The organism is Delftia sp. 11MD, assembly GCF_050907895.1.
In the GTDB taxonomy this organism is placed as follows: domain Bacteria; phylum Pseudomonadota; class Gammaproteobacteria; order Burkholderiales; family Burkholderiaceae_C; genus Comamonas; species Comamonas tsuruhatensis.
This window is the reverse complement of the sequence record NZ_CP194333.1, coordinates 1,383,152-1,439,371: the sequence shown is the minus strand read 5'-3', so window position 1 is coordinate 1,439,371 and position 56,220 is coordinate 1,383,152. Positions and strand designations below refer to the sequence as shown.

The following is a 56,220-nucleotide window of genomic DNA, read 5'->3' as shown; positions in this document are numbered from 1 at the left end:
GGATTCCATAGAGAAACGACTCCGCGAGGGCTCAGGAATTCTCGAGGACGATGCCCTCGATCAGGTTGGCCACGTCCTCGCAGCGGTCGGTCACCGTCTCCAGCAGCTCGTAGATGGCCTTGAGCTTGATGACTTCGCGCACATCGGGCTCTTCGCGGAACAGCTTGCTCATGGCCGAGCGCATCACGCGGTCGGCGTCCGATTCGAGGCGGTCGATTTCCTCGCAGGTCTTCATCGCCGCGTCCACCACCGAGGGATCGGAGATGCGCGACAGCAGCTTGACCGCATCGCGCAGCCGCTCGCAGCAGCGCACGCACAGGTCCGTCAGGCGCGTGATCTCTTCCGTCATGTGGCGCACGTCGTACAGCGCCATGGTCTCGGCCGAGTCCTGGATCAGGTCGGCCACGTCGTCCATGGTGTTGATCAGCGAGTGGATGTGCTCGCGGTCCAGCGGCGTGATGAAGGTCTTGTGCAGCGCCTTGGTGACGTCGTGCGTCACGCGGTCTGCGGCACGCTCGGCGTTGTTCACGTCCTCGTTGTACTTCTCGCGAAGATGAGGATCGTTGTAGTTGGCGACAAGCTGCGAGAAGGCATGCGCGGCTTCGACGATGCGATCGGCATGCTGGTTGAACATCTCGAAAAAATTGCCTTCGCGCGGCAATAACTTGCCAAAAAGCATGAATGCTCCTTACCGGGAAACAGGGGGAACCAGGCGACTCACTGCGTCACATTGCGGATGCTTGGCATGGCTTCCCGGCTTGAACGGGGCGAAGTGTACTCTTGAGTCCCAGGCGCGTTTTTGCGCGCCGGCGCGCCGCCCTGTCAGCCGCTGCGAAAAATAAAGTACACCGCGCCCACCATGCACAGCCCGGCCCAGAGGAAGTCCCATTTGAGCGGCTGGTTCAGGTAAAGCACGGCAAAGGGCGCGAACACCGCCAGCGTGATCACCTCCTGGATGATCTTGAGCTGCGCCACGCTGAACTGCGTGTGGCCTATGCGGTTGGCGGGCACCTGCAGCAGGTACTCGAACAGCGCGATGCCCCAGCTGACAAGGGCTGCCACGTACCAGGGCGACGAGGCGTGGTTCTTCAGGTGGCCATACCAGGCGAAGGTCATGAAGACATTGCTCATGGCCAGCAGGACCACGGTCTGCAGCCCGATGGGGATGTGTTGGAGCCAGTTCATGTGATGTGCAGCCCGACGCGGGGAAACCCAAATTATCGCGTCCGGCACTGGGCAGGGCGGATTTTCGATTTCTTTCCAAAAATTGCCTTTTTGCGCGAATTTCCTCGAATAACCCATTCCATCGCACAAATACGCAAAGTCTCGCATCGATCGACGCTTGATGAATCTTCATCAAATCGTCATATTTTTGCCATATCCCGTCAGTGGCACGGGGCATTCCATCCATCCCCGCGCTCACGGCAGCCGTGGCGCTCACTCGCCCAGATAGGCAGCCCGCACGCGCGGGTCGCTGAGCAGGGTCTGGCCGGGCCCCGTCATGGTGATCAGGCCGGACTCCATCACATAGCCGCGATCGGCCAGCGCCAGCGCACGGCTGGCATTTTGCTCGACCAGCACAAGGGTCACGCCCAGGCCGTGCACGTCGCTCACCACCTCGAAGATCTTGTCCACCATGATGGGCGACAGGCCCATGGAGGGCTCGTCCAGCAGCAGCACCTTGGGCTGGCTCATCAGCGCGCGCGCCATGGCCAGCATCTGCTGCTCGCCACCCGACATGGTGCCGGCCAGCTGGTCGCGGCGCTCCTTCAGCCGCGGGAAGATGCCGAACATGCGCTCGATGTCGGCGGCAATGCCGGCCTTGTCGTTGCGCGTGTAGGCGCCCATGAGCAGGTTCTCGGTGATGGTCATGCGCGCAAACACGCCGCGCCCTTCGGGCACCATGACCAGGCCCTGGGCCACCAGATCCCAGGCGCCCACGCCCCGGATGCTGCGGCCCAGGTAGTGCACATCGCCGTCCGCCATCTGCAGGCTGCGCGTGACGGCCTTCATGGTGGTGGTCTTGCCGGCACCGTTGGAGCCGATCAGCGAGACCAGCTCGCCCTGGCGCACCTCGAAGTCCACGCCCTTGACGGCCTGAATGCCGCCATAGGCCACCTTCAGGCCCTCGACCTTCAGCAGCACCGGAGGGGACGCGCCCTTGTCTTGCTCTTGCTCGCCCATGGTTCAGTGTCCTCCCGTGCCCAGATAGGCTTCGATCACCTTGTCGTTCTTCTGCACCTCGGCCGGCGTGCCTTCGGCAATGGGCTTGCCATAGTCGAGCACGGTGACGCGGTCGCACAGGCCCATGACCAGCTTCACGTCGTGCTCGATCAGCAAGATGGTGCGCTGGTCGCGGCGGATGCGGTCGATCAGCTCGCGCAGCTGCACTTTCTCGGTGGCATTCATGCCGGCGGCAGGCTCGTCCAGCGCGATCAGCTGCGGGTCGGTGGCCAGCGCCCGCGCGATTTCCAGGCGCCGCTGGTCGCCGTAGCTCAGCGTGCGGGCCTTGAAGTCCGCGTACTTGGAGATGCCCACGTAGTCCAGCAATTCACGGGCGCGCGCGCGGATGGCGGCCTCCTCGGCCTTGAAGCCGCGCGTGCGCAGCACCGCGCCGATCAGGCCCGAGTGCGTGCGCACATGGCGCCCGACCATCACGTTCTCCAGCGCCGTCATCTCGGCAAACAGCCGGATGTTCTGGAAGGTGCGCGCAATGCCGGCCTTGGCCACCTTGTGCACTGCCGTGGGCTCGTAGGCCTTGCCGGCCAGCTCGAAACTGCCGCTGTCGGGCGTGTACAGGCCCGTGATCACGTTGAAGAAGGTGGTCTTGCCCGCGCCATTGGGTCCGATCAGTCCGTAGACCTGGCCCCGGCCAATGGTCATGCCCACATCGGACAGCGCCTGCAGCCCGCCGAAGCGTTTGGAAATGCCCGAAACCCTGAGCACCGGAGCGCTGGAGCTGTTGTCTGCCGTATTCGCCATCTGCGGTTTCTCCATGCTCAGGACTGGTGCGGCAGGTTCTTGCCATGCTCGGGCGACGGCCACAGGCCGCGCGGACGCATCAGCATGATGACGATCATGGCCAGCGCGATCAGCAGCTGGCGCAGGATGGAGGCATCGAGCCGCCCATCGGTCATCTGCTGCAGGGGACCGGCCACATAGCGCAGCACCTCGGGCAACGCCGACAGCAGCACCGCACCCAGGATCACGCCGGGCAGATGGCCCAGGCCGCCGAGCACCACCATGGCCACGATCATGATGGACTCCATGAGGCTGAACGACTCGGGCGAGACGAAGCCCTGGAAGGCCGCGAACATGGCGCCCGAGACACCGCCAAAAGAGGCGCCCATGCCGAAAGCCAGCAGCTTCATGTTGCGCGTGTTGATGCCCATGGCCTTGGCGGCGATCTCATCCTCGCGGATGGCCATCCAGGCGCGGCCTATGCGCGAGTCCTGCAGGCGCCAGCAGATCACGATGCTGACCAGCACCAGGAAGAGGAACAGGTAGTAGTACAGCGTGACCGAGCTGATGTCGTAGCCGAAGATCTCCTGGCGCTTGGCCAGGTCCAGTCCCAGGATCTTGACCGAGTCGATCTGGCCTATGCCTTTGGGGCCATTGGTGATGTTGACCGGCTGGTCCAGGTTGTTCATGAAGATGCGGATGATCTCGCCGAAGCCCAGCGTGACGATGGCCAGGTAGTCCCCGCGCAGCTTGAGCACCGGAATGCCCAGCAAAATCCCCGTGATGGCCGCCAGCAGCGCCGCCAGCGGTATCACCAGCCAGATGGAGGCATGCAGCCCGTCCGGGAACATGGCGGCAAAGCCCTCGAAGGTCTCCGCCAGATGCGGCGAGGCCATCAGCGCGAACATGTAGGCGCCCACGGCGTAGAACGCCACATAGCCCAGGTCCAGCAGGCCCGCGTAGCCCACCACCACATTCAGGCCCAATGCCAGCAGCACATAGAGCAGCGCCAGGTCGGCGATGCGCACCCAGGCATTGCCGAAATACTGCAGCACCAGCGGCAGCACCAGCAGCGCCAGGCCACCCAGGATCCATTGCACGGTCTTCTTGCTGTTCATGCGTCTCTCCTCAGGCGCGGTCGGCCACACGCTCACCCAGCAGGCCCGAGGGGCGCAGCGTCAGGATGATGATGAGCACGATGAAGGCGAAGATGTCGGTGTAGTGGCTGCCCAGCACGCCGCCCGTGAGATCACCGATGTAGCCCGAGCCAATAGACTCGATCAGCCCCAGCAGCATGGCGCCGACCACGGCGCCTGCCAGGTTGCCGATGCCGCCGAACACGGCCGCCGTGAAGGCCTTGAGCCCCGGCAGAAAGCCCATGGTGTGGTGGGCCGTGCCGTAGTTGGAGGCGTACATGATGCCCGCGATGGCCGCCAGCACGGCGCCGATGATGAAGGTGGCAGAGATCACCATGTCAGGCTTGACGCCCATCAAGGCCGCCACGCGCGGATTCTCGGCCGTGGCCCGCATGGCGCGCCCGAGCTTGGTGTAGTTGACCAGGTAGGTCAGCGCAGCCAGCGCAATCGCCGTGACCACCAGCACCAGGATCTGGGTGGGCGTGATCACCGCCGTGCCGATCTCGAAGGGCGTGCTCGGCAGCAGCGTGGGATAGGCCTTGTAGTTGGGCTTCCAGATGATCATGGCCAGCGTCTGCAGCAGCAGCGAGACGCCGATGGCCGTGATCAGGGGCGCCAGGCGCGGGCTGCTGCGCAGGCGCCGGTAGGCCACTTTCTCGATCACGAAATTCAGTGCGGCGGCCACCACGCAGGCGATCACCGTCGCCAGCAGCAGGATCAGCCAGCCCGGTGCGCCCGGCATGGCCTCCTGCATCAGGCCTATGCAGCTCCAGCTGGTCAGCGCCCCGACCATGAGCACCTCGCCATGGGCGAAGTTGATGAGCTGGATGATGCCGTACACCATGGTGTAGCCCAGGGCGATCAGGGCATACATGCTGCCCAGGACCAATCCGTTGATGACCTGCTGAAGCAGTATGTCCATATGCGCTCTCCCCTTTTGCTCAGGATGGAGACATTCAGCGTGCCTCGCATCCAAACGAACGGAGCCAGCAATGCCATGGTGGTGGAAGCTCTCCTGCCGCATCCCGGCTTGTGATCAGGAAGCCGCAGGGGATGGGCGATTCTAGGCACCCCCCGGTGGCCTGCAACGCCTTGTTGCAGCGGGGTTTCCCGAGGCTTTACAAGCCACGCGCTCTTATGTAGCACTGCAGCAATTTGCCGCAGCCAGCATGAACTCCTACCATCAACGGCAGTGCCGCCGGCAAGCGGTGGCCACGGAGAACCCCGATGAAATACCACGGCAGCTGCCACTGCGGCGGCATCGCTTTCGATGTGGAAGGCGAACTCACCCAGGTCATGGCCTGCAACTGCTCCATCTGCGCGCGCAAGGGCGCCCTCATGTGGTTCGTGCCTCGCGAACAGCTGCAGCTGAGCACGCCCGAGGAGCAGATGCGCTCCTACACCTTCCACCGGCATCTGATCCAGCACCGCTTCTGCCCGACCTGCGGCATCCACCCTTTCGGCGAAGCCACCGATCCCAAGGGCCGGCACATGGCGGCCGTCAACGTGCGCTGCCTGGAAGGCGTGGATGCCGAAGCCTTGCGCATCACGCGCTACGACGGACGGTCGGCCTGAGGCTGGCTTCAGGCCCGCAGCGCTTCTTCCTCCACATCGCGCAGGCGGTCCTTGCCGAAATAGATCTCGTCGCCAACAAAAAAGGTGGGCGATCCGAAAGCGCCACGGTGGAAGGCCTGCTCGGTATTTGCCAGCAGCCGGGCCTTGACTTCTGGCGTCTGGCTTGCGGCGATCAGGGCTGGGGCGTCCAGACCCGCCCCAGACAGCTCGGTGCCGATCACCTGGGCATCGTCCATCTTGCAGCCCTTCTCCCACATGCTGGAGAACACCGCATCGACATAGCGCTCGAAGCAGCCCATGTCCTGGGCGGCCACGGCCCCACGCATGATCTGCAGGGTGTTCACGGGAAAGTGAGGATTCATCCGGAAACGCGTGAGGCTGTGCCTGTGCACGAAGCGCTGCAGCTCCAGCGCCTCATAGGCGCGCTTGTTGGGAATGTCGGCATTGGCCTCGGCCGGGGAGCGGTTGTTGGCCAGCTTGAACAGGCCTCCCAGCAGGACAGGCACATATTCGAAGCGGATGCCGCTGCGCGCCTCGATCCGGGGAATGACCTGGTGGCAGAGATAGGCGTTGGGGCTGCCGAAGTCGAAGAGAAATTGCACCTTGGTGTTCATGGCGTGGCCTGCGGGAGTGGGAGGAAGTGACGATGCGATAAGGCAAGGCGGCTCACCACGGCTCCATCCAGGGACGGATCTCGGTCTCGTGCGTCCAGGCGTCGCGCGGCTGCTGGTGCAGTTGCCAGTAGAGGTCGGCAATGTGCTCGGGATTGAGGATGCCGCCCTGCTCCTTGAGGGCATAGCGCTCGGGGAAATTGCTGCGGATGAATTCGGTGTCTATGGCGCCGTCGATCACGGGATGGGCCACATGGATGCCCTTGGGCCAGAGTTCGCGCGCCATGCTCTGCGCCAGGGCGCGCAGGCCGTGCTTGGCACCGGCAAACGCGGCAAAGCCCTCGCGCCCGCGCAAGCTGGCCGTGGCGCCCGTGAAGATGATGGTGCCCCGGCCGCGCGGCAGCATCACCCTGGCCGCCTCCCGCCCCATCAGAAAGCCGGCGAAGCAGGCCATCTCCCAGACCTTGAAGTAGACGCGCGCCGTGGTTTCGGTGATGCCGAAGCGCACATTGGCGCCGATGTTGAAGACGGCGACCTCGATGGGTGCGATCTCGGCCTCGATCTTCTGCACCAGGGCCACCATTTCCTCTTCCTTGCGCGCGTCGCTGCCAAAGCCATGGGCTTCACCCCCTGCGGCGCGGATCTGCTCGACCAGCGGCTGGAGTTTGTCGGCATCGCGGCGGGTGACGCAGGCGATATAGCCTTCGCGCGCAAAGCGCCGGGCAATCGCCCCGCCCGTGGCGTCACCGGCACCGATGACGAGGATGGCTTTCTTGTCGGTCATGGAATCTCCGTGGATGAAGAAGTAAGTTCATTTTTTGAACTTTATGCACGGTAGGTTTAAAATCTGAACCCGTCAAGCGGGGAACTGCCCAATGAAATGGAACGAACTGGAAGAGGAGCGCTGCTCCATCGCACGCACGGTCTCGGTCATCGGTGACCGCTGGACGCTGCTGGTGCTGCGCGACTGCTTTCTGGGAGTGCGCCGCTTCGATGAATTCCTGGGGCGCCTGGGCATTTCACGCCCCATGCTGTCGGACAGGCTGGCCAGGCTGGTCGAGGCCGGCGTGCTCAAGAAGGTGGCCTACCAGGAGGCGCCGGTGCGGCACGAGTACCGCCTCACGTCCAAGGGACTGGACCTGCATCCCGTGGTCATGGCCATCGTGCACTGGGGCGATGTGCACATGTCCGGCGAGGAAGGCCGGCCCCTGCTGCACCGGCATTCGGTGTGCGGCCACACGTTCGATCCCCTGATCGTCTGCTCGCACTGCCACGCTCCCTTGCACGCGCGGGATGTGACGGTGGAGCCCGGCCCGGGCGCCTAGCCCTGGCTCCAGCCCCGGCCTGCTCTCACGGGATTCGGCTATGCGCCGCCGCCAGCCTCTTCATCCCACTTGCGCAGCACGGCCAGCTTCTCGCCGATCTTGATCTCCAGGCCCCGTGGCACGGGCTGGTACCAGCCCGGCTCCGCAATGCCCTCGGGCAGATAGGTCTCGCCGGCCGCGTAGGCGTTGGGCTCGTCGTGCGCGTAGCGGTATTCATGGCCGTAGCCCAGCTCCTTCATGAGCTTGGTGGGCGCGTTGCGCAGGTGCACGGGCACCTCGCGGCTCCTGTCCTGCTTCACGAAGGCCCGGGCCTTGTTGTAGGCGTTGTAGCCGGCGTTGCTCTTGGGGGCCATGGCCAGGTAGATGACGGCCTGGCCCAGGGCCAGCTCGCCTTCGGGGCTGCCCAGGCGCTCGTAGGTCAGGGCCGCATCGTTGGCGATCTGCATGGCGCGCGGATCGGCCAGGCCTATGTCTTCCCAGGCCATGCGCACGATGCGCCGCGACAGGTAGCGCGCATCGGCGCCGCCGTCGAGCATGCGGGTGAGCCAGTAGAGCGCCGCATCGGGATGGGAGCCGCGCACGGACTTGTGCAGGGCCGAGATCTGGTCGTAGAAGTTGTCGCCCCCCTTGTCGAAACGCCTGGCGTTCAAGGTCAGCGCGTTCTGCACGAATTCGGCATCGATCCGGGTGACGCCTGCAGCGCCCGCCGCCGTCTGGCATTGCTCCAGCAGGTTCAGGAACCGCCGGGCGTCGCCATCGGCATAGCCGATGATGGTGTCCCGCGCCAAGTCGTCGAACTGCAGGCCGCCAAGGGCCTTTTCCTGCGCGCGCTGCAGCAGCTGCCTGAGCTCTTCGTCGGTCAGGGACTGCAGCACATAGACCTGTGCGCGCGACAGCAGGGCCGAGTTCACCTCGAAGGACGGGTTTTCCGTGGTGGCGCCGATGAAGGTCACCAGGCCGCTTTCCGCATAGGGCAGCAGCGCATCCTGCTGGGATTTGTTGAAGCGGTGGATCTCGTCCACGAACAGGATGGTGTGCCTGCCCATGGCCAGGTTCTGCTGGGCCTGCTCCATGGCCGCGCGGATGTCCTTGACCCCGGAGAACACCGCCGACAGCGCAATGAACTCGCACTTGAAGGCAGTGGCCGTGAGCCGGGCCAGCGTGGTCTTGCCCACGCCGGGTGGCCCCCAGAAGATCATGGAATGCGGCTTGCCCGACTGGAAGGCCAGGCGCAGCGGCTTGCCTTCGCCCAGCAGGTGGGACTGGCCCACGACCTCGTCCAGGGTCTTGGGCCGCAGGGCTTCGGCCAGTGGTGCGGAGGGCTCCTGGGTGAACAGATCAGCCATGGGACAGCTCTCTCGAAGGCCGCTCCCCGCACGCGAGGTGCGGCAGCCCGTGTTGCGGATTCTTCGCCAAGGGGAACAGATGCAGTTGCAGAACCATGGCGCCATTGTCCACGCCATGGCTGGCGCAGGTGCGCCAGGCCTTGATGCCTGATGTCGGCCGTGGACTGAAACTCCTGATCTTCAGACGGGAATATGGCCATCGCCTCCAGGCATGTCACTGAAACGACATGGATTGTTTGCATGCACCCCATCAAGAGCAATCACTGACATTTCACACCTGCTTCGGGCCGCAGCCCTAAAATGCTGCCCTTTGCGGAGCCGGCCGCGCGATCCACGCGCGACCTTCGGGCCTGCGTCATCGCAGCCTTCCAACCCGCGCCTACCTCCGTTTACGGAACCGCCTGCCATGCGGCAATGCGGTGCCTTTTCATTTCTGCATCCATGCAAACACTCAAGACCAGGGACCTGATCGCCCTAGGCTTCATGACCTTTGCGCTGTTCCTCGGCGCGGGCAACATCATCTTTCCGCCCATGGTCGGCCAGGGCGCCGGCGAACACGCGGCCGCCGCGGCCACCGGCTTCCTGCTGACGGGCGTGGGCCTGCCCCTGCTCACGGTGGTCGCACTGGCGCGCGTGGGCGGCGGCATGGACGCACTGACCTCGCCCGTGGGCCGCAAGGCCGGAATGGTGCTGGGCCTGCTGATCTATCTCATCCTGGGGCCGCTGTTCGCCACGCCGCGCACGGCGACGGTGTCGTTCGAGATGGGCTTTGCGCCTTTCATGGGCCACAGCAGCACAGCCCTGTTCATCTACTCTGCCGTGTACTTCGCCCTGGTCATGGGCCTGTCCCTGTTCCCGGGCAAGCTGATCGACAACATCGGCAAGCTGATCACGCCCGTGTTGATACTGGCGCTGGTGGTGCTGGGCGCCGCCGCCGTGCTGCTGCCGGCCGGGGAGGCCACCAGGGCCAGTGGCGACTACCTGGTGTCGCCGCTGACCGAAGGTTTCCTGGAGGGCTACCAGACCATGGACGCGCTGGGGGCGCTGGCCTTCGGCATCGTCATCGTCAACGCCATCCGTGACCGCGGCATCTCCGATACCGGCCTGCAGACGCGCTACGCCATCGTCGCGGGCGTGATCGCCGCCGTCGGACTGGGCATGGTGTATCTGTCGCTGATCCATCTGGGCGCCACCAGCCAGTCCATCGCCCCGCAGGCACAGACCGGCGTGCTCATCCTCACCCGCTATGTGGATCACACCTTCGGCCCCATCGGCAGCCTGCTGCTGGCCGTGGTGATCTCCCTGGCCTGCCTGACCACGGCCGTGGGCCTGGTCAGTGCCTGCGGCGCCTACTTCAGCCAAATGCTGCGCCTGCCCTACCGTGCAGTGGTGGTGGCCATCGGCCTGGCCTGCATTCTGGTGTCCAACCAGGGCCTGGCCCAGTTGATCGCCGTATCCGGACCCGTGCTCGTGGGCATCTACCCGCTGGCCATCGCCCTGGTGGTGCTGAGCCTGCTGTCGGGCCTGTGGCGCAATGCGCAGCGGGTGTTCGCACCGGTGCTGGCCGTGGCCCTGTTGTTTGGTCTCATCGATGCAGCCAGGGCTGCCGGCTGGCAGGACTGGCTGCCCGCATTCCTGAACAGCCTGCCGGGCAACGGCATGGGCTGGGCCCTGCCCGTGGCCGCGACCCTGGTGCTGGCCGCCCTCCACGACCGGCTGCGCCCTGCGCCCGCCACCGCGTTCAAGCCGTCCTGAACCTCGACATGAGTTCGACCAGCTGATGGGCCTGCTTGCGCAGGCTCTCGGCGGCCGAACTGGTCTGCTCCACCAGCGCGGCGTTCTGCTGGGTGCCTTCCTCGATGCGGACGATGGCGCTGTTGACATGGCTCACGCCCGCGCTCTGTTCGCCGCTGGAATGGCTGATGGCGCCGATCATGCGCGAGACCTTGGCAATCGCCTCCTGCACCGAGGCCATGGTCGCGCCCGCACTGTCCACCTCCTGGGCGCCCAGGGCCACGCGCTGGGCGTTGGCCTGGATCAGGTCGCGGATCTCCCGCGCCGCACCCGAGCTGCGCTGGGCCAGCGTGCGCACCTCGGCGGCCACCACCGCAAAGCCCCGGCCCTGCTCGCCGGCCCGTGCGGCCTCCACGGCCGCGTTGAGCGCAAGAATGTTGGTCTGGAAGGCAATGCCGTCGATCACCTCGATGATGCTGACCACGCGTTCGGACGCATCCTGGATGCTGCGCATGGTGCCCACGACGGCCGAGATGGCATCGCCGCCGCGCGTGGCAATGTCGCTGGCGGACGAAGCCAGCAGGTTGGCCTTCTCTGCGTGATCGGCATTGCCGCGCACGGTGGAGTCGAGCTGGTCCATGGAGGATGCCGTCATCTGCAGGGCCGACGCCTGCTGCTCGGTGCGCTGGGCCAGGTCGCTGTTGCCCGCTGCGATCTGCGAGCTGGCGGATGCCACCTGCTCCGCATTGCCGCGCACTTCCACGACGATGCTGCGCAGCTGTTCCTGCATGGCGCCCAGCGCCCGCAGCAGCTGGCCCAGCTCGTCGCGGCCGCCGCTCGCTATGGCATTGGTCAGATGGCCACGGGCCACGTTCTCGGCCAGCCGGACCGCGCTGCGCAGCGGTGCCACCACGGCGCGGGTGATGAGCCAGCCAATGGCCACGCCGGCCACGGCCGCCACCAGCATCAGCGCCAGGCTCAATTCCGTGGCGCGCCTGCCGCTGCTGTAGGCATCGTCGGCCACGGACTTGCTCTGGGCAGCGATGCCGGCCTTGAGCCGGGACAGCAGCTCGGCCGGCTCGCGGTCCACGCCGCGCACGGCCATGTCGCCCACGGAGGGGTCGAAGCCCGTGGCCTCGAACTTGTCCAGGCCCACGCGATAGCCCTCGGCCATCTTGCGGTGCTGTGCCACAAAGCGCTGGGCCATCTCGCGCAGGGCGGCGTCTTCCACCAGGGCCAGCAAGGCGGTGGTCTTGTCCTGCACGGCGCGCTCATCGGACAGAAAGCCCTTCCAGTGCCGCTCGCGCAGCGCGTTGTCCGAGCCGCGCAGCAGCACGTTCTTCCATTCCTGGACCTGGGTCTTGAAGTGGCCTTCCACTTCTGCGGCAAGGCGCTCTGCGGCCATGTGGCGCTGTACGTCGCCGTGAAAGACGCCAAGGGATTGATGGGCCGACCAGAGGCCGAAGAATCCGGCGGCCAGGGTGAATAGCAGCGCCATGGCAATGGCGAGCGGCAACTTGCGACTGAGGTTCATAAAGACATGCGAGAGCCGGCCAGCATGTCCTCGAAGGGACGTCGAAACAGTCGCTGGCCGCAGGCCGCTATTGTCCTGGCGATATTAGGCAAAACCATTACAAAACCTCACAAACTGCGCACCGCAGCGTGTGAGGTTCTTGAAGGGCCGCCCTGTGCAGCGGTGGATTACTGCTTGAGCACGTCGGCGCCCGCAGGCACCTTGAACTCGAAGGTCGAGGCCGGCAGGGATGCCTGGGTCTGCAGCTTGCTGAAGCGGATCAGCGAACGCTGGCCAAAGCTGTCGAGGATGTCCAGCGCCGAAAGCTGCCCATCGGCTGCAAAGCCCACGCGCACGCTCTTGAGCTGGCCGTTCCTGTCCTTGGGGCTGGCCTGGACCCATTGCAGGCCATCCTGCTCGGGCGCGGGCTGCAGATCGAAGTCGGCGCTCAACGCCTTGAGATCGCTGGCCGACGCCAGGATGGCGGCAGGCGTGCTGCCCAGGGCCTGGGCCTGCGCGCGCTGCGTGACCTGGTTGAGGTCGGCGTCATAGAGCCACAGCGTCTTGCCGTCGGCCACGATGGTCTGCTCGAACGGCTTGGTGTAGACGAACCTGAACTTGCCGGGACGCTGGAATTCGAATTGGCCGCTGGAGTTCTTGGTGCGCGGCGGCTGGCCATCCTTGGACGGGGCCGTGACGGCCTGGGTGAATTCGGCGCGGCCGGCCTGGGAATTCTTCATGAAGGCTTCCAGGCTCTTGAGGCCATCGGCCCACGAGGCCGTCGCGCTTGCCGCGATCACAACTGCAGTCAACAGACGTTTCATTCTTTCTCCATGATTGCGAAATGCGGGCTCATTCCCCGGCGCGCGCCGGCACCAGCACTTCGCGCTGCCCGCTGGCCGTGAGACCGCTGACCAGGCCCGCCTTTTCCATATCTTCCAGCAGGCGGGCCGAGCGGTTGTAACCAATCCTGAGCTTGCGCTGCACATACGAGATGCTGGCCTTGCGGTCCTTGAGCACCACTTCCACGGCCTGGTCGTACATGGGATCCTTCTCGCCGTTGCCACCGTCGCCGGACTCCGCGCCGAACTCGCTGTCGCCCTCGGCCGTGCCGCCTTCGAGCACACCCTCGATATAGTCGGCCTCGCCCTGCTCCTTGAGGTAGCCCACGACGCGGTGCACTTCCTCGTCGGACACAAAGGCGCCGTGCACGCGCACGGGCAGGCCCGTGCCGCTGGCCATGTAGAGCATGTCGCCCATGCCCAGCAGGGACTCGGCACCCATCTGGTCGAGCACGGTGCGGCTGTCGATCTTGCTGCTGACCTGGAAGGCGATGCGCGTGGGAATGTTGGCCTTGATCAGGCCGGTGATCACGTCCACGCTGGGGCGCTGGGTGGCCAGGATCAGGTGGATGCCGGCCGCGCGGGCCTTCTGGGCCAGGCGCGCGATCAGCTCCTCGATCTTCTTGCCGACCACCATCATCAGGTCGGCCAGCTCGTCGATGACGATGACGATGTGCGGCAGGCGCTGCAGCGGCTCGGGCTCCTCGGGCGTGAGGCTGAAGGGGTTGGGAATCGATTCCTCGCGCGCCTTGGCCTCGTCGATCTTGGTGTTGTAGCCCGCCAGATTGCGCACGCCCAGCTTGCTCATGAGCTTGTAGCGGCGCTCCATCTCGGCCACGCACCAGTTCAGGCCATTGGCGGCCTGCTTCATGTCGGTGACCACGGGGCACAGCAGGTGAGGAATGCCTTCGTAGACCGACATTTCCAGCATCTTGGGGTCGATCATCAGCAGGCGCACATCGCGGGCCTCGGCCTTGTACAGCAGCGACAGGATCATGGCGTTGATCCCCACCGACTTGCCCGAACCCGTGGTGCCGGCGACCAGCACGTGCGGCATCTTGGCCAGATCGGCCACCACCGGGTTGCCCACGATGTCCTTGCCCAGGCCCATGGTCAGCATGCTCTTGGCATCGTGGTAGACCTGCGAGCCCAGCACCTCGGACAGGCGGATGGACTGGCGCTTGGCATTGGGCAGCTCCAGCGCCATGAAGTTCTTGCCGGGGATCGTCTCGATCACGCGGATGGACACCAGGGACAGCGAGCGCGCCAGATCCTTGGCCAGGTTCACGATCTGCGAACCCTTGACACCCGTGGCCGGTTCGATCTCGTAGCGCGTGATCACGGGGCCGGGCATGGCGGCCACCACATGCACTTCCACGCCAAAGTCCTTGAGGCGCTTTTCGATCAGCCGGCTGGTCATCTCCAGCGTCTCGGGCGAGACGCTTTCCTGGCGCTGCTGCGCCGCATCGAGCAGGTCCACCTGGGGCAGCTTGCTGTCGGGCAATTCGGAGAACAGCGGCTTCTGGCGCTCCTTGACCACGCGCACGCTGGGGGCTGCCGCCTCCTGCAGCACGGGCTCGATGATCTGCACGGGCTGCGGGTGCTGCACGGCGCTTTCCGTGCGCTCTTCCTGCAACACCTCTTCGCGCTCGCGCGCGGCACGGCGGCCTGCGGCCTCGTCCCGGGCCTTCTCGCGGCGCGCGAAGAGGAAATGCACCCATCCATCCAGGCGTGCGCCCATGGATTCGGCCAGATGCCCCCAGGAAAAGCGGAACACCATGGCCAGGCCGATCACGGCCACGCAGATGCCGATCAGGCCCGAACCCATGAAGCCCAGCCATTGCAGGCTGTGGTAGCCCAGCATGTAGCCAAAGACGCCGCCGGCAGGGCCTGGCAGCACGCTCTCGAAGCGGTACAGCCGCGTCCATTCCAGCGCGCAGCTTGCGCCCAGCAGCAGCAGCAGGCCACCCCAGAAACGCAGGCGCCGGCGCCACAGCGGCGGCAGTTGCACGCCATCGCGGGGCACGCCGCCCCGCAGCCAGCGGGCGAAGGAAGACATCCAGGTCTGCACCGAGGCCAGCACCAGCCACCAGACCGACATGCCGAAGCCGAAATAGCAGGCGTCGGCCAGCCAGGCTCCGACGCGGCCCATCCAGTTGGCGACCAGGCGCGCGTGTCCCGCCCCGGAGGTGGACCACGCTGGATCCTGGGGCGAGTAGCTGAGCATGGAGGCAAGCCAGAACACCAGGGCCAGCAGCCCCGCCAACAGCAGCATTTCATGGCCGAAGCGCGCCACCATGCCGGGGCGCGCCGCAGACTTGGATTTGCCCTTGGCGGATGTGGAAGCGTTCAGAGCGTTCAATGAGTAGGTCATACGCAGGCGGGAGCTTACCCCAGCCCCCTCGGGCTGGCCGCAAAAACAGCCAGGACGGCCTGCTAGCGTAATGCAAGCACTTGCAACAGAACATGACGCCGCAGCATGACGGCGCCATGTCGATCATTTTTGACAATCCGGGCCATTGATCCGCATGGCAACGGGAACCCGGCTGCGGAGCGATACTCCATGGCTGTGCCCGATGTATCTTTTTTCTGCACGCCGACTGCCGGCGTGCGCCTTTTTCAAGAACTGCATCCATGTCTTCTACGCAACACGCCAAAGTCCTGATCCTCGGCTCCGGCCCTGCCGGCTACACGGCCGCCATCTACGCCGCGCGCGCCAACCTCAACCCGCTGCTGGTGACCGGCATGGCCCAGGGTGGCCAGCTGATGACGACGACGGAAGTGGACAACTGGCCTGCGGACGTGAACGGCGTACAGGGCCCCGAACTGATGCAGCGCTTCCTGGAGCACGCAGAGCGCTTCAAGACCCAGGTGGTGTTCGACCACATCCACAGCGTCGATTTCTCCAAGCGCCCCTTCACGCTGACCGGCGACTCCGGCACCTATACCTGCGACAGCCTGATCATCGCCACGGGCGCCTCGGCCAAGTACCTGGGCCTGCCCTCCGAAGAGGCCTTCATGGGCCGCGGCGTCTCGGGCTGCGCAACCTGCGATGGTTTCTTCTACCGCGAGCAGCCCGTGTGCGTGGTCGGCGGCGGCAACACCGCCGTCGAGGAAGCCCTGTACCTGTCCAACATCGCCAGCAAGGTCACCCTGGTGCACCGCCGCGACAAGTTCAAGGCCGAGCCCATCCTCGTGGACAAGCTCATGGACAAGGTCCGTGCCGGCAAGATCGAACTCAAGACCCACTTCGTGCTCGACGAGGTGCTGGGCGACCAGTCCGGCGTGACCGGCATCCGCATCAAGAGCACCCAGGATGGCCATGCCGAGGACATCCAGCTGCAGGGCTGCTTCATCGCCATCGGCCACGCGCCCAACACCGAGATCTTCAAGGGCCACCTGGAGATGGACGAGACCGGCTACATCATCACCCAGGGTGGCCTCAAGGGCTTCGCCACCCAGACCAGCGTGCCCGGCGTGTTCGCGGCCGGCGACGTGCAGGACCATGTCTACCGCCAGGCCATCACCAGCGCCGGCACGGGCTGCATGGCCGCGCTGGACGCCCAGCGCTTCCTCGAGCAGGAATAAGCGGGATGCCATCCCGCCCGCCCTGCCCTCGTGCAGCGCGGCAAAAGCCCCTGGCTGCCGCCGTGATTGGCTGGCCCAGGGGCTTTTCTCATGAAGACGCTATAATCCGTGGCTTTGCTGAATTTGAAGCGCGCCTTGCTTGCATGGCCAGGACACTTTCAGCGATGGGGTTACCGCCACCCTTTATGGCGAGGTGAGGTTGCCGGCAGGCCCTGCAGCAAATGCAGGGCATCAGCGTCGGCGGCTGTACAACTATCGGAGTGTCCTCATGGCACGCGTATGTGAAGTAACGGGCAAGAAGCCCATGGTGGGAAACAACGTTTCCCACGCCAACAACAAGACCAAGCGTCGTTTCCTGCCCAACCTGCAATACCGCCGTTTCTGGGTTGAGAGCGAAAACCGTTGGGTGCGCCTGCGCGTTTCCAGCGCTGCTCTGCGCCTGATCGACAAGAACGGTATCGACTCCGTGCTCGCAGACCTGCGTGCCCGTGGCCAAGCCTAAATCCCTCAAGGAGAAACACCATGGCTGCTAAAGGCGGACGCGAAAAGATCAAGCTGGAATCCACTGCAGGAACCGGCCACTTCTACACCACGACCAAGAACAAGAAGACAATGCCCGAGAAGATGGCGATCATGAAGTTTGATCCCAAGGCTCGCAAGCACGTCACGTACAAGGAAATCAAGCTGAAGTAATTCAGCCTGTCCCTGGTACCGACAAAGAAACCGCCCGGCGCAAGCCCGGCGGTTTTTTTGCGTCCCTCACCCGTGGCGCGCGGGCTGGCCCAGCTGCGCGCAGGCCATGGCGCCGAGATCGCGGCAGGCCTGCTCGACCACGCCATCCACGGGCAGGGTGCAGCCCAGGCGCATGCAGTGCTCGTAGCGGCCCGAGTTGGAGAACATGCTGCCCGGCGCCGTGCGTATGCCGCGCGCCAGCGCCTGCGTGAACAGCGCGGACGTGGACACGCCAGCCGGAAGCTCCAGCCACAGGCTGAGCCCGCCGGGCGGCAGGCTGAGCCGCGTTCCCAACGGGAAAAAGCGCGCCACCAGCTGCGCCATGCCCTCGCGCTGGCGCCGCAGCTGCTGCTTCAGGCGCTGCAGATTGCGCAGATGCGCGGGCGAGCCCACGCAGGCGGCCGCCAGCAACTGGGCCAGGGTCTGGGTCCCCCGGCTGCGCGCGAACTTGAGCATCTGCACACGGCCATGCCACTGGCCGGCGTTCATCCAGCCCTGGCGCAGGCCTGGCGCCATGCTCTTGTTGAAGGCCTCGCAATAGATCACATGTCCCGGCAGGCGGTCCCAGGCCTTGATGGGGCGCACGGGCTGGCTGCTTTCCACGAACAGGCCGTAGGAGTCGTCCTCGATCAGCGCCACGCCGTGGGCGGCGCACAGCTCGACCAGTCTGGCCTTGTGTTCATCGGGAATGCGCGTGCCCAGCGGCATCTGCAGCTCGGGCACGACCACCACGGCCTTCAGCCGGGGCTGGGTCTGCAGGGCCAGCTCCAGTGCCTCGAGGGACAGGCCGGTGCGCGGGCTGCAGGGAATCTCCAGCGCCTGCATCTGCAGCGACTCCACCACCTGCAGCAGGCCGTAGTAGGTCGGCGACTCCACGGCCACTACATCGCCGGGCGAGGCCACGGCGGCCAGCGCCAGGCTCACGGCCTCGGAATTGCCCGTGGTCGCCAGCACATCGGCCGGTGCGACATGGATGCCCGCCGCCAGCGCGCGCCGCGCCATGGCCCGCTGGAAATCAGGGTGGCTGCCCATCATGGAACGCCCCAGCACCAGCAGGTCGGGCTGCTCGCGCAGCAGCCGGGCAGCCGCCTGGTTCAGGTAGCCGCGATCGAACAGTTCCGGCGGCGGCGTGGCACCGCCCAGGTCCACCTGCACATCGGCCTGGCGGCCGCGCTCCAGCATGAGCGAGATGTGCTCATTGATGCCCGCAAAGTGCTGTTGTGGCAACGGCTGCACGGGCTGGCTCAGATCCGGTTCGCTGGCAGGCGCCAGCCCTGCAGGCCGGGCATCGCGCACGAAGTAGCCCACGCGCGGGCGGGCCTCGAGCTGGCCCAGATCCTCCAGATGCCGCAGCGTCTGCAGCGCCGTGGACAGGCTGACCTCGTGGCGGCGCATCAGCTCGCGCACGGAAGGCATGCGCTCGCCCGCCTTGAGCGTGCCCATCTCCATGGCCAGGCTGTAGTCGGCCGCCAGGCGGCGGTACAGGGTGGGGGCGGCGCTTGCGGCGGTCATGGGCAGGATGGAAAACGGCTGGGGATGGAAGTGCTTGACCGAGATCTTGCCTCAAGGCCCTGTTACGCAACAGATACAGATCATCAAGCCATGCAGCAGAACAGAACATGGACTGCCTGCACTGCTGCGGCGCAACAAACCACAGCCTGTGCCTGTGCCAAAGAGGGCCGAATGCCTACGCTTGGGGCCTGGAACTACAGGACACCACCCCATGCACAACGCCCACACCCGCTCTTTCGAACTGCGCCATCTCGCCCCCGGAAACGACCTGTATCTGTCCATGCAGGAGGGCTGCGAGCTGTTCTGCCGCCAGGGCAGCCTGGAAATCAGCGTCCCGCAGCAGGCCTGGGCCGATGCAGCGCCGGGGCTGACTCTCAGGCTGCAGCCGGGCCAGGGCTGGCGCGCAGGCGCGGACCTGCGGATAAGAGTCCGCTCCGTGTCCCAGGCCACGGCAGGTCTGGAACTGCAGCCGAACCCCGCAGCAAAAAGCCGCATCGCCTCCGAAGAGAAGATGCGGCCCCGGGAATGGACGCTTGCCGGCTGGCTTCGCAGCTTCAGGCGTGGGCAGCGCGCAGCTTGACCGAGAACTCCTTGAGCGCGGCAATGCCGCTGGCCTCGGCGCGATGGCACCAGGCCTGCAGATGGGCCGTCAGCTGCTCGCGCGACAGCGAGGTGTTGAGCCACAGCTGGCGCAGCTCCTCGCGCATGACCAGCATCTGGTCCAGCACGGGATGGGCGGCGCGCGCCTGGGCCAGCTGGTTCTGCGCCTGGGCGGGCACCTTGTCGGCATCGCGGTGCAGCCAGCGGCGCGCCGTCCTGAGCAAGGACAGGTCGGCCTGCTGCGCCTTGCGCTGCTTGAGCGCATCGAGTTCGAACTGCACGGCGGCACGCACGCCGCGCGCATAGCGGGCCATGACCTCGTAGCGGTTGGCGATCACGGCCTCCAGCGTCTTTTCGTCGGCCACAGGCTTGATGGCACCCATGACCAGCCTGGGTGGCGTTTTCTTGACCTTGGCCCAGCCGACCGCCTGCATCGCCCGGATGTAGGCCCAGCCCACATCGAACTCATAGCGCTTGACCGAGAACTTGGCCGAGGTCGGATAGGTGTGGTGGTTGTTATGCAGTTCCTCACCGCCGATGACCAGGCCCCAGGGCACGAGGTTGGTGCTGGCGTCCTGGGCCTCGAAGTTGCGGTAGCCCCAGAAATGGCCCAGGCCGTTGACCACGCCGGCAGCCCAGAACGGAATCCAGGCCATCTGCACGGCCCAGATGGTCAGTCCGATGGCGCCGAACAGCAGCACGTTGATGACCAGCATCAGAGAAGGACCCCAGATCGAATGCCGGCTGTAGAGATGGCGCTCGATCCAGTCGTCGGGCGTGCCGTGGCCGAACTTCCTGAGCGTCTCGGCGTTCTTGGCCTCTTCGCGGTACAGCTCCGCGCCCTGGCGCATCACGGTATCCAGCCCGCGCGTTTGCGGGCTGTGGGGATCGTCCTCGGTTTCGCACTTGGCGTGGTGCTTGCGGTGGATGGCCACCCACTCCTTGGTGACCATGCCCGTGCCCAACCACAACCAGAACCGGAAGAAATGCGAGGGCACCGGCCCCAGGTCCAGCGAACGATGGGCCTGGCAGCGGTGCAGGAAGATGGTGACGCCCGCAATCGTGACGTGGGTGGTGACCAGGGCATACAGCAGCAGCTGCCACCACGACAGCTGCCACAGGCCATGGGCCATCCAGTCCAGGGCAATATTCCAAACCGACGCGAAATCCACAGACATGACCCAAGCCTTTGCCAAAGCCGGCGCCCAGTGGCACCGATGCCTCAATTTTAGGCGAGCCCCCCGTGAAGACGTTCGGCAATCTCCCGCGATTTACAGCTTATTGCGTCTGCAAGTTACGGCTTCCGGGTCCAAACGGCGGCGAAAAACCCGTCCGTCTCATGGCGCTGGGGCCACAGGCGCAGGTACTGCGTGCCGGTCTCGCCGCCGCTGCACAGCACATCGCCCCGCTCCACCTTGAGCTGGGCCAGAAGTTCTCCGGCATCCATGGCCACGAAGTCAGAGTGCTCCGCTGCAAAGGCCTCGGCGATGGCTTCGTTTTCCTGGGGCAGGACCGAACAGGTGGCATAGACCAGGCGCCCGCCCGGCTTGACCAGCCGCGCAGCACTGGCCAGGATGGCCGCCTGCTTCTGCGTGAGCTCCTCGATGGCCTTGGCAGACTGGCGCCACTTGAGGTCGGGGTTGCGGCGCAGCGTGCCCAGGCCCGAGCAGGGGGCATCAACCAGCACGCGGTCGATCTTTCCGGCCAGGCGCTTGACGCGGTCGTCGCGCTCATGGGCGATGGCCGCGGGGTGCACGTTCGACAGGCCCGAGCGCGCCAGGCGCGGCTTCAGGGCCTCGAGCCGGTGGCCCGAGACATCGAAGGCGTACAGACGCCCCGTGCTGCGCATCGAAGCACCAATGGCAAGGGTCTTGCCGCCTGCGCCTGCACAGAAATCGACCACCATTTCGCCGCGCTTGGCATCGAGCATCAGCGCCAGCAGTTGCGAGCCTTCGTCCTGCACCTCGATGGCACCGCGCGTGAAAGCGTCCATCCGGGCCAGCGCCGGCTTGCCCTGCACACGCAGGCCCCAGGGCGAGTAAGGCGTGGCTTCGGCGGCGATGCCGGCATCGGCCAGTTCCTTTTGCACATCGGCACGCTTGGCGTTCAGCGCATTGACGCGCAGATCCAGCGGCGCGGCCTGCTCCATGCTCTGGGCAAAGGCCCAGAAGTCATCGCCCAGTTGCTGCTGTAGCGGCGCGACCAGCCATTCGGGAAGGTTGTGGCGGTGCGGCTCCATCAGTTCGTCGGGACGCACGGCCTCGCAGGCGTCCAGCCATTGCAGCTCCTGCGGCGACAGCGCGGCGCGCACGAAGCTGCGTGCGTCCTTGACACCTTGCTCGGTCTTGCCAGCCACGCGGGCCAGTGCCTCCTGGCTGTGGGCAAAGCCCAAAATGGCCAGCCTGCGCTCACGCGAGCCGCTGCCAGAACGCGCCAGGCTCTCAAAAAGCAGCTTCTTGCGCAGCACGGTGTAGGCGGTCTCGGCCAGCGCAGCGCGCTCGCGCGGGCCCAGGTTGCGGTTTTCACGGAAAAAGCGTGACACCACGGCGTCGGCCGGATGTTCGAAAGTCAGGGTGCGCTTGACCAGTTCGGCGCAGGCGTCGAGAAGCTGTTTGGGATGCATGGCCGCGATTGTCCCACTGCCTTGCAAATCCGAGAGGGGCGCAGGTCGGAACCCGGAGCAACGCCGGGCTGGCACGGCTACCATGGCGCCCCATGACCGATGACGACCTGCCCCCTCTGATTGCCACGCCCCCGGGCCTGTACCGCCACTACAAGGGTGCTCCCTACGAGGTGCTTGCCACCGTGCGCCACAGCGAAACGCGCGAGTCCATGACCCTGTACCGCGCGCTCTACGGCGAGCGCGGCCTGTGGGTGCGGCCGGCCGCCATGTTCAACGAAACCGTGGTCATCAACGGCGTGGAGCAGCCCCGCTTTGCACGCTGCCCCGAAGTGGAGCAGCAGGCCTTTCAGAGCGAAGGCCTGTGAGCAGACCCTAGCCCCGCATCAACTGCGCCACGGCGCGCGGGTAGATGATGTGCTCCTGCACCAGCACGCGCGCGGCCAGTGCCTGGGCCGTGTCGCCGGGCAGCACGGGCACCACGGCCTGCTCCAGGATGGGGCCCACATCCAGCTCGGCCGTCACGCGGTGCACGGTGCAGCCGGCGAAGCGGCAGCCTGCATCGATGGCCCGCTGGTGCGTGTGCAGGCCCGTGAAGGCGGGCAGCAGCGAGGGGTGGATGTTGATCATGCGACCTTCGTAATGCGCAACGAAGCCCGGCGTGAGGATGCGCATGAAGCCGGCAAGCACGACCAGCGCGGGCGCGTGCCGGTCGATCACCTGGGCCAGCTCGGCGTCGAAGGCCTCGCGGCTGGGGAACGGGCGGTGGTCCAGCACCTCGGTGGAAATGCCCTGCTCGCGCGCGAAAACCAGGCCCGAAGCCTCGGCCTTGTTGCTGACCACGGCGGCCACGCGGGCGCCATAACGCCGCGCCCAGTCCTGTTGCTGCGAAGCACGCACAATGGCAGCCATGTTCGAGCCGCCGCCCGAGATCAGGATCACGATATTTTTCATGGGCGGCGATTGTCGCACCGCGGGCCGCGCGGCCTGCGCCAGCCCCGGCAAGGCCCATGGCCCTGCCGGGCCTTGTCACCTCTTGCCCTCAGACCCATGCCATTCGATCCCCGCTCCACCCCCTTGACCGCCGTCGAAGCCCGCGTGCTGGCCACCCTGATGGAGAAGGCGCGTACCGTGCCCGACAGCTACCCGCTCACGCTCAACGCACTGGTGACGGGCTGCAACCAGAAAAGCAGCCGCGATCCGGTGATGGAAGTCAGCGAGGGCGAAGCCCAGGAAGCGCTGGACAGCCTGCGCCTGCGCACCATGTCCGTGCAGATCAGCAGCGCACGCGCCACGCGCTGGGAACACAACTTCCCGCGCGGCGTGGGTGTGCCCGACCAGAGCGCCGTGCTGCTGTCCCTGCTGATGCTGCGCGGCCCGCAGACGGCTGGCGAGCTGCGCATCAACTCCGAGCGCTGGCACCGCTTTGCCGACATCTCCTCGGTCGAAGCCTTCCTGGAAGAGCTGCGCGAGCGCAGCGAGGAAAAAGGCGGCCCGCTGGTCGTCCTGCTGCCCCGCGCGCCCGGCGCGCGCGAACAACGCTGGGCCCACCTGCTGTGCGGCCCCGTGGACGTGAACGCGATCGCCTCGGCCCCTGCGGCAGCAGGCGCACGCGGCGATGCCCTGGCCCAGCGCGTGGTCGATCTGGAAGCCCAGGTACGCCAGCTGCAGGCACGTCTGGCACATGTCTACGCCCAGCTGGGTCTGGAAGAACCCGATCAGCCTGCCTGATATCCGGCGGCCGTGAAGCCATCAGGGATTGCCATAGGTTGTCACGCCCTGGACAGTTCAAAAAAGAACGCGCGTGCTACAAAAGCCGGGATTGAAGGAGACACAGTCCATGGACCTGGCATTTACCCCTGAAGAACAGTCCTTTCGCGAGGAAGTCCGCGCCTGGGTGCGGGCCAACCTGCCCCAGGACATCGCGCACAAGGTGCGCCATTCGCTGCGCCTGACGCGCGACGACCTGCAGAACTGGGCCAAGATTCTTGGCAAGAAAGGCTGGCTGGGCTACGGCTGGCCCAAGCAGTTCGGCGGACCCGGCTGGAACGCCGTGCAAAAGCACCTGTTCGAGGAGGAATGTGCCCTGGCCTGCGCGCCGCGCATCATTCCCTTCGGCCCCGTGATGGTGGCGCCCGTGATCATGGCCTACGGCACGCCCGAGCAGCAGCAGCGCTTTCTGCCCGGCATTGCCAGCGGCGAAGTGTGGTGGAGCCAGGGCTACTCGGAGCCGGGCTCGGGCTCGGACTTGGCCAGCGTCAAGACCCGCGCCGAGCGCGTGGGCGACAAGTACATCGTCAACGGCCAGAAGACCTGGACCACGCTGGGCCAGTACGGCGAATGGATCTTCTGCCTGGTGCGCACCAGCAACGAGGGCAAGCCCCAGACCGGCATCAGCTTCCTGCTGGTGGACATGAAGAGCCCTGGCGTGACCGTGCGCCCGATCAAGCTGCTGGACGGCGAGTGCGAGGTCAACGAGGTCTTCTTCGACAATGTGGAAGTGCCGGCCGAGAACCTGATCGGCGAGGAGAACAAGGGCTGGACCTACGCCAAGCACCTGCTCAGCCACGAGCGTACCAACATCGCCGACGTGAACCGCGCCAAGCGCGAGCTGGAACGCCTCAAGCGCATCGCCAAGGCCGAAGGCGTCTATGAGGACCAGCGTTTCCGCGACGAGATCGCCAAGCTCGAAGTCGACGTGGTCGCGCTGGAGATGCTGGTGCTGCGCGTGCTGTCGGCCGAGAAATCGGGCAAGAACCCGCTGGACATCGCCGGCCTGCTCAAGATCAAGGGCAGTGAAATCCAGCAGCGCTACTCCGAGCTGATGATGCTGGCCGCAGGCCCCTTCAGCCTGCCCTTCATCGAAGAAGCCATGGAAGCCGGCTGGCAGGGCGACTTCCCCGGCGGCGTGGCGGACAACGCGCCGCTGGCATCGACCTATTTCAACATGCGCAAGACGACGATCTACGGCGGCTCCAACGAGGTCCAGAGAAACATCGTCGCTCAGACGGTGCTGGGCTGATTTTGGCTGGAGTTTCGCTGACCCCAGAAGTGCGCCGGACGCGCTTCGATCAGCTTCGGGAGACAGAAAATGGACTTTGATTTTTCGGATGACCAGCAGCAACTGCGCGACGCGGTGCGCCGCTGGGTGGACAAGGGCTACACCTTCGAGCGCCGCCGCTCCATCGTCGAGGCGGGCGGCTTCTCGCGCGAGGCCTGGGGCGAGCTGGCCGAACTGGGCCTGACGGCACTGACCGTGCCCGAGGAGCACGGCGGCCTGGGCCAGGGCGCCACCGACGTGATGGTGGTGATGGAAGAGCTGGGCCGCGGCCTGGTGATGGAGCCGCTGGCACAGGCCTTCGTGGCATCCAGCGTGCTCGGCCAGCATGCCGACGCCTCCGTGGCCGGCCAGTGGCTGCCGCGCGTGGCCAGCGGCGAGGCCCTGGTCGTGCTGGCACACCAGGAGCGCCAGGCCCGTTACCGGCTCGACGTCTGCGCGGCCACGGCCGGCAAGAGCGGCAGCGGCTACACGGTGGATGCCACCAAGAGCGTGGTGCCCGCAGGCGACGCGGCCGATGCCTTCCTGGTGCCGGCCCAGCTGGACGGCAAGATCGCCCTCTTCCTGGTGGAGCGCGGCGCCAGCGGCGTCAGCACCCAGGGCTACCGGACCCAGGATGGCAGCCGCGCCGCCGAGCTGCGCTGCCAGGCGGCCCCCGCCACGCTGGTGACGACCGATGGCCTGGCCGCCCTGACGCTGGCCCAGGACGTGGCCAACGCCGCCCTGTGCGCCGAAGGCGTGGGCGCCATGGAGCAGACACTGAAGCTCACCACCGAGTACATGAACCAGCGCAAGCAGTTCAACACGGTGATCGCCAGCTTCCAGGCCCTGCGCCACCGCGTGGCGGACATGAAGATGCAGCTGGAGCTGGCCCGCTCCATGAGCTACTACGCCAGCCTCAAGATGAACACGCCCGAGGCGGAGCGCCACGTGGCCATCGCGCGCGCCAAGGTCCAGCTGGGCCAGTCGCTGCGCTATGTGGGCCAGCAGTCGGTGCAGCTGCACGGCGGCATCGGCGTGACCGACGAGTACGCAGGCAGCCACTACTTCAAGCGCCTGACGCAGATGGAGATGACGGGTGGGGACACGCTGCACCATCTGGGCATCGTGTCCGGGAAGATGCAGGACACGGCCGGCGTGTTTGCCTGAGCCTCGGGTCCCGCTTCAGACCACCATGCCCCGCAGGAAACTGCGGGGCTTTTCATGGGCCTTTGCTTTTTCCCATGCTTGCCCGCCGCCTCAGGTCAGCCTGTAGCCCTCGGGCCTGAGCGGCGCGGGCAGATCCGTCTCGCCCAGCGTGCGGCCCAGGCTGATCTCGATGGAGCGGCAGATGGTGTCCAGCGGCAGGTCGTTGCTCTCCAGGCCAAAGGGCTCTTCGAGTTCATCGCCAAGGGCGTCGAGCCCATAGAAGGTGTAGGCCACGATGGCCACGACGAAAGGCGTCATGAACCCGGTCGTGTCCACCAGGCCGAACGGCAGCAGAAAGCAGTACATGTAGGCCGTGCGGTGCAGCAGCAGCGCATACGAGAACGGCATGGGCGTGTTGCGTATGCGCTCGCACGAGGCGGCAGCGGCCGTCATGCGTGTGAAGGTCTTGTCCATGGACGCGGCCAGGCAGGGCTCCATCTCGCCACGGCGCACACACTGCGCCAGGTCATGCCCCATGGATATCATCAGTGCGTCGCAGCGCTGCTCCAGCGGCAGGGCCTGGATTTGGCGCCATTCCCTGTCCACGAGCCAGCGGCCGGCTTCGGCATCGTCGTGCAGGCCCCGCAGCTGGGACCGCAGCGAATGCGCGAAGGCAACAGCCCGGTGCACCATGCGCACGCGCACGTCGCTGTCGCGGCGCCGGGGATCGGGCACCGTGTCCAGCGCAATCAGACTCTGGCACTGGCGCGCCAGCGTGCGCGCGCAGATCACCATCTCTCCCCAGAGCTTGCGCCCTTCCCAGTAGCGGTCGTAGGCGGTGTTGTTGCGAAACCCCAGGAAGATGGCCAGCGGCAGGCCGATCAGCGTGAAGGGGATGGGCGTCACCGTGATCTTCACGTCGAAGAGATTGCCGTGCACCAGGGTGATGATGGCGGCAAACACGATGTTCACGAGCAGCGTGACCTGGATGCGCTGGAGCACCGAGCCCCGCAAAATCAGAAACAGCCTGAGGCCGGCGGGGCGATCACGGACGATCATGGGGCGAATGATAGGTATAAACCCTTATTCGATCACATATTGAGCATGTCAATGGGCTGCGGCCATGCTCCGAACCAAAAAAAAAAAGGCGCCCCGAAGGGCGCCCTGCGTCACGACCGGTTGCCGGTCACAGCGCGTTGAAGCGGCGGCGGCGCACCATGCCCCAGCCCATGATGCCCATCAAGCCGGACATCAGGATCAGGCCCCATTCGGAGAGGGTGGGGATGGAGGCGGGCGATACGGCCACGGCCACCGCGCGGGAAGCCGTGTTGTTGGCCGGGTTGGCATCTCCGGTCGCACCGGTGCTGCCCGTCAGTGCCACCGCCCCCACGGAGCTGGGCGTTCCGCTGACCGTGCAGGTCACGCTGGCGCCCGCAGGCACGGCATCCCCTGCGGACCAGGCTGCATTGGAGGGGCTGATGCGGCAAGCGCCCTGGCTGACGCCAGGCGGCAGTCCCGTGACTGCGCACGAGGTCCCTGCCGATGCATCGGCCGAGCCCTGGTTATTGCAGACAAAACTGCCGCTGTAGGGCGTGCCGGCAGTGAACGCGGTCGGCAGACCGCTCAGATCGACGCCCATGTCGGGCACTGCAACGGTGGACACATTCATGGTCGCGGTGTTGTTTGCCGCATTCGAATCATCCGTTGCGCCCGTGGTGCCCGTGACCATGGACGAACCTGCGGCCGTGGGCGTACCGCTCACCTGGCAGGTGACCGTGGCTCCCACCGGCACCGCATTGCCCGCCACCCACGCGGCATTGCCGGGGCTGATGGAGCATGCGCCTTGCGTCACGCCAGCCGGCAGGCCGGTGACGGCGCAGGAGGTGCCGCTCACGGCGTTGGCCAGGCCCTGGTTGCTGCAGGTGAAGCTGCCGCTATAGGGAATGTTCAGCGGCGAGGTGGAGGGCAGTCCGCTCAGATTGACCTGCATGTCCGGCGTTGTGGTGACCGCGATGTTCGACGTGGCCGTGTTGTTGCCCGGGGTCAGGTCGTTGTCGCCGCCCGTGGTCACCGTGACCGTCGAGCTGCCGCCTGGACCCGTCGGTGTGCCGGAGACCAGGCAGACCACCGTCTTGCCCGCAGGCACCACGGCGGGCTGCATCCAGGCCGCGCCGTCTATCGTGCATTGGCCTGCCGTCACGCCAGGGGGCAGACCGGAGGCATCGCAGATAGCCTGGCCTGCGCTGGCTGCACCATCGTTCTTGCAGGAGAAGCTGCCGGTGTAGGGGACGCCGACCACGGCGGTGGGCGGGAGTCCGGAGACATCAGGCACCATGTCGCTGCTCGCCGCGGGAGCCAGCAATTGGGTCTGCACCATGGCACCGAGCAGGGTCGAGGTCAGGTCGCCTCCGATGGTGTAGTTGCCGTTGTTGATCTGGTCTGACGGCGTGCCCGCAGGAACCTTCACGGTCATCGTGAACGTGCCCGACTGCCCGGGTGCCAGGGTCCCAAAGTTGCACTGGGCAGGGTCTGAACTGCCCACGGCCGGGGCCGTGCAAGCGCCGCCGTCGCCGGCCAGCGACACGAACGTGGTCGGACTGACGCCCGCATCCGTGCCCACGGGCATCGCGGGCGTGACCTTCACGTTGTTCACCGGGGTGCTGCCGTTGTTCGTATAGGTATAGGTGTAGGTGATCTCCGTGCCGTCCGCCTTGGGCGCGCTGACAGGCCCGGACGCGCTGATCCACAAGGTCTTGGGCAGGGTCGTGCCGAAGTTGTCAACGTACAGATGGCCTGCGTGGCCACCGGCACTGCAGGCCGAGGCCACGGCCTGCAGCCTGACCTTGTCGCCTACCCGCAGGTAGGCATTGCCAGGAGCGACATCGTAGGCCTGGGGGTCGGTGTAGTTCTGGATGGCACCGCCCTTGTCGGTAAAGGTCTTCCAGGGTGCTCCCGGCTCGCCGCCGTAGTGGTACTTGAAGAACAACTCCTGGGGTGAGCCCGTCAGATCCGTGGCGGTCTGGGCGTCATAGGTCTTGACCAGCGAGATGGCAAAGTAGGGGCGATCCTCGCCTCCGTGATTGCTGGCGTACTCAAGCACGGGCGCCGCGACAAATCGGATGTGGATCTTGCCGTCCTGGTCGATGTCATCCGCAGTCAGCGTCACTTCCTGGGTGATGGAACTTGCCGTATTGACCTGCTGGGTCCAGCCGGCGAGTCCCCCCGTGACATTGTTGGACCGCGGTATCACGTTGCTGGCTGGGATGGTGCTGTTCGCCTTGAGGTTGATGCGGGCAGAGTGGGAGCCTGCCAAAGTCAGTTTGAGGGCGGACTGGCCGGCGTCACCCCGGAACAGGACTTCGTCTGCAGCGCCTTCCGAGCCGCTGTCGATTTCGACCAGATGAACCTTGCTGCCGGGCGGCTGCAAAAGCAACTCGCTCAGGCTCTTCGGATTGGTCTGGGTCCCATTGTTGGTCCAGGCCTGAGCCGTCCAGCCAGTCAAGTCTCCCGTCTCGAAATCACCATTCAGAAACGCCGCCTGTGCCCCCGCACCGATCACCGCCAGGGTGCCAGCCGCGATCAGGCGTCTCGCCTGCCTCCAAGCGTTCATGCGCGGCCCTGTGGGCCGGATATGCAAACTCTGTCTCGCCATACCATTCCTCTCTTCATGTGTGTTTGATCACGGATGAAAACCCCGACGGCCCACGCCGCCGGCTTGCGCACACCGCCAGCACCAAGCCGCCCAATCACGCGCACGCGCTTTTGCAGCAAAAAAATGGGCGAACGAATCCCTTCCGCATGCCCGGACGGCAGCGGTTCAAAAAGCTGAAATGGAGAAGAAAAAGGCGCCTAAGGCACGAACACCAGCCCTCGACCGAACACGGCCCTCACCGGCAGGGCCAGCCCGGAGATATCCAGGGTCTTGCGGCGAAGCCGCGTCAACTGCGATTCAATGCGATGAAAACCGTCATCCACATCGGCATAGCCCATGGCCTCGATCAGGGTCTGCTTGGACACCATGGTCCCGGGGGTTGCCATCAGGCAGCCGAGCAATTCCAGCTCGCGGCTGGTCAGGGCAATGATCTGGTGGTTGGGTGCGACCATGCAGGCCGACAGGGGGTCAAGGCGCCAGGTCAGGAATGGGGCGGACGCCCTGCCCGGCTGACCGGTGTTGCGGCGAAGCTGGGAGCGGATGCCGGCCACCAGCTCGTTCATGTCGGTGGGCTTGACGAAGTACTGCAACGCGCCGGCATTGAGGCCGGCAATGCGGCTGTCCAGATCGCCGCGTGCCGTGAGCACCACCACGGGGATCTCCTGCTCGGCCAGGCGCTTGACCAGGCTCAGCCCGTCCTCGCCGGGCAGACCCAGGTCGACGACGACCAGATCTGCCTTTTCGCGCAGTAGCTTTATGTAGAAGTCTTCTGCAGAATCCGTGCCCCAGGCATGCAGGCCAGACTTTGTTAAAAATCGACACACATTGATACGAATATCCTCGTCGTCCTCTACGACGGCGACGGTGAACTCGATCGATGGCTCTAGTGTCTGCTGCATGATGTTTGCCTATTGGTGCGCGGATTTTCATTGGGGTGAACGTCCGCCGCCATGCACGAACACTCTCGAATGCTCACAGTTCAGAGAAACACACAAAAATTTACTTTTATTGCATGGATCACGGTATCGCTCGGGCTGCTCGCATTTTTCGTGCTGAGCCCGGCAACCATGTCTCCCCCTGACAAGGGACTGCGTCTGGGCAAGGACCTGCCGATGCAGGTGCTTGCCGATGCGGGCCGCAGCATGACCATTGAACAGGTCGCGGCCCTGCCCGATGATGCCTTCGAAACCCGGCGCACGCCTCTGAACGAGGGCTATACCCGCCAGGCTTACTGGGTGAGGGTTGCCATGCCTGCCCTCGCACCCGCCAGTGCGCTGGCCGGCAATGATCCGCTGTGGCTGGAGATCACGCCCACCTATCTGGACAGGGTCACGCTCTACCAGCAGGCGCACGGCCTGTGGCAGGCACGCGAAAGCGGCGACACGGTGCCCATGGCCCAGCGCATCCATGTGCGCCAGCTGGTGTTTCCACTGCGCGCCGGCCAGCCCTTTGTGCTGCGCATCGAGACCAGCAGCGCCATGCAGCTGTACGCCACGGTCTGGCGCAGCACGGGGCTGATGGCCTGGCTGTCCAGCGTGGAGTGGGCCTCGGGGGTGCACCAGGGCGTGAACCTGGTGCTGACCTTGCTGATCGCCGGCGCAGCCCTGGCCCTTCGCATGCGCAGCCTGATGGCCATGACGCTGCTGGCGTTCGTGGTTCTGACCCACAACGCCAATGTGCGCGGCTATGCCCAGCTGTGGCTGCCCGAGCCCTGGGCGCCGCATGCGGATATCTGGGTGAGCGTGGGCGTCTTCCTGCTGCCTGCCGCCTTTGCCTGGCAGGCACGCGAGACCTTGACGCGCGGAACGATCTGGCGCCGCATCGACCGCATGCTGGTGCTGCTGACCTTGGCGCCGCTGCTGGCCTTGCTCAGCATTCCCATGGGGCATTACACGCAATGGGCCTGGCTCGGAGTCAGCGTCCCCTGGATGGCCAGCATGCTGAGCGCTTTGGTGGCCTGGAAGAACCTGCTCCGGCTGGGCCCCAGCATCGTCAACCTGCTGGTGCTGATTCCCTACACGCTGCATGCGGTCATGGGCATCCACGTGGCTGCAGCGTTCACGGGGCTGGTGTCCTCCGACATCGAAGCCGGCATGTACTGGCAACTGGAATCGCTGCTGCTGTACATCCTCATCATCATTGCCGTGGGCGCCAGCCTGGTCGAGAAATTCCAGAACTCCATGGACAGGCAGGCGCAACTGGTGGAGTCGCTGGCCCGCTCCGAGCACGCGCTCGAAGGCCGGGTACGCACACGCACGGCCGAACTGTTGCATGCACAGAACGCGCTGCAGGCCGCGCTGCACGGCGAACGCACCCTGCGGCTGGAGCAGCGCCAGTTCTTCAACATGGTCAACCATGAATTCCGCACGCCGCTGGCCGTGGTGGACAGCGCGGCCACGGAGCAGTTGACCTTTCCGTCCACCGACATCGACTCCCAACTGGAGCGGGCCGCCCAGATCCGGCGTGCCTGCAGGCGCCTCACGGCCCTGGTGGACAACTGCCTGGTCAGCGACCGCCTGGACGCGCCTGCGTTCCGGCTGCAGCTCGACCGGGTTCCGGTGACGGACCTGATCGACGATGCCGTACAGCTCGTGCACTGGTCGCGCCGCCATCATCTGAGGCTGGAGACTGCCGGCATCCCCGCCTCCTGGCAGTGCGATCCCACGCTGGTGCGCATCGCCCTGTCCAACCTCGTGGACAACGCCGTGAAATACGCCCAGGCCGGCGAAATCGCCGTGTGTGCCCGCCTGGACGGGCAGGGCCGGCTGGAGCTCACCGTCAGCGACGAGGGCCCTGGCCTGGCGCCCGAGCTGGCGCAGCGCATCTTCGAACTGCACGAGCGCGGAGAGCGCTCGGACCAGACCCGAGGCTTCGGCCTGGGCCTGTGGGTGGCCCGGCGCGTGGCCCAGATGCACGGCGGCGATGTGCAGGTCACGCCAGCTGCGGGCGGCGGCACCTGCTTCACGCTGACGCTGCCCTGCAGCATTCCCGAAGACAGCGGCCTTGCCGCAGCTGCAACACAGCCCGCCTCGCCATGCGCATCCTGAACCTGCTGCGTGTCCTGAACCGTCTGGCGCTGCCGGGCTGGCTGGTGTTTTCGCTGGTGCTGGTGGTCTGCTTCATCCTCAGTCCGGCCTGGCAGTCCCTTCCAGCCAAGCGCCTGCAGCTGGGCACGGACCTGCCCATGCTGGCGCTTGTCGATGCGCAGGGCAGCCTCACCATCGACCAGGTGGCAGCCCTGCCCGATACGGACTTCACCGCGCTGGACACACCGCTGAACAAGGGCTACACGCGCGATGTGTATTGGCTCAAGGTGCAGGCTCCCTATATCGCGGCCGGGAAGATCGACCCCGAGCAGGACCCTCTGTGGCTGGAGATCCTGCCCAGCTACCTGGACCAGGTCGCGCTGTACCAGTACATGGACGGCGCCTGGCGCATGCGCAGCAGCGGCGATACGGCAACCGGCGAACCACGGGTCCATGTGCGCCAGCTCGTGTTTCCGCTGTACACGGACCAGCCCTTCATCCTGCGCGTGCAGACCTCAAGCCCCATGCAGCTGGACGCCACGATCTGGCGCAGCAGCGGTCTGATGACGCAGTTCTCGGCCGTGGAATGGGCATCGGGCATCCACCAGGGCATCAACCTCATGCTGGCCCTGCTGATCATCGGGGCAGCCCTGGCCTTGCGGTTGCGCAAACTGGCCGCCATGGCCGTGGCAGCCATCGCCGTACTGATCCATGGCGCCAGCGACCGGGGCTACCTGCAGATCTGGCTGCCCGACCATCTGGCGCACTGGGGCCATCTGTGCGTCAGCCTTGGCACCCTGATGCTTCCCGCCGCCCTGGCCTGGCAGATGCGCGAGCTGCTGACCCGCGACACACGCTGGCGGCGCATGGACCGGGCCCTGCTCGCCCTGGGAATCATCCCGTTGCTGTGCCTGCCAAGCATCCCGCTCGGCCGCTACCAGGACTGGGCCTGGATAGGGGTCGGCGCGCCCTGGGCCATCAGCGCGTTGTTTGCGGTGGTCGCATGGAGCAATCTGCTGCGCGATCGTGCCAGCCTGGTGCATGTGCTGATGGTCGTTCCCAGCACCATGTACGGGCTCATGGGGCTGTATGTGACGGCAGCCTATGTGGGCCTTGCCAGCCTGCCTACCATAGAGACCAGCGTTTTCTGGCAGCTCAACACCTTGCTGGTCAACATCGTGATCACCGTGGCCGTCGGCGCCAGCCTGATCCAGAAATTCCGGGACTCCATGGCGCGCCAGGCACAACTGCTCGAATCCCTGGCCAAATCCGAGCATGCGCTGGAAGAGCGCGTGCGGCTGCGCACGGCCGAGCTGCTGCGGGCGCAGAACGCGCTGCAGGCGGCGCTGCACAGCGAACGCACGCTGCGACTGGAGCAGCGGCAGTTCTTCAACATGGTCAACCATGAGTTCCGCACGCCGCTGGCCGTGGTGGACAGTGCCGCCACCGAGCAACTTTCCTTTCCCTCCCCCGACATCGACTCCCAGCTCGAACGCGCCGCCCAGATCCGGCGCGCCTGCAGACGCCTCACGGCCCTGGTGGACAACTGCCTGATCAGCGACCGCCTGGACGCTCCCGCCTTCAGGCTGCAGTTGCACCGCGCTCCCGTCATGGAGCTGGTCGATGATGCCGCGCAGCTCGTGCACTGGTCCCGCCGCCACCGTCTGCGCCTGGACAGCGCGCAGGCGCCCGCCATCTGGGAGTGCGACTCCACGCTCATCCGCATCGCACTGTCCAACCTCGTGGACAACGCCGTGAAGTACGCCAAGGCCGGAGAAATCACCGTGCGCGCGCGCACCGACGACCGTGGTCAGCTGGAACTCACCGTCAGCGACCAGGGCCCAGGCCTGGCGCCCGAGCTGGCGCTGCGCATCTTCGAGCGCTTCGAGCGCGGCCACCGCTCCGACCAGGCCCGCGGCTTCGGCCTGGGCCTGTGGGTCGCCCGACGCATTGCACGACTGCATGGCGGCGACATACAGGCGGCACCTTCACCGGAGGGCGGCACGAGCTTCACGCTCACGCTGCCGCCGCATCCCGCTCCCGCTGCGCAGTCCAAAACCTTGCAGACAGCGGCTTGAAACATGATGCGGCGAAGAATCCACGATAATGAAAAGTTCGCCACTGGCGTGGCCTGTCGGCATTTGCCGCCATCAAAGCCCGCCTCATTCTGGCCATAAACACACACCTGTCCATGAGCGCTACTTCCATCCCCGCCGATATCAACCGCAAGCACCTGGAAATGGCTCGCCAGCAGATCTCCAACGGCGATCTGCGCAAGGCCGCACAGACTCTGAACAAGGCCCAGCGCCAGATGCCGAACGACGCACGCGTCTTCATGTTGGCGGCGCTGATGGCGGAGAAAGCCGGCAATCACGCCAAAGCCGAAGAGACATTCGAACGCTGCCTCGAACTGGCGCCCATGTGGGGACCAGGCCTGCTGGAAACCGCGCTCTATCGGGCTCGTCGCAGCCAATTCGATTCTGCTCTGGAACTGGCTGAGAAAGTGGCGCGCATCGAGCCTGGAAATCCGCAGGTACTGGCAGGCGTGGTGGACATCGCCCACCGCGCCGGTCATACCGCAATGGCCGTGGAGCACCTGCGCAGAGGCTTGGAGCTATTTCCCGGCGACACCATGCTGCGCCAGTATCTGGCCAACGATCTGAGCAGCCTGCAGCAACACGCCGAGGCAGGGCAGATCTGGGACGCCCTGGTACAGGAGCAGCCCGAGCAGCCGTCACTGCGCATTGGCCGAATCAAGGCCTGCATCGCACGCGGCGAGCCTGCTGCGGCACTGCCTGACATCCGCATGCTGCAGGAACGATCCCCCGAGGATGCCACGCTGATCTACTACGCAGCCCTGGCCCGGGGCGAAACCCCGGCCCACCAGCCTGTTGAGATGCACAGGCCCTTGTTCGACGGAATGGCCGAGCAATACGATATGCACATGGTGCGTGGCCTCGGCTACCAGCTGCCCAAACGCGTCGCAGAACAGTTGGTCGCGCGCAATCCAGAAAAGGACTTTAACCTGCTGGACCTGGGCTGTGGCACAGGCCTGCTGGGTGTCTGTCTGGGCTCCATGCAGGGCTTCCTGATCGGCGTGGACAGTTCCGTGAAAATGATCGAACAGGCGGCACGGCACGGCATCTATGACCGTTTCCACAACGTGAGCCTGCTGGATGCCCTGCGCGACACTCCGGACAGCGAGTATGACGTGATCACCTGCCTCGATGTACTGATCTACGTTGGCGATGCAGCTACGGTCATCCCCAATGCGGCGCGCATTCTGAAGACGGGTGGCGAATTCATCTTCTCCTGCGAAACTGCGCCAGAAGACGGCCCCGACCTGGTGCTGCAAAACAGCCAACGCTACGCCCACAAGCGCAGCCATATCGAAGCACTGTGCAAGCAAGCGGGCTTCAGCGTATCGACCGAGGAACTGGTGCTGCGGCAGGAAGGCGGGCAACCGGTTCAGGGCTTCGTCGTGACCGCAACCAAGACCGCTGCCTGACAGTTCTCATCAAGCCCACGCCACCTCGTGCGTGGGCGCCCCACCGTCCCCGACGAGGCTATCGCGCGCCCAGCGCGAGCTTCTGGGCACATGCAGAAGCAGAAACTCCATCTGGTCCGCCAGAATCCGCCGGTTGCGCAGGATGAAGTCTTCCCAGAGGCTGGGTACATAGGGCGTGTAGAGCAGGGGCATGCGCGCCTGTTCAGGCGTGCGGGCGCCCTTGCGGTGGTTGCAGGAACGGCAGGCAGTCACCAGATTCATCCAGTGATGGCCGCCGCCTGCGGAGATGGGCACGATGTGTTCGCGCGTGAGGTCGTTTTCGTGGAAGACCCGGCCGCAGTAGGCACAGATGCAGCGGTCGCGTGCGAACAGCTTGCCGTTGGTCAGGCCCGGCTGCAGGCTGTGCGGGTTGATGGAGGGCGCACCGCGCGTGCCGATGATGCTGTTGATGTGAATGACCGACTGGCAGCCCGTGACGGCATTGTGGCCACCGCGGAAACAGGCGACTTCCCCGCCGGACTCCCAGCGCACATCGTCCGCCGCGTAATGCAGCGCCGCCTGCTCCAGCGTAATCCAGGATTGGGGCAGCCCTTGGGCCGACAGCTTCAAGACCTTCACGACACGCCTCCTCTGACACCAAGGTGAACGGGAATGCAGCCAGTGCACAGGGCCTGCAAGGCAGGCCTTATCGAGGCAATATACTCTGTTTCCGTGTCGGATTGACAGCCTGCGCTGGCTGCGCGCGTGCCAGCCGCTATTGAAAACAAAGCGTCCCATGAAGATTTTTCGAGGCTTCAACCATCCAGGGCGAGAACCGGCCTGCGCCGTCACCATCGGCAATTTCGATGGTGTTCACCGGGGTCACCAGGCCATGCTGGCCCTGCTGTCGGCTGAAGCTGCCCAGCGTGGCGTGCCCACCTGCGTGCTGACCTTCGAGCCCCATCCGCGCGACTACTTCGCCCAGGCCCTGGGCCGGCCCGAGATCGCGCCGGCGCGCATAGGCACGCTGCGCGACAAGCTGTCGGAGCTGCAGCGCTGCGGCGTGGACCAGACCGTGGTGCTGCCCTTCAACCGGGCGCTGGCCAGCCAGGCGCCCCAGGCCTTCATCGATGAGGTGCTGGTGGCCGGCCTGGGCGCGAAATACGTGCTGGTCGGCGACGATTTCCGCTTCGGCGCCCAGCGCGCGGGCGACTACGCCATGCTGGACGCGGCAGGCCAGCGCCAGGGCTTTGACGTGGCCCGCATGAACAGCTACGAAGTGCATGGCCTGCGCGTGTCCAGCACCCATGTGCGCTGCGCCCTGGCCGAGGGGCGCATGCAGGATGCGGCGCGGCTGCTGGGTCATCCCTACACCATCTCCGGCCATGTGGTCCACGGGCGCAAGCTGGGCCGCAGCCTGGCCGAAAGCCGCCAGGGCGCGGGCGACGGCTTTCGAACGCTGAACCTGCGCTTCAACCATTGGAAGCCCGCGGCCAGCGGCATCTTCGCGGTGCTGGTCCACGGACTGCATGAGCGTCCTCTGCGCGGCGTGGCCAACCTCGGTGTGCGCCCTTCCCTGGACCCGACGGATGTCAACGGCGGGCGCGTCCTGCTGGAAACCCACTGCCTCGATTGGCCCGGCGCGCCGGGTGGCGAAGAGGCCTACGGTAAAATCATCCGCGTGGAACTTCTGCACAAACTGCACGACGAGCTGAAGTACGACAGTCTCGACGCCCTCACCGCCGGCATCGCCAAGGACTGCGATGACGCGCGCGCGTTCTTCGCCACCATCCACACACCCATCTACACCGAGACCCGTCGCCAGACCACGCGCGACCGAATTTGACGATCTCCGTCACCTGCCCGGGCGCGGGTGCGCACCAGGCTTCCTCCCCTTTTTCCCGTGCCTGGACCAGACGGTCCGGGCTCTGGCCTGCTTTCAAGGTTCTCCATGTCTGATTCGAAAGTCTCTCCCAACGCCAATGCGGGCTATCGCGCCACGCTGAACATGCCCGACACGCCCTTCCCCATGCGCGGCGATCTGCCCAAGCGCGAGCCGGGCTGGGTCCAGGAATGGGAGGACAAGGGCATCTACAAGAAGCTGCGCGATGCGCGCCACGGTGCGCCCAAGTTCATCCTGCACGACGGCCCGCCCTACGCCAACGGCAAGATCCACATCGGCCATGCGGTGAACAAGGCGCTCAAGGACATGATCGTCAAGAGCCGCCAGCTCGAGGGCTTCGACGCCATGTACGTGCCGGGCTGGGACTGCCACGGCCTGCCCATCGAGAACGCCATCGAAAAGCTGCATGGCCGCAATCTGCCGCGCGACGAGATGCAGGCCAAGAGCCGTGCATTCGCCACCGAGCAGATCGCCCAGCAGATGGTGGACTTCAAGCGCCTGGGCGTGCTCGGCGACTGGGACCATCCCTACAAGACCATGAACTACGCCAACGAGGCCGCCGAGCTGCGCGCCTTGAAGCGCGTCATGGAGCGCGGCTTCGTCTACCGCGGCCTCAAGCCGGTGTACTGGTGCTTTGACTGCGGCTCCTCGCTGGCCGAGTTCGAGATCGAGTACGCCGACAAGCAAAGCCAGACGCTGGACGTGATGTTCCCCACGGCCGAGCCCGACAGGCTGGCGGCCGCCTTCGGGCTGACCTCGCTGGCCAAGCCCGCCTTCATCGTCATCTGGACGACGACGGCCTGGACCATCCCCGCCAACCAGGCGCTCAACGTCAACCCCGAGCTGGAATACAGCCTGGTGGATACCGAGCGCGGCCTGCTGATCGTGGCCTCCGCCCTGGTCGACAAATGCCTGGCACGCTGGAAGCTCGAAGGCCAGGTCCTTGCCACCGCCGTGGGAAGGAAGCTGGACCACCTGCAGTTCAAGCACCCGCTGGCCCACGTGGACAAGGGCTTTGACCGCGTCTCGCCCGTGTTCCTGGCCGACTACGCCACGGCCGATGACGGCACCGGCATCGTGCACTCGGCCCCCGCCTACGGCGTGGACGACTTCAACAGCTGCATGAACAACGGCATGACGCGCGATGACATCCTGAGCCCCGTGCAGGGCAACGGCGTCTACGCACCCGAGCTGCCGCTGTTCGGCGGCCAGCACATCTGGAAGGCCGTCCCCGTCATCATCGATGCGCTCAAGCTGGGCGACCGCCTGCTGGATACCACGACCATCACCCACAGCTACCCGCACTGCTGGCGCCACAAGACGCCGGTGATCTACCGCGCCGCCGCCCAGTGGTTCATCCGCATGGATGAGGGCGAGGGCGTGTTCACCAAGCCCGGTGACAAGCCCGCGCAGACGCTGCGCCAGATCGCGCTGGAAGCCATCGAGCACACCCAGTTCTACCCGGAGAACGGCAAGACCCGCCTGCGCGACATGATCGCCGGCCGGCCCGACTGGTGCATCTCGCGCCAGCGCAGCTGGGGCGTGCCCCTGCCCTTCTTCCTGCACAAGGACAGCGGCGAACTGCATCCGCGCACCATGGAGATCATCGACCAGGCCGCCGCCATGGTTGAGCAAGGCGGCATCGAGGCCTGGAGCCGCGTGACGGCCGAGGACATCCTGGGCGCCGAGGAAGCCGTGCACTACACCAAGAGCACCGACATCCTCGAAGTCTGGTTCGACTCCGGCTCCACCTTCTGGCATGTGATGCGCGGCACGCACGCCGACATGCACCACGACCAGGGCCCCGAGGCCGACCTTTACCTGGAAGGCCATGACCAGCACCGCGGCTGGTTCCATTCGTCGCTGCTGCTGGCCTCGGCCATCTTCGGGCGCGCGCCCTACCGCGGCCTGCTGACCCACGGCTTCACCGTGGACGGCCAGGGCAAGAAGATGTCCAAGTCGCTGGGCAACACCGTCGCCCCGCAGGACGTGAGCAACAAGATGGGCGCCGAGATCATCCGCCTGTGGGTGGCCTCGACCGACTACTCGGGCGACCTGGGCATCGACGACAAGATCCTGGCCCGCGTGGTGGACGCCTACCGCCGCATCCGCAACACGCTGCGCTTCCTGCTGGCCAACGTCAGCGACTTCGACGCGGCGAAAGACTCGGTTGCCACCGAAGAGCTGCTGGAGATCGACCGCTGGGCCCTGGCCCGCGCGGCCCAGTTCCAGGCCGAGGTGCTGGCCCACTACAAGGTCTATGAATTCCACCCCGTGGTGGCCAAGCTGCAGCTGTTCTGCTCGGAAGACCTGGGCGGCTTCTACCTGGACGTGCTCAAGGACCGCCTGTATACCAGCGCGCCCAAGAGCCTGGCCCGCCGCAGCGCCCAGACCGCCCTGCACCAGATCACGCACGCCATGCTGCGCTGGATGGCGCCCTTCCTGTCCTTCACGGCCGAAGAGGCCTGGAAGGTCTTCGGCAACAGCGAGTCCATCTTCCTGGAGACCTACACCGACCTGCCGGCCGGCGACGAGGCCCTGCTGGCCAAGTGGGCCCGCCTGCGCGAGATCCGCGACGTGGTGAACAAGGACATCGAGGCCGTGCGCGCCGAAGGCCGGGTCGGCTCCTCGCTGCAGGCCGAAGTCCGTGTCTCGGCGCAGCCCGAAGACCTGGCCCTGCTGCAAAGCCTGGGCGACGACCTGAAGTTCGTCTTCATCACCTCGGCCGCCGAGGCCCTGGCGGGCGAGACGCTGCAGGCCGCCGTCACACCCAGCAGCCATGCCAAGTGCGACCGCTGCTGGCATTACCGTGCCGACGTGGGCATCAACCCCGAGCACCCCAGCCTGTGCGGCCGTTGCGACAGCAACCTGCACGGTGCCGGCGAAGAGCGCCGCAAGGCGTAATCCCACCGAGGCGCTGCCATGACCCCTAGCTTTGCCGCAGTCCCCGAATCCCGCAGCCGCCGCATCTGGCCCTGGCTGGCCTGGTCGCTGGCGATCATCGCCATCGACCAGCTCACCAAGCAGTGGATCCTTGATGCCTACCAGCTGGGCGACTGGACGCCGATCACGGGCTTTTTCAATATCGTGCGGGCCCACAACACGGGGGCGGCCTTCTCGTTCCTGGCTGGAGCCGGTGGCTGGCAGCGCTGGCTGTTCGTGGGCATCGGCGCGGCGGCCACGCTGCTCATCGTCTGGCAGTTGCGCAAGCATCCGGGGCAGAAGCTGTTTTGCTTCTCGCTGGCCAGCATCCTGGGCGGTGCCATCGGCAACGTGGTGGACCGCCTGCAGCACGGCTACGTGGTGGACTTCCTGGACTTCTACTGGGGCCGTTCGCACTTTCCGGCCTTCAATGCGGCCGACATCGCCATCAGCGTGGGCGCGGCCCTGCTGATCCTGGACGAGGTGCTGCGCGCACGGCGGGCCAAGGGCGCCTGATCCCTGCCGCAGCCGGAGCCGCCGCCGCCAGCCCCTCTTGCGAGGGGCTTTTTCATTGAGGGGGCCACCGGCTGCATGCCGGCGGGTTTTCCTCGGGTTTTCCTGAGTGCGTTTTGGGTCAACCGAAATTCTTTTCGATTCGTTTTATTTCTACAATTTTCCTTATTTCGCACCAAACTGTGCGCTCATGCGGCCGACTCTCCTGCGCGCAAGCCGGGACCGGGGTTATATTGGTCCGCTTCTCCGCTCACAGCACATGAAGCACTTACTCAATCTACTGGCCGCCATCGCCCTGCTGGTCTGGGGCACGCACATGGTCCGCACCGGCGTGCTGCGGGTGTTCGGCGCCAACCTGCGCAACCTGCTCGCCCACAGCATGAGCAACCGCTTCTCGGCCGCGCTGTCCGGCCTGGGCGTGACTGCGCTGGTGCAGTCGAGCACGGCGACCTCGCTGATGACCTCGGCCTTCGTGGGCCAGGGCCTGATCTCGCTGCCGGCCGCGCTGGCCGTGATGCGCGGCGCCGACGTGGGCACGGCGCTGATGGCCGTGCTGTTCTCCACCGACCTGTCCTGGCTGTCGCCGCTGTTCATCTTTGTCGGCGTGGTGCTGTTCATCACGCGCCAGGACACCACGGCCGGGCGCATAGGCCGCGTGCTCATCGGCCTGGGCGTGATGCTGCTGGCCCTGCGCCTGGTGGTCGATGCCACCGAGCCGCTGCTGGAAGCCCCCGCCGTGCGCACCCTGCTGGCCTCTGTCACCAGCGACATCTTCATGGAGCTGCTGCTGGGTGCACTGCTGGCCGTGATGGCCTATTCCAGCCTGGCCATCGTGCTGCTGATCGCGGCCATGGCCAGCTCGGGCGCGATTCCCATGGAAGTGGCGCTGGGCCTGACGCTGGGTGCCAACATCGGCAGCGGCCTGGTGGCCGTGCTGACCACGGCCAAGTCCAGCGTGGAGGTGCGCCAGGTCACCATCGGCAACATGCTGTTCAAGATCATGGGCGTGGCCATCGTGGCGCCCTTCCTGGGGCTGTGGGCCACCTATGTGATGCCGCTGATCGACGGCAAGGGCCAGAACATCGTGCTGTTCCACCTGGCCTTCAACATCTTCAACAGCCTGTGCTTCATCGGCCTGACGCAGACCGTGGCGCGCTGGGTGACGGCCCTGCTGCCCAAGCCCGAGGCCAGTTCCACCAGCCTGCTGCGCCCGCGCCACCTGGACCCGTCGGCGCTGAGCACGCCGTCGCTGGCCATTTCCTGCGCCGCGCGCGAGGCCCTGCACCAGGCCGACATGGTCGAGTCCATGCTGATCGGCATGCAGCGCGTGCTGGAGACCGACGACCTCAAGCTGTCCCAGGAGCTGCGCGAACTCGAAGGCACGGTGGACGACCTGTACTCGGCCATCAAGTACTACATGACCAAGATCTCGCGCGCCGAACTCGACGAACGCGAGGGCCAGCGCTGGACCGAAATCATCAGCTTCACCATCAACATGGAGCAGATCGGGGACATCATCGAGCGCGTGCTGCTGGACATCGAGGACAAGAAGATCAAGAAGGGCCGCCAGTTTTCCGAGGCCGGCACGCAGGAGATCCGCGAGCTGCTGCACCACCTGCTGGACAATCTGCGCCTGGCCATGAGCGTCTTTCTCAACGGCAATGTGCGCGAGGCCCAGAAGCTGCTGGAGGAAAAGGCGCGCTTTCGCGATCTGGAACTGGCCTACTCGGCCACCCACCTGGCCCGCCTGTCCGACAACACCGTCTCCAGCATAGAGACCAGCTCGCTGCACATCGACCTCATCAGCGACCTCAAGCGCATCAACTCGCTGCTTTGCTCTGTGGCCTATCCCATCCTGGAATCGGCCGGCGCCCTGGCGCCCAGCCGGCTCAAGGAATCGGCGCTGGACAAGGCGGCGCGCTGAGGCGCCGCAAGCCTTGCCCGTTCACCAGCCCAGCCAGGCCGCCAGCACCTGGGCGGCCTCGGGCGTGAAGCGGTCCTGCAGCAGCCATTGCACGAGCTGGTCGCGCTCTATCAGTGCAAAGGCCTGCACCTCGCCATCCTGGTTGCTGGGCTCCAGCGCAGCCGGCACGGTGGCGCTGAACCAGTCGATGCGTTCGCGCATGAAGCCACGGCCCTCGGCCTCGTCGCTGGGGCGCTCGAACAGTACGTGGCCGCCATGGCGCAGGCCCTGCAGCTCGCCCACGCGCAGGCCGGCCTCTTCCCAGGTTTCACGCTGCACGGCTTGTTCCAGGGTATCGTGCGCGGCCACCATGCCGCCCATCAGCGTGTCCCACATGCCGGGGTTGGTGGGCTTGCTGTCGGCGCGCTGCTGCACCCAGATGCGGCCGTCGGCCGTCTCGCCCACCAGGTGCACGGCCAGGGTGGCAATGCCCAGCGGACGCACGGCGCCACGCTCCACGGTGCCAATGCGCTGACCCTGCACGTTGCACACTGCCAGTTGCTCATCGCGCCAGGGGCCGCTGTGGCCGCAGGCTCGCAGCACGCGTGCCAGGGCGTTGAGCAGGGCCGTGGCATCACCTTCGCCCTGCAGGTGCCAGTGGCCGGCCTGCTGCCGCAGCGCCACGCCATGGGCCTGCATCACCCCGTCCGGCAACTGCGCAGCCAGCCCATCTTCCAGCGAACCGATTTCCTCTGCCGCCACCTGAAGCGGCCGGCGCGGCTGCAGCGCAGGCTGGCGGGTTGCGGCGCGCACCCGGTTCAGCCATGCCTGCACGCCTGGGTCGGCTGGGCTCTTTTCCCCGTTCATGGCAGCAAGATGGTGGAGCCCGTGGTCCTGCGTGCCTCCAGGTCCAGATGGGCCTGGCGCACCTCGGCCAGCGGATAGCGCTGGTCGATGTGGATCTTCACGGCACCGCTTTCCACCACGGCGAACAAATCGTCGGCCATGGCCTGGGTGGCCTCGCGGCTGGTGATGTGGGAGAACAGGGTCTGGCGCGTCACATACAGCGACTTGGCCGCCAGCACGGCAGGAGCGAAAGGCGCCACGGGACCGGATGCGTTGCCGAAGCTGACCATCAGCCCAAAGCGCCGCAGGCAGGCCAGCGAGCCTTCCCAGGTGTCCTTGCCCACGCTGTCGTAGACCACCTTCACGCCCTGGCCGCCCGTGATTTCCTGCACGCGTTCGGCGAAGTTCTCGCTGCGGTAGTTGATGGCATGGGCCGCGCCGTTGGCCAGGGCCAGCGCGCACTTCTCGTCCGAGCCTGCCGTGGCGATGAGCTGCAGGCCCATGGCCCTGGCCCATTGGCAGGCAATCAGGCCCACGCCACCGGCCGCCGCATGGAACAGCACGGCATCACCCGGTGCCAGGCCCTCCACCGGAATGCATTTCTTGAGCAGGTACTGGGCCGTCAGGCCCTTGAGCATCATGGCGGCAGCCGTCTCGAACGCGATGGCGTCGGGCAGGCGGCACACGCACATGGCGGGCATGACACGCACTTCGCTGTAGCTGCCCGGCGGATTGCTGGCATAGGCCACGCGGTCGCCCACGCCCAGGTGCTGCACGCCCTCTCCCACGGCCTCGACCACGCCTGCGCCCTCCATGCCCAGGCTCAAGGGCATGGGCAGCGAGTACAGGCCCGAACGCTGGTAGACATCGATGAAGTTCAGGCCCACCGCATGGTGGCGTATGCGCACCTGGCCCGGCCCGGGCTCGCCCACGGCGACCTGCACCAGCTCCAGGACTTCGGGGCCGCCGTTGTGGCGGATCTGCACTGCAATACCCATGGGATGCACTCCTGCAAAAAACCAACAAGAGCGGCATCGTGCCATGTTTCGGGAGGCCACGCGCAAGACGCTGCACCGGGCCCGCACAGGACTGGCGCAAGGCCGGCAAAGAGCGTTCGCAGCACCTATAGTGGCGGGCCTATGAGCCACACGAGCCCGCCGCTGAAGCTGTCCACCGCCGCCATCCTGACGCTGCCGCCCCTGCTGTGGGCCGGCAACGCCATCGTGGGCCGCCTGGTCCATGACCTGATCTCGCCGTTTGCGCTGAACTTCCTGCGCTGGGCCATTGCCTTTGTCCTGCTTGTGCCGCTGGCAGGATGGGCACTGGGCCGCAGCAGCGGCACCTGGAGCCACTGGCGGCAGTTCGCCGTGCTGGGCCTGCTGGGCATCGGCTGCTACAACGCGCTGCTGTATCTGGCGCTCAAGACCTCGACGCCGCTGAACGTCACCCTGGTCAGCTCCAGCATGCCGGTGTGGATGCTGGCCCTGGGCCGCATCGTCTGGGGCATTCCCGTCAGCCGGCGCCAACTGCTGGGCGCACTGCTGTCGATGCTGGGCGTGGCCGTGGTGCTGTCGCGCGGAGATCCCGAGCTGCTGCTGCATCTGCAGCTCGTGCCCGGCGATCTGTTCATGGTGCTGGCCACCATGGTCTGGGCCCTCTACACCTGGCTGCTGTCCAAGGCGCAGGTCCCGCAGCGGCTGCGCTCGGACTGGGCAGGCTTTTTGCTGGCCCAGATGGTCTTCGGCCTGGGCTGGTCCGGCCTGTTCACAGGCGGCGAGATGGCCATGGGCCAGTTCCACATTCAGTGGGGCTGGCCGCTGGGCGGGGCACTGCTGTTCATCGCCCTGGGCCCGGCCATCCTGGCCTACCGTTTCTGGGGGCTGGGCGTGCAGCGCAGCAGCCCGGCCGTGGCGGGCTTTTTCGGCAATCTGATCCCGCTGTTCACCGCCCTGCTGTCGATCGCGCTGCTGGGCGAAGCGCCGCGCCTGTACCACGGCCTGGCGTTCGTACTCATCGTGGGCGGCATCATGGTGTCTTCGCGCCGGGGATAGCTTTGGGCAGGCCGTGTGCCGTGGTGCGCACGGGCACCTTGGCCAGCAGCTGTTCGAACGCGCGGATGGGAACGGGCGGGCTGAACAGATAGCCCTGGCAGTACTCGCAGCCGTAGTGCGCCAGCAGGGCGCGCTGCTCCAGCGTTTCCACACCTTCGGCGATCACATCCAGGTTGAGGTTGCGAGCCATGCCGATGATGGTCTGCACGATCACATCGTCGGTATGGCGCATACCCAGGTGGCGCACGAAGGACTGGTCGATCTTGAGCTGGTTCAGCGGCAGCTGGGTGAGGTAGGTCAGCGAGGAATGGCCGGTGCCGAAGTCGTCCATGGAAAAGCACACGCCATGGCTGCGCAGCTGCTTCATCTTGGCGATGGACTCCTGCACGTTCTCGATCACCAGCGACTCGGTCAGCTCCAGCTTGAGCAGATGGGGGGCGATGCCTGCGCTGCGCACCTGCTCGATGACCTGGGAGGCAAAGTCCTGGTGGCGGAACTGGCGGGCACTGACATTCACGGCCACCTGCAGATGGCGCAGCCGCGCATCCTTTTGCCAGGCAGCCAGCTGCTCGCAGGCCGTGCGCACCACCCACATGCCCAGCGGCACGATGATCTCGCTTTCCTCAGCCACGGCGATGAACATGCCGGGCGGCACCAGGCCGCGCTCGGGGTGGCGCCAGCGCAGCAGGGCTTCGGCACCGATGACCTCGCCTGCCAGCGTGAACTGGGGCTGATAGTGCAGCTCGAACTGGGACTGCGCCAGGGCCTGGCGCAGGTCGCCCTCCATGCGCACGCGCTGGTGGATCTCCACCTGCATCTGCGGATCGAAGAAGCACAGGCCGCTGCCGTTGCGCGCCTTGATCTGGTACATGGCGATGTCCGCCTGCTTGAGCAGCTCGGCCGCCGACTGCGGCTGGCGGCCGAACAGCGTGGCGCCAATGCTGCAGGCGCTGCGGTGCAGGTGGGCACCCAGCACATAGGACTGGTTGAGCCGCGCCAGGATCTTCTCGCCAATGCGCTGGGCCAGCGTGGCCGCCTCGGCAGGCTCGTGCGACAGCTCGCAGAGCATGACCACGAATTCATCGCCCCCCAGGCGCGCCACCGTGTCCGAAGAGCGCACGGCGCTGCGCAGCCGGTGCGCCACCTGCTGCAGCAGCTGGTCGCCCACTTCATGGCCCAGCGTGTCGTTGAGCATCTTGAACTGGTCCAGGTCCAGGAACAGCAGCGCCCCGGTCCAGCCTTCGCGCGCAGCCAGCACCGTGGCCTGGGCCAGGCGGTCCAGCAGCAGGCGGCGATTGGGCAGGCTGGTCAGCGGATCGTAGAAGGCCAGGCTTTCGATCTCGGCCGTGGCCAGCCGGATATCGGTGACATCGTTGTAGGTGATGACCACGCCGCCCTCGGCAGCCGGGCGCGCCGTCATCTGCACGAAACGGCCGCTGGCCAGTTGCTGCTCCATGGGGACGCCAGGACGCAGCACCAGTTGCCGGTGCAGGTCCTTCGCCTCATCGATCTGCTCCGGCGCCGCCACCAGACCCACGGCGCTGGGGCTGGCATCCAGCAGGGATTGCAGGGGCCGGCCGGGCTCCAGCTGATCCGCATGCCATGGAAACATCTCCTCGTAGCAGCGATTCCAGCGCAGCACGCGCTGCTGTGAATCCAGCAGCAAAAAGCCGCTGACCATGCTGTCCAGCGCCTGGTCCAGCCATTGCTCGGAGCGCTGTGCCTGACGGCGCGCGGCATGCAGGCGATCCATGTAGCGGTGGACCGTCCAGCCCAGTATGGCCAGCAGCACGCCGAAGATCATCACGGCCAGCACCATCAGCCAGGCCGCCACACGCCAGCCCGCCAGCACGGAGGACATGGGCAGGCTGGCCGTGACCCACAGATTGCCCTTGGGCAGCGGATGCGCGGCCACCAGGGCGGGCACGCGGCTCAGGCGTGCGGCCATGGGCATGACGCCGCTGGACGCCAACTGCGATGTCGCCGGCAGCAACCGCGCAGCCGAGGCCTCGCCGTAGGGGGGCATGGACAGCAGCAGCTCGCCGCTGCCCTGCTCCAGCGTGACTTCCAGTCCGTCCAGCACGCCGCCCTGGGCCAGCACCGCGCCCAGCGCCGCCACCGGCACCTGCATCAGCACATAGCCACCCTGCTGCGCACGGCTCAGCGGGCGCACCAGATAGAGCATGCGCTCGCCGCCCGGCGGCTGCGGCGCCACGGAAGGCGGGCTGGCCAGCAATTCTGAGCGGCTTTGGGCCGCAAGGCGCTCCCAGGCCTGGGCCGGCAGATCAATGGCCGGGCCATCGCCCGAAGCCGCCAGCTCGCGGCCCTTGGAGTCGTGCACGGAGGCGCGGCGCGCCAGCGTGTTCTGCCGCTCCATGGCGTGCAGCATCTCCTGCAGTTGCGGCTGCGAGGCCGATGCGGGATCGCGCGAACCCAGCCATTCATCCACCCCCATGGCCAGTGCGTCCAGGGATTCAAGGCTGCGGCTGATGGCCGCCTCGGTACCGAGCACAAAGCGCACCAGGCGCAGCGATGCCTCTTCCTGCGCGGTGGTGCGCATGCCGCTGAGCAGCCAGACGACGGCGGCCGCCAGGGCCACCGTCAGCAGCACGAGCATCAGGCCCAGGGTATGGCGCACGCCTGGGGGACTGAGCGCAGCCGCCGGGCGCGCGGAGGGGCCTGCAATCGCCTGCGACCAGTCCGTCTGGTGGGACAGTTCGCTCATCTCCCGGCTCCCTGCATGGCATGCGACATGGGCAGGCTGCGGCGAGGCCGCTGGCCGCGATGCAGGGCCGGGGTTTTCAAGACCGCCCCTGTCCGCCGCCCGTTTGCAACTGCGCGGCCATGCCTGGCACTGTCCGGGGCTTGCGGGCTCCGGAGGCGGTCATGGTCGCAGTGCCCTGGCGCATCAGAAGGTTCCTGCGTACAGGCCGCCGTCGGGCAGGATGTTCTGGCCCGTCATGTAGCCTGCGTGGGCGCTGCACAGGAAGGCGCAGATGGCGCCGAATTCATCGGGCGTGCCGAAGCGGCGCGCCGGCACCTGGGATTGCTGCACCAGGCGCACATCGTCCAGGCTCTTGCCGCTCTTGTTGGCGGCGGCCGTGAAGGTGGTGCGCAGGCGGTCGGTGTCGAACTTGCCGGGCAGCAGGTTGTTGATGGTCACGCCCTTGGCCGCGATGCCGCTGCGCGCCAGGCCCGCCACAAAGCCCGTGAGGCCGCTGCGCGCGCCGTTGGACAGGCCCAGGATGTCGATGGGCGCCTTCACGGCGCTGGACGTGATGTTGACGATGCGGCCGAAGCCGCGTGCCGCCATGCCGTCCACCGTGGCCTTGATCAGCTCGATGGGCGTGAGCATGTTGGCGTCCACGGCCTTGAGCCAGGCCGCGCGGTCCCAGTCACGGAAATCGCCGGGAGGCGGGCCGCCCGCATTGGTGATGACGATATCGAAATCCACGCCCGGGCCGCCGGCGGCCGACAGCACGGCGGCACGGCCTTCCTCGGTGGTGATGTCGGCGGCAACGGCCAGCACCTTCACCTGCGGCGCGAGGGCCGCAAGGCTGGCCGCGGCCTCCTGCAGGGCCTCGGGATTGCGCGCATTGATCACCAGGTTCACACCCTCTTGCGCCAGCGCCTTGGCACAGCCAAAGCCCAGGCCCTTGCTGGCGCCACATACCAGGGCCCACTTGCCCGCGATTCCCAGATCCATGTCTCACTCCTGAACAAACAAAACCTTGCTCGATCCTTGCAGAACGGCAGCGCACATTGTGCGCGAGGCTTCGACGCTTTCACGCCAAACGTGAGAAAACGTGAACTCGCCGGCGCACCGGCGAGCCCCTGGCGCTGCCTTCAATGCGCGCCGCCGCCGTGCTGGCCACGGAACAGCCTGTGGTGCAGCCTGCGCAAGGACCACCACACACCCAGCGCCACCACGGGAATGGCGACGGCGGCCGTGCTCTCCGGCGACCAGGGCCAGCCCAGGGCCTTGGCGCCCTTGGCCAGATAGCTGATCAGGCCCGTGAAGTAGTAGGTGATGGCGGCCACGGACAGGCCTTCCACCGTGGACTGCAGCTTGAGCTGCATGTCCTGGCGCTGGTTCATGGCGCCCAGCAGTTGCTGGCTGCTTTGCTGCTGCTCGATCTCCACGCGCGTGCGCAGCAGGCTGCTGACGCGCGAGACGCGCTCGGACAGCGCGTTCTGCCGCCGCGCCGCCCATTCGCAGGTGCTGCGCGCCGGCGTCAGGCGCCGGTCCATGAACTCGCGGATGGTCTGTATGCCGTCGATGCGTGATTCCTGGATGTCCTGAATGCGCTTGTCCACCAGTTCGAAATAGGCCGCACTGGCGGAAAAGCGCGAGTGCGTGGTGGCGTACTCGCTCTCCACCTGCCCGGCCAGGCGCGTGAGCCGGTCCAGCAGCGCCGGCTCGGCATCGCGGTCCGCCAGGCGGATGGAATGGGCCAGGGCCGCCAGGTCCCGCTCGGCCGTGGCCAGAACGGCAGCGGCCTGGCGGGCGGCAGGCAGGCCCAGCAAGGCCGCCATGCGGTAGGTCTCGATCTCCAGCAGGCGCTGCACCAGCCGCCCCAGGCGGCGCGGCGACAGCGATTCGCCGGCCAGCAGCAGCATGCGCGAGAAGCCATCGGCATGGATGGCGAAGTCCGTGTAGACCTTGCCCGCATCGCCGGCCACGCGTGCGCCCACCAGCGTGTCTTCCTGCAGCAGGTGGCGCACCAGGTGCGGCTCGTTGATCGCCTGTTCCTGCAAGGCCCACAGGTGCAGGCCGCTCAGGCACTGGCCAGGCAATGCAGCCAGCCAGTCGCGCGGCACGTAGTCGATGGCGGCCTCGGGCTCGCGCACATCGTCCATGCCGGCCTGCGACATGGGCTTGCTGAAGGTCCAGCAGACGAATTCCGTGTGCAGCTCCCAGCGCAGGTGAAAGGCGCCCAGATCGATGAGCACATGCGTGGTCGCCGCATCGGGCGGGGGCAGGTGGTGGTTGCGCAGCAGGGTGGCCACATGGGCGCGGCTGGCCTCGCGCTGGGCCGCGTCGGTGAGCATCACCACGTGGGTGATGGCCAGCGGCGCCTGCATTTCCTCGGCGGGACGCGCATGGATCTCGTTGTGCAGCAGCACGCGCAGCGGGTGCTGGGATGACAGAAGTGGGGACATCGTGACCTCGAAAGACTGCGCGCTATTGTGCAGGCACGGGCGCTGCGTCCTCCTGCCATCCGGGATCAACAGCTTTCACGTGCATTTCTCGTCGACGCAAAAAAAAGCGGCCCCGAAGGGCCGTCAAGCAACATGGTTGCAGCGCTGAGGCGATCAATCCTCGACGAATGCTTCTTCGCGCTTGTTCTTCACTGCGGGCATCAGCACCACCACCAGCAGCACCACGGCGGCGAGCAGCAGGCCGGCCGAGATCGGACGGGTCACGAACACGCTCCAGTCGCCACGCGACAGCAGCAGCGCACGGCGCAGGTTTTCTTCCATCATCGGGCCCAGGATGAAGCCCAGCAGCAAGGGAGCCGGTTCGGTGCCCAGCTTGTGGAACACATAGCCCACGAAGCCGAAGATACCCACCATCCACACGTCCCAGGTGTTGTTGTTGGTACCGTACACGCCGATCGCGCAGAACAGCACGATGGACGGGAACAGCCAGCGGTAGGGCACGGTCAGCAGCTTGATCCAGACGCCGATCAGCGGCAGGTTCAGGACGATCAGCATCAGGTTGCCGATCCACATCGAGGCGATCAGGCCCCAGAACAGCTCGGGGTTGCTGGTCATCACCTGCGGGCCCGGCTGGATGTTGTGGATGGTCATCGCGCCCACCATCAGTGCCATCACGGCGTTGGGCGGAATGCCCAGCGTCAGCAGCGGGATGAAGGAGGTCTGCGAACCTGCGTTGTTGGCCGACTCGGGCGCGCACACGCCACGGATGTTGCCTTGGCCGAAGGGGACTTCGCCCGGCTTGAGCTTGGTCTTCTTCTCGATGGTGTAGGCAGCAAAGGCCGACAGCATGGCACCGCCACCGGGCAGGATACCCAGGGCAGAACCCAGGGCCGTGCCGCGCAGCATGGCAGGCAGCATGCGCTTGAAGTCCTCGGCGGTGGGCATCAGGCCCGTCACCTTGGCTGCGAACACTTCGCGCTCGTCCTCGGGCTTGGACAGGTTGGCAATGATTTCGCCGTAGCCGAACACGCCCATGGCGATCACGACGAAGTCGATACCGTCGGTCAGTTCGGGAATGTCGAAGCTGTACCGGGCCACACCGGAGTTCACGTCGGTACCGACCATGCCCAGCAGCAGGCCCAGCACGATCATCGCAATGGCCTTGAGCAGCGAGCCCGAAGCCAGCACCACGGCGCCGATCAGGCCCAGGGTCATCAGCGAGAAGTACTCGGCAGGGCCGAACTTGAAGGCCACTTCCGTCAGCGGAGGCGCGAAGGCGGCCAGGATCACGGTGCCCACGCAGCCTGCGAAGAACGAGCCGAGTCCTGCGGCAGCGAGAGCGGGTCCCGCTCGCCCCTTTCTGGCCATCTGGTAGCCGTCGATCACGGTCACCACGGACGAGGATTCACCCGGCAGGTTCACCAAAATGGCGGTGGTCGAGCCACCGTACTGCGCACCGTAGTAGATACCGGCCAGCATGATCAGCGCCGCCACCGGAGGCAGGGCGTAGGTCGCTGGCAGCAGCATGGCGATCGTTGCCACGGGGCCGATGCCTGGGAGCACGCCGATGAGCGTACCGAGCAGACAGCCGACGAAGCAGTAGATCAGGTTCTGGAAAGTGAAGGCGACGCCGAAGCCGGTCGCCAGGTTCTGAAAAAGTTCCACGGACGATGCTCCTGCTTAGCCGGTGATGAAGCTGGGCCAGACGGGGAACTGCAGATTCAGTGCCCACACGAAGGCCACATAGCTGCCTACGGCAAGAACGGTGGCCAGAATTGCCACTTCCTTGAAGTTGAAGCTATGGCCGCCCAGGCTGGCGATGAACACCAGCGCATAGATGGCGACGATCAGACCGAACTGGGGAATGCCCAGATTGGGAACGCCGACCAGCAGGATGCCGAAGGCAAAGTTCGCGGCCAGGATGAAGAACACCTGCTTCCACGCCCACTTGCCGATCTTGTCACCGCCGGAGGGTCCCTTGGTCAGGCCGGAGAAGCAGATGGCCGTGCCCAGAATGGACATCAGCACACCCAGGATCAGCGGGAAGTAGCCCGGGCCCATGCGGGCACCGGTGCCGACGGTGTAGTTGGTTGCGCCGATCGCAAAAGCGAGGCCGACAACCAAAAACATCACGCCGGAAAAAAAGTCTTTCTGACTCTTGATTTTCACGAGAATGTCTCCTTACGGAATCACGACCCGGCGATTTTGCGTTCAGAAAAACTGTGTCCGAATGTGGATTCCACCTACAAAGGGCATACCCTCATGTCCTACCCGCATGAGGAAAAAAGGGTGCCCATGCCAGGCACCCCATCCATCATTGGCAACGGCCTGCGCAAGAGCAGGCACTTACGTTTTTATCCGCCAGTCAGCCCAGCAGGGGCGTGCTGGCCATGACCTCTTGCAGCGTGGTCACGCCTTCGGCCACGCGCAGGGCTCCGGCCAGGCGCAGCGGACGCATGCCGTCCTGCACGGCCTGGCGGCGCAGCGCATCCATGGACGGCGAGGTGTGGATCTGCTGCTTGAGCGCCTCGCTCACGGTCAGCAGCTCGTACAGGCCCATGCGCCCGCGAAAGCCCGTCATGCGGCAATCCACGCAGCCCACGGGCTTGTAGGGCTGGTAGCTGCCTGACAGTTTCCAGGGCCGCACGGCCTCGGCCAGCGTGGCGGCCGAAGTCTCCTCGTCGCGCTGCTTGCATTGCGGGCACAGCGTGCGCACCAGGCGCTGGGCCAGCACGCCCAGCAGCGTGGCGTTGATCAGGTAGGGCGGCACGCCCAGCTCCATCAGCCGGCTCACGGCGCTGGGCGCATCGTTGGTGTGCAGCGTGGAGAACACCAGGTGGCCGGTCAGCGCGGCCTGCACGGCCATCTCGGCCGTGGCCAGGTCACGGATTTCGCCCACCATGATGATGTCCGGGTCCTGGCGCATCAGCGAACGCAGTCCCTCGGTGAAGCCGAAGTCCAGCTGCGTCTGCACCTGGGTCTGGTTGAAGGTGGGCTCGATCATTTCGATCGGGTCCTCCACGGTGCTGACGTTGACCTCCTCCGTGGCCACGCGCTTGAGCGTGGAGTACAGCGTGGTGGTCTTGCCCGAGCCCGTGGGACCGGTCACGAGGATGATGCCGTGCGGGCGGCGCACCAGCTCGTTCCAGCGCTGGGCGTCATGGCTGGTGAAGCCCAGGGCGTCCAGGTCCTTGACCGTGTTGTCGGGGTCGAAGATCCGCATCACCAGCTTTTCGCCAAAGGCCGTGGGCAGCGTGGACAGGCGCATTTCCACCTCGTCGCCGCGCGGGTTGCGGGTCTTGATGCGCCCATCCTGGGGACGGCGCTTTTCCACCACGTCCATGCGCCCGAGCAGCTTCACGCGCGAGACCATGGCGTTGAGCACGCCCATGGGCACCTGGTAGACCGGATGCAGCACGCCGTCGATGCGAAAGCGGATCACGCCCTGGTCGCGCCGGGGCTCCATGTGGATGTCGCTGGCGCGCTGGTCGAAGGCGTATTGCCACAGCCAGTCCACCACGCGCACCACGCCCTGGTCGTTGGCATCGAGCTGCTTGCTGCTGTTGCCCAGCTCCACCAGCTGCTCGAAGCTGGCCGCGCTGGCCGCACCGCCGGCCTTCTCGGCAGCGCGCACCGACTTGGCCAAGGCGAAGAACTCGCCCGTGTAGCGCTTGAGGTCCACCGGACTGGCCAGCACGCGGCGCACCTTGCGGCGCGCCTGGCGCTCGACCTCGGCTACCCAGTCGTCGATGAACGGCTCGGCCGTGGCCACCACCACTTCCTGCGGCGACACCTGCACGGGCAGCACCTTGTGGCGCTCGGCATAGCTGGCGCTCATGATTTCGCCCACGCGGCCCGCATCCACGCGCAGCGGGTCGATGCGCAGGTAGGCCAGGCCGCTGCGGCTCGCCAGGTACTGGGTCAGCTCCTCGATGTCCAGCGCGCGCCCGTCACCGGCCCGGGCCACGCCCACGTTGGCCAGCCGGACCAGCGGGTGCTGGGTGCTCTCGGCCTGCGAGCAGCGCGCCACGGTGCGCTGGGCCTCTTCGGCCGTGATCACGCCGTCGGCCTGCAGCCACTGCACCAGCCTGCGCCAGTCCAGGGGCCCCGAAGGATTGCGCGGAGCGACGGCGGTTGTGGGCTGTGCGGTGGAGGTCGGGTCGGACATGGCGTTGGGCCGGAAGCTGAACTGCGCCCTATGGTAAGCCTGCCGGCCTCCCTGCCCGGCCAGCCCGCTCTACCAGGGCCGCACGAAGATCTTGGGCCAGCGCGTGGTGGGCAGGTCCCAGCGGGCCTGCACCTGGGCGCTGGCGGCCTGCAGCGCTGCGGGGTCGAGCGCGCGCGGGGTGCGCTGGGCCAGCACCACGGTGTTGCCTTCGCGCGTGGGGCGGAAGGCCCACATGGCCTCTTCGCCAAAGGCTTCGGCCATGCGTGCCAGGCTGCGCTCGTAGCTGGAGGTGCGGCCGAACAGGT

General features: G+C 66.2%; 49 protein-coding genes (2 of these 49 only partly in view). 19 read left to right on the top strand and 30 right to left on the bottom strand.

The annotated features are described in order from the left end of the window. From ACRSCF_RS06505 to ACRSCF_RS06475, 7 genes are all read right to left on the bottom strand, one after another. A protein-coding gene (locus tag ACRSCF_RS06505; RefSeq protein ID WP_016445779.1) for an inorganic phosphate transporter crosses the window boundary here: on the bottom strand, nt 1-9 show its 5' portion. 1,002 nt of this gene lie to the left of the window's left edge; 9 of the gene's 1,011 nt are visible here — the first part of the coding sequence; the start codon lies at nt 7-9; the stop codon falls past the left edge of the window. A gap of 22 nt (nt 10-31) precedes the next feature. Next, on the bottom strand, nt 32-679 hold the full coding sequence (locus ACRSCF_RS06500) for a DUF47 domain-containing protein (protein WP_016445778.1): 648 nt from the start codon (nt 677-679) through the stop codon (nt 32-34). A gap of 143 nt (nt 680-822) precedes the next feature. After that, nucleotides 823-1,185, bottom strand: a complete 363-nt coding sequence (locus ACRSCF_RS06495) for a DMT family protein (RefSeq protein ID WP_244387881.1) — start codon at nt 1,183-1,185, stop codon at nt 823-825. Nucleotides 1,186-1,437: 252 nt separating this feature from the next. Beyond that, nucleotides 1,438-2,184 (bottom strand): ABC transporter ATP-binding protein, encoded by a 747-nt coding sequence (locus tag ACRSCF_RS06490; protein WP_047326590.1) that lies wholly within the window; start codon nt 2,182-2,184, stop codon nt 1,438-1,440. 3 nt (nt 2,185-2,187) lie between these two features. Then, nucleotides 2,188-2,982: an ABC transporter ATP-binding protein gene (locus ACRSCF_RS06485; protein ID WP_016445775.1), complete on the bottom strand. Its 795-nt coding sequence runs from the start codon at nt 2,980-2,982 to the stop codon at nt 2,188-2,190. Nucleotides 2,983-2,999: 17 nt separating this feature from the next. Continuing rightward, nucleotides 3,000-4,079, bottom strand: coding sequence for an ABC transporter permease subunit (locus ACRSCF_RS06480; protein WP_244387880.1), 1,080 nt, complete (start codon nt 4,077-4,079; stop codon nt 3,000-3,002). Nucleotides 4,080-4,089: 10 nt separating this feature from the next. Continuing rightward, complete coding sequence (locus ACRSCF_RS06475; RefSeq protein ID WP_016445773.1) at nt 4,090-5,019, bottom strand: branched-chain amino acid ABC transporter permease; 930 nt, start codon at nt 5,017-5,019, stop codon at nt 4,090-4,092. Between the two features lie 305 nt (nt 5,020-5,324). On the opposite strand from ACRSCF_RS06475, the gene ACRSCF_RS06470 reads away from it, so the two are divergent. Continuing rightward, the gene (locus tag ACRSCF_RS06470) at nt 5,325-5,672 is read left to right on the top strand and encodes a GFA family protein (RefSeq protein WP_016445772.1); all 348 of its coding nucleotides are present in this window, start codon (nt 5,325-5,327) and stop codon (nt 5,670-5,672) included. 8 nt (nt 5,673-5,680) lie between these two features. On the opposite strand, the gene ACRSCF_RS06465 is transcribed toward ACRSCF_RS06470, so the two are convergent. Continuing rightward, nucleotides 5,681-6,286, bottom strand: a complete 606-nt coding sequence (locus ACRSCF_RS06465) for a 2-hydroxychromene-2-carboxylate isomerase (RefSeq protein ID WP_016445771.1) — start codon at nt 6,284-6,286, stop codon at nt 5,681-5,683. A gap of 52 nt (nt 6,287-6,338) precedes the next feature. After that, nucleotides 6,339-7,067, bottom strand: coding sequence for an SDR family oxidoreductase (locus ACRSCF_RS06460; RefSeq protein WP_016445770.1), 729 nt, complete (start codon nt 7,065-7,067; stop codon nt 6,339-6,341). A gap of 91 nt (nt 7,068-7,158) precedes the next feature. Here ACRSCF_RS06460 and ACRSCF_RS06455 point away from each other — a divergent pair, with 91 nt between their 5' ends. Continuing rightward, nucleotides 7,159-7,608: a winged helix-turn-helix transcriptional regulator gene (locus ACRSCF_RS06455; RefSeq protein WP_016445769.1), complete on the top strand. Its 450-nt coding sequence runs from the start codon at nt 7,159-7,161 to the stop codon at nt 7,606-7,608. A 38-nt stretch (nt 7,609-7,646) separates the two neighbouring features. On the opposite strand, the gene ACRSCF_RS06450 is transcribed toward ACRSCF_RS06455, so the two are convergent. Next, nucleotides 7,647-8,954, bottom strand: coding sequence for a replication-associated recombination protein A (locus ACRSCF_RS06450; protein ID WP_017405196.1), 1,308 nt, complete (start codon nt 8,952-8,954; stop codon nt 7,647-7,649). Between the two features lie 441 nt (nt 8,955-9,395). Between ACRSCF_RS06450 and brnQ the strand changes: the two genes are divergently transcribed. Next, on the top strand, nt 9,396-10,709 hold the full coding sequence (gene brnQ, locus ACRSCF_RS06445) for a branched-chain amino acid transport system II carrier protein (RefSeq protein ID WP_034364108.1): 1,314 nt from the start codon (nt 9,396-9,398) through the stop codon (nt 10,707-10,709). Here the strand turns inward: brnQ and ACRSCF_RS06440 are convergent. The 3 genes from ACRSCF_RS06440 to ACRSCF_RS06430 form a co-directional block, all read right to left on the bottom strand. After that, on the bottom strand, nt 10,696-12,222 hold the full coding sequence (locus tag ACRSCF_RS06440) for a methyl-accepting chemotaxis protein (RefSeq protein ID WP_046986824.1): 1,527 nt from the start codon (nt 12,220-12,222) through the stop codon (nt 10,696-10,698). The two genes, brnQ and ACRSCF_RS06440, sit on opposite strands and share 14 nt — an antisense overlap. Before the next feature lie 167 nt (nt 12,223-12,389). Beyond that, nucleotides 12,390-13,025 (bottom strand): outer membrane lipoprotein chaperone LolA, encoded by a 636-nt coding sequence (gene lolA, locus ACRSCF_RS06435; RefSeq protein ID WP_034364106.1) that lies wholly within the window; start codon nt 13,023-13,025, stop codon nt 12,390-12,392. Nucleotides 13,026-13,053: 28 nt separating this feature from the next. Next, nucleotides 13,054-15,417, bottom strand: coding sequence for a DNA translocase FtsK (locus ACRSCF_RS06430; protein ID WP_016445764.1), 2,364 nt, complete (start codon nt 15,415-15,417; stop codon nt 13,054-13,056). A gap of 260 nt (nt 15,418-15,677) precedes the next feature. On the opposite strand from ACRSCF_RS06430, the gene trxB reads away from it, so the two are divergent. From trxB to rpmG, 3 genes are all read left to right on the top strand, one after another. Continuing rightward, entirely contained in the window at nt 15,678-16,631 is a 954-nt protein-coding gene (gene trxB, locus ACRSCF_RS06425; protein WP_016445763.1) for a thioredoxin-disulfide reductase, read from the top strand. Nucleotides 16,632-16,899: 268 nt separating this feature from the next. Further along, on the top strand, nt 16,900-17,133 hold the full coding sequence (gene rpmB / locus ACRSCF_RS06420; protein WP_012207163.1) for a 50S ribosomal protein L28: 234 nt from the start codon (nt 16,900-16,902) through the stop codon (nt 17,131-17,133). Nucleotides 17,134-17,153: 20 nt separating this feature from the next. Further along, entirely contained in the window at nt 17,154-17,324 is a 171-nt protein-coding gene (gene rpmG, locus ACRSCF_RS06415) for a 50S ribosomal protein L33 (RefSeq protein ID WP_012207164.1), read from the top strand. Between the two features lie 66 nt (nt 17,325-17,390). Here the strand turns inward: rpmG and ACRSCF_RS06410 are convergent, their stop codons facing one another. Continuing rightward, complete coding sequence (locus ACRSCF_RS06410; RefSeq protein ID WP_016451100.1) at nt 17,391-18,875, bottom strand: PLP-dependent aminotransferase family protein; 1,485 nt, start codon at nt 18,873-18,875, stop codon at nt 17,391-17,393. A 211-nt stretch (nt 18,876-19,086) separates the two neighbouring features. Between ACRSCF_RS06410 and ACRSCF_RS06405 the strand changes: the two genes are divergently transcribed. Beyond that, nucleotides 19,087-19,455 (top strand): hypothetical protein, encoded by a 369-nt coding sequence (locus ACRSCF_RS06405; RefSeq protein ID WP_016445761.1) that lies wholly within the window; start codon nt 19,087-19,089, stop codon nt 19,453-19,455. Here the strand turns inward: ACRSCF_RS06405 and ACRSCF_RS06400 are convergent. Both ACRSCF_RS06400 and ACRSCF_RS06395 read right to left on the bottom strand, forming a co-directional pair. Next, the gene (locus ACRSCF_RS06400) at nt 19,430-20,653 is read right to left on the bottom strand and encodes a DesA family fatty acid desaturase (protein WP_244387879.1); all 1,224 of its coding nucleotides are present in this window, start codon (nt 20,651-20,653) and stop codon (nt 19,430-19,432) included. The two genes, ACRSCF_RS06405 and ACRSCF_RS06400, sit on opposite strands and share 26 nt — an antisense overlap. A gap of 116 nt (nt 20,654-20,769) precedes the next feature. Then, nucleotides 20,770-22,098: an RsmB/NOP family class I SAM-dependent RNA methyltransferase gene (locus tag ACRSCF_RS06395; protein ID WP_244387878.1), complete on the bottom strand. Its 1,329-nt coding sequence runs from the start codon at nt 22,096-22,098 to the stop codon at nt 20,770-20,772. A 92-nt stretch (nt 22,099-22,190) separates the two neighbouring features. Between ACRSCF_RS06395 and ACRSCF_RS06390 the strand changes: the two genes are divergently transcribed. Then, nucleotides 22,191-22,463 (top strand): DUF1653 domain-containing protein, encoded by a 273-nt coding sequence (locus ACRSCF_RS06390; RefSeq protein WP_016445758.1) that lies wholly within the window; start codon nt 22,191-22,193, stop codon nt 22,461-22,463. Between the two features lie 7 nt (nt 22,464-22,470). Here the strand turns inward: ACRSCF_RS06390 and purN are convergent, their stop codons facing one another. Further along, a complete protein-coding gene (gene purN / locus ACRSCF_RS06385) occupies nt 22,471-23,049 on the bottom strand; it encodes a phosphoribosylglycinamide formyltransferase (RefSeq protein WP_034364124.1) in 579 nt (192 codons plus the stop codon). 96 nt (nt 23,050-23,145) lie between these two features. Here purN and ACRSCF_RS06380 point away from each other — a divergent pair, with 96 nt between their 5' ends. From ACRSCF_RS06380 to ACRSCF_RS06370, 3 genes are all read left to right on the top strand, one after another. Then, nucleotides 23,146-23,826 carry a YceH family protein gene (locus tag ACRSCF_RS06380; protein ID WP_016445756.1) on the top strand — a complete coding sequence of 227 codons (681 nt, stop codon included), beginning with the start codon at nt 23,146-23,148 and terminating at the stop codon, nt 23,824-23,826. Between the two features lie 109 nt (nt 23,827-23,935). Continuing rightward, entirely contained in the window at nt 23,936-25,117 is a 1,182-nt protein-coding gene (locus tag ACRSCF_RS06375; protein ID WP_017405188.1) for an acyl-CoA dehydrogenase family protein, read from the top strand. A gap of 69 nt (nt 25,118-25,186) precedes the next feature. Further along, nucleotides 25,187-26,302, top strand: a complete 1,116-nt coding sequence (locus ACRSCF_RS06370; protein WP_016451097.1) for an acyl-CoA dehydrogenase family protein — start codon at nt 25,187-25,189, stop codon at nt 26,300-26,302. A gap of 90 nt (nt 26,303-26,392) precedes the next feature. Here the strand turns inward: ACRSCF_RS06370 and ACRSCF_RS06365 are convergent, their stop codons facing one another. The 3 genes from ACRSCF_RS06365 to ACRSCF_RS06355 form a co-directional block, all read right to left on the bottom strand. Continuing rightward, on the bottom strand, nt 26,393-27,340 hold the full coding sequence (locus ACRSCF_RS06365; protein ID WP_244387877.1) for a bestrophin family protein: 948 nt from the start codon (nt 27,338-27,340) through the stop codon (nt 26,393-26,395). Nucleotides 27,341-27,467: 127 nt separating this feature from the next. Then, nucleotides 27,468-29,891, bottom strand: coding sequence for an IPTL-CTERM sorting domain-containing protein (locus tag ACRSCF_RS06360; RefSeq protein ID WP_244387876.1), 2,424 nt, complete (start codon nt 29,889-29,891; stop codon nt 27,468-27,470). Between the two features lie 239 nt (nt 29,892-30,130). After that, a complete protein-coding gene (locus ACRSCF_RS06355; RefSeq protein WP_016445751.1) occupies nt 30,131-30,832 on the bottom strand; it encodes a response regulator transcription factor in 702 nt (233 codons plus the stop codon). Nucleotides 30,833-31,000: 168 nt separating this feature from the next. On the opposite strand from ACRSCF_RS06355, the gene ACRSCF_RS06350 reads away from it, so the two are divergent. From ACRSCF_RS06350 to ACRSCF_RS06340, 3 genes are all read left to right on the top strand, one after another. Next, a complete protein-coding gene (locus ACRSCF_RS06350; protein ID WP_016451095.1) occupies nt 31,001-32,980 on the top strand; it encodes a sensor histidine kinase in 1,980 nt (659 codons plus the stop codon). Further along, the gene (locus ACRSCF_RS06345; protein WP_017405185.1) at nt 32,968-35,037 is read left to right on the top strand and encodes a sensor histidine kinase; all 2,070 of its coding nucleotides are present in this window, start codon (nt 32,968-32,970) and stop codon (nt 35,035-35,037) included. The genes ACRSCF_RS06350 and ACRSCF_RS06345 overlap by 13 nt, the downstream gene beginning before the upstream one ends. Before the next feature lie 113 nt (nt 35,038-35,150). Then, nucleotides 35,151-36,467 (top strand): methyltransferase domain-containing protein, encoded by a 1,317-nt coding sequence (locus ACRSCF_RS06340; protein WP_244387875.1) that lies wholly within the window; start codon nt 35,151-35,153, stop codon nt 36,465-36,467. 9 nt (nt 36,468-36,476) lie between these two features. Here ACRSCF_RS06340 and ACRSCF_RS06335 read toward each other — a convergent pair whose 3' ends face one another. After that, on the bottom strand, nt 36,477-37,085 hold the full coding sequence (locus ACRSCF_RS06335; RefSeq protein WP_016445747.1) for an HNH endonuclease: 609 nt from the start codon (nt 37,083-37,085) through the stop codon (nt 36,477-36,479). Nucleotides 37,086-37,242: 157 nt separating this feature from the next. Between ACRSCF_RS06335 and ACRSCF_RS06330 the strand changes: the two genes are divergently transcribed. The 4 genes from ACRSCF_RS06330 (at nt 37,243) to ACRSCF_RS06315 (ending at nt 43,708) form a co-directional block, all read left to right on the top strand. Next, nucleotides 37,243-38,292: a bifunctional riboflavin kinase/FAD synthetase gene (locus ACRSCF_RS06330; protein ID WP_034399628.1), complete on the top strand. Its 1,050-nt coding sequence runs from the start codon at nt 37,243-37,245 to the stop codon at nt 38,290-38,292. Between the two features lie 105 nt (nt 38,293-38,397). Beyond that, nucleotides 38,398-41,253, top strand: coding sequence for an isoleucine--tRNA ligase (ileS, locus tag ACRSCF_RS06325; RefSeq protein ID WP_047217419.1), 2,856 nt, complete (start codon nt 38,398-38,400; stop codon nt 41,251-41,253). Nucleotides 41,254-41,271: 18 nt separating this feature from the next. Continuing rightward, entirely contained in the window at nt 41,272-41,787 is a 516-nt protein-coding gene (lspA, locus tag ACRSCF_RS06320) for a signal peptidase II (RefSeq protein WP_016445744.1), read from the top strand. 256 nt (nt 41,788-42,043) lie between these two features. Beyond that, nucleotides 42,044-43,708, top strand: a complete 1,665-nt coding sequence (locus ACRSCF_RS06315) for a Na/Pi cotransporter family protein (protein WP_016445743.1) — start codon at nt 42,044-42,046, stop codon at nt 43,706-43,708. 21 nt (nt 43,709-43,729) lie between these two features. On the opposite strand, the gene ACRSCF_RS06310 is transcribed toward ACRSCF_RS06315, so the two are convergent. After that, on the bottom strand, nt 43,730-44,554 hold the full coding sequence (locus tag ACRSCF_RS06310; protein ID WP_016451091.1) for an NUDIX hydrolase: 825 nt from the start codon (nt 44,552-44,554) through the stop codon (nt 43,730-43,732). Next, a complete protein-coding gene (locus ACRSCF_RS06305; RefSeq protein ID WP_016445741.1) occupies nt 44,551-45,531 on the bottom strand; it encodes a quinone oxidoreductase family protein in 981 nt (326 codons plus the stop codon). The genes ACRSCF_RS06310 and ACRSCF_RS06305 overlap by 4 nt, the downstream gene beginning before the upstream one ends. Before the next feature lie 141 nt (nt 45,532-45,672). Between ACRSCF_RS06305 and ACRSCF_RS06300 the strand changes: the two genes are divergently transcribed. Then, on the top strand, nt 45,673-46,584 hold the full coding sequence (locus ACRSCF_RS06300) for a DMT family transporter (RefSeq protein ID WP_034364101.1): 912 nt from the start codon (nt 45,673-45,675) through the stop codon (nt 46,582-46,584). Here ACRSCF_RS06300 and ACRSCF_RS06295 read toward each other — a convergent pair. The 7 genes from ACRSCF_RS06295 to ACRSCF_RS06265 form a co-directional block, all read right to left on the bottom strand. Next, nucleotides 46,559-49,309, bottom strand: a complete 2,751-nt coding sequence (locus ACRSCF_RS06295) for a bifunctional diguanylate cyclase/phosphodiesterase (RefSeq protein ID WP_244387874.1) — start codon at nt 49,307-49,309, stop codon at nt 46,559-46,561. The genes ACRSCF_RS06300 and ACRSCF_RS06295 overlap by 26 nt on opposite strands. A 183-nt stretch (nt 49,310-49,492) precedes the next feature. Beyond that, complete coding sequence (locus ACRSCF_RS06290) at nt 49,493-50,290, bottom strand: SDR family oxidoreductase (protein WP_016445738.1); 798 nt, start codon at nt 50,288-50,290, stop codon at nt 49,493-49,495. 140 nt (nt 50,291-50,430) lie between these two features. Further along, the gene (locus ACRSCF_RS06285) at nt 50,431-51,747 is read right to left on the bottom strand and encodes a DUF3422 family protein (protein WP_016445737.1); all 1,317 of its coding nucleotides are present in this window, start codon (nt 51,745-51,747) and stop codon (nt 50,431-50,433) included. 153 nt (nt 51,748-51,900) lie between these two features. Beyond that, a complete protein-coding gene (locus tag ACRSCF_RS06280; protein WP_016445736.1) occupies nt 51,901-53,412 on the bottom strand; it encodes a tripartite tricarboxylate transporter permease in 1,512 nt (503 codons plus the stop codon). Nucleotides 53,413-53,427: 15 nt separating this feature from the next. Next, the gene (locus ACRSCF_RS06275; RefSeq protein WP_016445735.1) at nt 53,428-53,916 is read right to left on the bottom strand and encodes a tripartite tricarboxylate transporter TctB family protein; all 489 of its coding nucleotides are present in this window, start codon (nt 53,914-53,916) and stop codon (nt 53,428-53,430) included. Between the two features lie 196 nt (nt 53,917-54,112). Next, complete coding sequence (locus ACRSCF_RS06270; protein ID WP_034364099.1) at nt 54,113-55,915, bottom strand: GspE/PulE family protein; 1,803 nt, start codon at nt 55,913-55,915, stop codon at nt 54,113-54,115. 69 nt (nt 55,916-55,984) lie between these two features. After that, a protein-coding gene (locus tag ACRSCF_RS06265) for a hypothetical protein (RefSeq protein ID WP_016445733.1) crosses the window boundary here: on the bottom strand, nt 55,985-56,220 show its 3' portion. It continues 565 nt past the right edge of the window; the window shows 236 of its 801 coding nt (coding positions 566-801); the start codon falls outside the window, past its right edge; the stop codon is at nt 55,985-55,987.

What these genes read in the sequence shown, in the direction of transcription:
- ACRSCF_RS06370 (WP_016451097.1), top strand. Translation starts at nt 25,187, where the DNA reads ATGGACTTTGATTTTTCGGATGACCAGCAGCAACTGCGCGACGCGGTG.
- ACRSCF_RS06400 (WP_244387879.1), bottom strand. Translation starts at nt 20,653, where the DNA reads ATGTCTGTGGATTTCGCGTCGGTTTGGAATATTGCCCTGGACTGGATG.
- ACRSCF_RS06295 (WP_244387874.1), bottom strand. Translation starts at nt 49,309, where the DNA reads ATGAGCGAACTGTCCCACCAGACGGACTGGTCGCAGGCGATTGCAGGC.
- ACRSCF_RS06450 (WP_017405196.1), bottom strand. Translation starts at nt 8,954, where the DNA reads ATGGCTGATCTGTTCACCCAGGAGCCCTCCGCACCACTGGCCGAAGCC.
- rpmB (WP_012207163.1), top strand. Translation starts at nt 16,900, where the DNA reads ATGGCACGCGTATGTGAAGTAACGGGCAAGAAGCCCATGGTGGGAAAC.
- purN (WP_034364124.1), bottom strand. Translation starts at nt 23,049, where the DNA reads ATGAAAAATATCGTGATCCTGATCTCGGGCGGCGGCTCGAACATGGCT.
- ACRSCF_RS06380 (WP_016445756.1), top strand. Translation starts at nt 23,146, where the DNA reads ATGCCATTCGATCCCCGCTCCACCCCCTTGACCGCCGTCGAAGCCCGC.
- ACRSCF_RS06360 (WP_244387876.1), bottom strand. Translation starts at nt 29,891, where the DNA reads ATGAACGCTTGGAGGCAGGCGAGACGCCTGATCGCGGCTGGCACCCTG.
- ACRSCF_RS06410 (WP_016451100.1), bottom strand. Translation starts at nt 18,875, where the DNA reads ATGACCGCCGCAAGCGCCGCCCCCACCCTGTACCGCCGCCTGGCGGCC.
- ACRSCF_RS06315 (WP_016445743.1), top strand. Translation starts at nt 42,044, where the DNA reads ATGAAGCACTTACTCAATCTACTGGCCGCCATCGCCCTGCTGGTCTGG.
- ACRSCF_RS06470 (WP_016445772.1), top strand. Translation starts at nt 5,325, where the DNA reads ATGAAATACCACGGCAGCTGCCACTGCGGCGGCATCGCTTTCGATGTG.
- lspA (WP_016445744.1), top strand. Translation starts at nt 41,272, where the DNA reads ATGACCCCTAGCTTTGCCGCAGTCCCCGAATCCCGCAGCCGCCGCATC.
- lolA (WP_034364106.1), bottom strand. Translation starts at nt 13,025, where the DNA reads ATGAAACGTCTGTTGACTGCAGTTGTGATCGCGGCAAGCGCGACGGCC.
- ACRSCF_RS06375 (WP_017405188.1), top strand. Translation starts at nt 23,936, where the DNA reads ATGGACCTGGCATTTACCCCTGAAGAACAGTCCTTTCGCGAGGAAGTC.
- ileS (WP_047217419.1), top strand. Translation starts at nt 38,398, where the DNA reads ATGTCTGATTCGAAAGTCTCTCCCAACGCCAATGCGGGCTATCGCGCC.
- ACRSCF_RS06485 (WP_016445775.1), bottom strand. Translation starts at nt 2,982, where the DNA reads ATGGCGAATACGGCAGACAACAGCTCCAGCGCTCCGGTGCTCAGGGTT.
- ACRSCF_RS06480 (WP_244387880.1), bottom strand. Translation starts at nt 4,079, where the DNA reads ATGAACAGCAAGAAGACCGTGCAATGGATCCTGGGTGGCCTGGCGCTG.
- rpmG (WP_012207164.1), top strand. Translation starts at nt 17,154, where the DNA reads ATGGCTGCTAAAGGCGGACGCGAAAAGATCAAGCTGGAATCCACTGCA.
- ACRSCF_RS06350 (WP_016451095.1), top strand. Translation starts at nt 31,001, where the DNA reads ATGTCTCCCCCTGACAAGGGACTGCGTCTGGGCAAGGACCTGCCGATG.
- ACRSCF_RS06475 (WP_016445773.1), bottom strand. Translation starts at nt 5,019, where the DNA reads ATGGACATACTGCTTCAGCAGGTCATCAACGGATTGGTCCTGGGCAGC.
- ACRSCF_RS06465 (WP_016445771.1), bottom strand. Translation starts at nt 6,286, where the DNA reads ATGAACACCAAGGTGCAATTTCTCTTCGACTTCGGCAGCCCCAACGCC.
- ACRSCF_RS06340 (WP_244387875.1), top strand. Translation starts at nt 35,151, where the DNA reads ATGAGCGCTACTTCCATCCCCGCCGATATCAACCGCAAGCACCTGGAA.
- ACRSCF_RS06310 (WP_016451091.1), bottom strand. Translation starts at nt 44,554, where the DNA reads ATGAACGGGGAAAAGAGCCCAGCCGACCCAGGCGTGCAGGCATGGCTG.
- ACRSCF_RS06495 (WP_244387881.1), bottom strand. Translation starts at nt 1,185, where the DNA reads ATGAACTGGCTCCAACACATCCCCATCGGGCTGCAGACCGTGGTCCTG.
- ACRSCF_RS06365 (WP_244387877.1), bottom strand. Translation starts at nt 27,340, where the DNA reads ATGATCGTCCGTGATCGCCCCGCCGGCCTCAGGCTGTTTCTGATTTTG.
- ACRSCF_RS06330 (WP_034399628.1), top strand. Translation starts at nt 37,243, where the DNA reads ATGAAGATTTTTCGAGGCTTCAACCATCCAGGGCGAGAACCGGCCTGC.
- ACRSCF_RS06290 (WP_016445738.1), bottom strand. Translation starts at nt 50,290, where the DNA reads ATGGATCTGGGAATCGCGGGCAAGTGGGCCCTGGTATGTGGCGCCAGC.
- ACRSCF_RS06395 (WP_244387878.1), bottom strand. Translation starts at nt 22,098, where the DNA reads ATGCATCCCAAACAGCTTCTCGACGCCTGCGCCGAACTGGTCAAGCGC.
- ACRSCF_RS06455 (WP_016445769.1), top strand. Translation starts at nt 7,159, where the DNA reads ATGAAATGGAACGAACTGGAAGAGGAGCGCTGCTCCATCGCACGCACG.
- ACRSCF_RS06440 (WP_046986824.1), bottom strand. Translation starts at nt 12,222, where the DNA reads ATGAACCTCAGTCGCAAGTTGCCGCTCGCCATTGCCATGGCGCTGCTA.
- ACRSCF_RS06355 (WP_016445751.1), bottom strand. Translation starts at nt 30,832, where the DNA reads ATGCAGCAGACACTAGAGCCATCGATCGAGTTCACCGTCGCCGTCGTA.
- ACRSCF_RS06270 (WP_034364099.1), bottom strand. Translation starts at nt 55,915, where the DNA reads ATGTCCGACCCGACCTCCACCGCACAGCCCACAACCGCCGTCGCTCCG.
- ACRSCF_RS06405 (WP_016445761.1), top strand. Translation starts at nt 19,087, where the DNA reads ATGCACAACGCCCACACCCGCTCTTTCGAACTGCGCCATCTCGCCCCC.
- ACRSCF_RS06300 (WP_034364101.1), top strand. Translation starts at nt 45,673, where the DNA reads ATGAGCCACACGAGCCCGCCGCTGAAGCTGTCCACCGCCGCCATCCTG.
- ACRSCF_RS06285 (WP_016445737.1), bottom strand. Translation starts at nt 51,747, where the DNA reads ATGTCCCCACTTCTGTCATCCCAGCACCCGCTGCGCGTGCTGCTGCAC.
- ACRSCF_RS06390 (WP_016445758.1), top strand. Translation starts at nt 22,191, where the DNA reads ATGACCGATGACGACCTGCCCCCTCTGATTGCCACGCCCCCGGGCCTG.
- ACRSCF_RS06345 (WP_017405185.1), top strand. Translation starts at nt 32,968, where the DNA reads ATGCGCATCCTGAACCTGCTGCGTGTCCTGAACCGTCTGGCGCTGCCG.
- ACRSCF_RS06460 (WP_016445770.1), bottom strand. Translation starts at nt 7,067, where the DNA reads ATGACCGACAAGAAAGCCATCCTCGTCATCGGTGCCGGTGACGCCACG.
- brnQ (WP_034364108.1), top strand. Translation starts at nt 9,396, where the DNA reads ATGCAAACACTCAAGACCAGGGACCTGATCGCCCTAGGCTTCATGACC.
- ACRSCF_RS06500 (WP_016445778.1), bottom strand. Translation starts at nt 679, where the DNA reads ATGCTTTTTGGCAAGTTATTGCCGCGCGAAGGCAATTTTTTCGAGATG.
- ACRSCF_RS06490 (WP_047326590.1), bottom strand. Translation starts at nt 2,184, where the DNA reads ATGGGCGAGCAAGAGCAAGACAAGGGCGCGTCCCCTCCGGTGCTGCTG.
- trxB (WP_016445763.1), top strand. Translation starts at nt 15,678, where the DNA reads ATGTCTTCTACGCAACACGCCAAAGTCCTGATCCTCGGCTCCGGCCCT.
- ACRSCF_RS06305 (WP_016445741.1), bottom strand. Translation starts at nt 45,531, where the DNA reads ATGGGTATTGCAGTGCAGATCCGCCACAACGGCGGCCCCGAAGTCCTG.
- ACRSCF_RS06430 (WP_016445764.1), bottom strand. Translation starts at nt 15,417, where the DNA reads ATGACCTACTCATTGAACGCTCTGAACGCTTCCACATCCGCCAAGGGC.